Origin of the sequence: Streptomyces sp. NPDC059785 (assembly GCF_042732375.1) — a bacterium.
Lineage (GTDB): Bacteria > Actinomycetota > Actinomycetes > Streptomycetales > Streptomycetaceae > Streptomyces.
This window is the reverse complement of record NZ_JBHWHV010000013.1, coordinates 122,688-180,358: the sequence shown is the minus strand read 5'-3', so window position 1 is coordinate 180,358 and position 57,671 is coordinate 122,688. Positions and strand designations below refer to the sequence as shown.

Here is a 57,671-nt window from a genome sequence, read left to right as displayed (position 1 = left end):
TAGACGGAGATGCCGACGCTCGGGGCGAGCTTGAGGATCTTGTCCTTGGACTCCTCGGGCACGTACCAGAGGGTGCCCGCGTCGTCGAACATCGTGGAGATCAGCACGTCGGGCGCGAGGGCCGCGTACTTCTCGATGTTGAACTGGCCCCACTCGTTGCCGAGGATCGTGACCTTGCTGATGTCCATGTCGCCGGCCTGGACGTCGGCCTTGCCGTCCTTGGTCCTGGTCGGGCCGAAGACGCCCTTGACGCTCACGCCGTAGTCGTACAGCGCGGCGGCGACACCGGTGAAGGCGACGATGTTCGCCGGGGTCTTGTCGGCCTTCGCGGTCTCGCCGCGGTCGTCCTTGAAGGACCAGGGACCGGTCTTCGCCGCCGTGGAGGCGTCGTCCGAACCACCGCTTTTCGTGTCGTCGTCACCGCAGGCGGCGAGCGCGGCGCCCAGGCCGATGGCGCCGCCCGCGGCGAGCACGCCGCGGCGGGTGAGGTGGGTGGCACGGCCATTGCGCATGAGAGTGGCTGCTTTCGAACGGGGCGAAGCGCCCGCCGGACAATTCGTGGGTAGGTTAGCCTAACCTCAACGCTTGTCCAGAGGGTGGTCCGGCCTGCGCGAAAGCGCGCACGGGCGCCCGCCGCGCCCGCGCGCGGACACGCTGATCGGCGTACGCGCGCCGGTACGCCGGTCGGCCCGCGCGCTGAAGCGGCGGTCGGCCCGTACGTGCCGGAGTGCCGGTCGGCCCGCGTGCCGATGTGCCGGACGGCCCGTACGTGCCGATGTGCTGGTCGGCCCGCGCGCTGAAGCGGCGATCGGCCTGCGCGTGCCGATGCGCCGGTCGGCCCGTACGCGCCGGTGCGCCGGTCGTCCCGCGCGCCGGAGTGCCGGTCGGCCCGTAGGCGCCGATGCCCGCTACGTGCCGATGTGCTGGTCGGCCCGCGCGCTGAAGCGGCGATCGGCCCGCGCGTGCCGGAGTGCCGGTCGGCCCGCGTGCCGGAGTGCCGGTCGGCCCGCGTGCCGGAGTGCCGGTCGGCCCGTAGGCGCCGATGCCCGCTACGTGCCGATGTGCCGGTCGGCCCGCGCGCTGAAGCGGCGATCGGCCCGCGCGTGCCGGAATGCCGGTCGGCCGGCGTGCCGAAGTGCCGGTGGGCCCGTACGCGCCGAAGCCCGCTACGTGCCGAAGCGCCGGACGGCCCGTACGTGCCGGTGCGCTGGTCGGCCCGCGCGTCGAAGCCTCTGCGCGCCGATGCGCCGGACGGCCCGCGCGTCGAAACGCCGGACGGCCCGCGCGCCGATGCGCCGGACGCCCGCGCGCCGATGCGCCGGACGCCCGCGCGCCCAAGCGTCGTCAGCCCGCCAGCCCCAGTTCCCGGGCGATCAGCATGCGCTGTACCTCGCTCGTGCCCTCGCCGATCTCCAGGATCTTGGAGTCGCGCCACATCCGGGCCACCGGGTACTCGTTCATGAAGCCGTAGCCGCCGTGGATCTGGGTGGCCTCGCGGGCGTTGTCCACCGCGACCGTGGACGAGTAGAGCTTGGCGAGCGCGGCCTCCTTCTTGAAGGAGTCGCCGCTGACCAGCCGGGACGCCGCGTCGCGCCAGGCGAGCCGGGCCGTGTGCGCCTTCATCTCCATGTCCGCGATCTTGAACTGGACCGCCTGGTACGCCCCGATGTTCCGGCCGAACGCCCGCCGTTCCTTGGCGTACTTCACCGACTCGTCCACACAGCCCTGGGCCAGCCCGGTGGCCAGCGCCGAGATGGCGATCCGGCCCTCGTCCAGGATCCGCAGGAACTGCGCGTAGCCGCGGCCCTCCGTGCCCAGCAGGTTCGCCGCCGGGACCCGGACGTCGGCGAACGACAGCTCCCGGGTGTCCGAGGCGTTCCAGCCGACCTTCGAGTACGGCGCCGCGACCGTGAAGCCCGGGGTGCCCGACGGCACGATGATCGACGAGATCAGCGGGCGCCCGTCCTCCTTGCGTCCGGTGACCGCGGTGACCGTCACCAGGCCCGTGATGTCCGTGCCCGAGTTGGTGATGAAGCACTTCGTGCCGTTGATCACCCACTCACCGGTCGTCTCGTCCAGGCGGGCCGTCGTCCGGGTCGCGCCCGCGTCGGAGCCGCCGTCGGGCTCCGTCAGGCCGAACGCGCCGAGGATCTCCCCGGAACACAGCCGCGGCAGCCACTCGGCCTTCTGCTCGTCCGTCCCGAACAGATGCAGCGGCATCGCGCCCAGCGAGACGCCCGCCTCCAGCGTGATGGCCACCGACGAGTCGACCCGGGCCAGCTCCTCCAGGGCGACACCGAGCGCGAGGTAGTCGCCGCCCATACCGCCGTACTCCTCGGGGAAGGGCAGCCCGAACAGGCCCATGCGGCCCATCTCCCGCACGATCTCGTACGGGAACTCGTGCCGTTCGTAGAAGTCGCCGATCTTGGGGGCGACGACGTCGTGCGCGAACTCCTCGACCGTGCGCCGGAGTTCTTCCAGCTCGGGGGAGAGGTTGTGATCCATCGTTCACTGCTCCTGGTGGGAGAGGGCTTTGACGGTGCGGGAGGGGCTGGGCCGCCCCAGTTGCCCGGCCATCCACACGCTGGTGGCGGTGAGCCGGGCCAGGTCGACACCGGTGTCGATGCCGAGGCCCTGGAGCATCCACACGAGGTCTTCGGTGGCGAGGTTCCCGGTGGCGGACCTGGCGTACGGGCAGCCGCCGAGGCCGCCCGCCGAGGCGTCGACGGTGCTCACGCCGTGCTGGAGCGCCGCGAGCGTGTTGGCGAGCGCCTGGCCGTAGGTGTCGTGGAAGTGCACACCGAGCACGTCCGTCGGGACGCCCGCCTCGTTCAGCGCGGACAGCAGCGCCTGTACGTGCCCCGGGGTGGCCACACCGATGGTGTCGCCGAGGCTCAGCTCGTCGCACCCCATGTCGCGCAGCGCCGTGCAGACGCGCACGACCTGGTGGACGGGGACCGCGCCCTCCCAGGGGTCGCCGAAGCACATCGAGAGATAGCCGCGCACGTGCACGCCCTCCGCGCGGGCGCGGGCGACCACCGGCTCGAACACGGCCAGCGCCTCGTCGAGCGTCCGGTTCAGATTGGCCTTCGCGAAGGACTCCGTCGCGCTGGCGAAGACGGCCACCCGGGTCGCGCCGAGGTCCAGGGCACGGTCGAGGCCGCGCTGGTTCGGGACGAGCACCGGCAGCCGTACGCCCGGCAGATCGCGCACCAGCGGGAACAGCCGCTCGGCGTCGGCGAGTTGGGGCACCCACTTGGGGTGCACGAAACTCGTCGCCTCCACGGTGGTCAGACCGGCGTCGGCGAGCCGCTCGATGAACTCGGCCTTGACCTCGGTCGGTACCGCCGTCTTCTCGTTCTGCAGGCCGTCGCGCGGCCCGACCTCGTGGATCCGCACCCGCGCGGGCAGCCCCGGCGCCGGTACGGCCATGGGGAGCGCCGTCATGCCTCCTCCTCCGCGGTCGGGGCTTCCGGGGCGCCGGCCGGGGTGACCACCGCCAGGACCTGGTCCATGGCGACCGTCGTGCCCGCGGTGACGTCCAGTTCGCTGACCGTCCCCGCGTGCGGCGCGGAGATCACGTGCTCCATCTTCATCGCCTCCACGACCAGCAGGCTCTGTCCGGCGCTCACCTCGTCGCCCACCGCGACCTTCACCACGGTCACCGTGCCGGGCATCGGCGCGGTCAGGGAGTCGGCGCCCGCGTGCGCGCCCTGGGTGAGGGAGGCGGCGACCGGGTCGTGGTCGCGCACGTGCCAGGCGTCGCCGTCGCGGCCCAGCCAGTCCCCGGCCCGGTGGAAGGTGTGCCGGACGCCGTCGAGGACGACGGACACCTCGTCGCCGGTGACCGTGTGGGTGCCGCGCGGGACATGCTCCACGGGCTCGGTCACCCGCAGCGGGAAGGAGAGCGGCTTGGGGGTGCCGCCGAGCCGCCAGCCGCTGGGCACGGAGAAGGGGTCGACCCAGCCGGAGCCGGAGTCAGAACCTGAAGCGACACCAGTACCAGTACCGGTACTGGTGCCGGCCCCCGCCGGGCGCAGCGCCTCCACCCGCACGGCCGCCGCCGCCTCGTACACCTCCTCCGGGACCTCCGCCGGGATCAGGCCGTCCGCCTCCCGCTCCACCAGGCCCGTGTCCAGCTCGCCCGCGACGACCGCCGGGTGGGCGAGGAGCCGCCGCAGGAACCCGGCGTTGGTCTGCACGCCCAGCGTGACCGTCCGCGCGAGGGCGGCCCGGAGTTTACGGAGCGCGGTGGGACGGTCGGGGCCGTACGCGATCACCTTGGCGAGCATCGGGTCGTACAGGCTGCCGACCTCCGTGCCCTCGGTGAGGCCCGAGTCGGTGCGGACGCCGTCGCCCGCCGGCTCGCGCAGCAGGGTCACCGTCCCGCCGGAGGGCAGGAACCCGCGCGCGGGGTCCTCGGCGCACAGCCGCGCCTCCACCGCGTGGCCGGTCAGCACGATGTCCTTCTGCTCGTACGGCAGCCGCTCGCCCGCCGCGACCCGGAGCTGCCACTCGACCAGGTCGAGTCCGGTGATCAGCTCGGTGACCGGGTGCTCCACCTGGAGGCGGGTGTTCATCTCCATGAAGTAGTACGCCGAGGGGTCGCCGCCGGGGACGATGAACTCGACCGTGCCCGCGCCCCGGTAGTGGCAGGAGCGGGCCGCCTGGACGGCCGCCTCGCCCATCGCGGCGCGGGTCGCCTCGTCGAGCAGGACGCTCGGCGCCTCCTCGACGATCTTCTGGTGGCGGCGCTGGAGGGAGCACTCGCGCTCGCCCAGGTGGATCACGTGTCCGTGACCGTCCGCGAGGACCTGGATCTCGATGTGCCGGGGCCGGTCGATCCACCGCTCCACGAGGAGGGTGTCGTCGCCGAAGGAGGCGCGGGCCTCACGCCGGGCGGCGGCGATCTCCTCGGGCAGCGCGGCCTCCTCCCGCACCAGGCGCATGCCCTTGCCGCCGCCGCCCGCCGACGGCTTCAGCAGCACCGGCATGCCGATCTCCCGTGCCGCGTCGGCCAGTTCGGCGTCGGTCAGGCCGCTGCCCGAGGAGCCCGGCACCACCGGCACGCCCGCCGCCCGCACCGTCTCCTTGGCGCGGATCTTGTCGCCCATCAGGTCGATCGCGGAGGCGGGCGGCCCGACGAAGACCAGGCCCGCGTCCTCGCAGGCCGCCGCGAAGGCCGCGTTCTCGGCGAGGAAGCCGTAGCCGGGGTGGACGGCCTGCGCGCCCGCGCGGGCCGCCGCGGCGATCAGCCGCTGTGCGGACAGATAGCTCTCGGCGGCCGGCGCCGGGCCGATCCGCACCGCCGTGTCCGCCTCGCGCACGTGCCGGGCCCCGGCGTCCGCGTCGGAGAAGACGGCCACCGAGCGCACGCCGAGGGACCGCAGCGTACGGATCACCCGGACGGCGATCTCGCCGCGGTTGGCCACAAGCACCGTGTCGAACATCGTCGGGAGTCCCCTCACATCCTGTCCCCTCACGTCCAGATCCCTCACGTCCGGCCCCCTCACATCCGGAAGACGCCGAAGCCGGGGTCACCCAGCGGGGCGTTCGCACAGGCCGTCAGCGCCAGACCCAGCACCTGGCGGGTCTCCAGCGGGTCGATCACACCGTCGTCCCAGAGGCGGGCCGTCGCGTAGTAGGCGTTGCCCTGGCGCTCGTACTGCGCGCGGATCGGGTCCTTGAACGCCTCTTCCGCATCGGCGGGCCAGTCCTCGCCGCGTGCCTCCGACTGGTCGCGCTTGACGGTCGCGAGGACGGACGCCGCCTGCTCGCCGCCCATGACCGAGATCTTGGCGTTGGGCCACATCCACAGGAAGCGGGGCGAATACGCCCGGCCGCACATCGAGTAGTTCCCCGCGCCGTACGAACCGCCGATCACCACGGTCAGCTTCGGCACGCGCGTGCAGGCGACGGCCGTGACCATCTTGGCGCCGTGCTTGGCGATGCCCCCCGCCTCGTACTGGCGGCCCACCATGAAGCCCGAGATGTTCTGGAGGAAGACCAGCGGGATGCCGCGCTGGTCGCACAGTTCGATGAAGTGGGCGCCCTTCTGGGCGGACTCGGAGAACAGGATGCCGTTGTTGGCGACGATCCCGAGCGGGTGCCCCTGGATCCGCGCGAAGCCGGTGACCAGCGTCTGCCCGAACTCCGCCTTGAACTCGGCGAAGCGGGAACCGTCCACCACGCGCGCGATGACCTCGCGTACGTCGTACGGGGTGCGCGAGTCGACCGGCACCGCGCCGTACAGCCCGGACGGGTCCACCTTCGGTTCGGCGGACGGCTCGACGGACCAGGGCAGCTTCCCGCGCGCGGGGAGCGTCGAGGCGATGGTGCGCACGATCCTGAGCGCGTGCGCGTCGTCCTCCGCGAGGTGGTCGGTGACGCCCGACACGCGCGCGTGGACCTCGCCGCCGCCCAGCTCCTCGGCCGTTACCACCTCGCCGGTGGCGGCCTTCACCAGCGGCGGCCCGCCCAGGAAGATCGTGCCCTGGCCGCGCACGATGACCGCCTCGTCGCTCATCGCGGGCACATACGCCCCGCCCGCCGTGCAGGAGCCGAGGACGGCCGCGATCTGGGGGATGCCCGCCCCCGACATCCGCGCCTGGTTGTAGAAGATCCGCCCGAAGTGCTCCCGGTCGGGGAAGACCTCGTCCTGCATCGGCAAGAAGGCGCCCCCGGAGTCCACGAGGTACACGCACGGCAGCCGGTTCTCCAGCGCGACCTCCTGGGCGCGCAGGTGCTTCTTCACCGTCATCGGGTAGTACGTGCCGCCCTTGACGGTGGCGTCGTTCGCCACGATCACGCACTCGCGTCCGCTCACCCGCCCGATCCCGGCGATCACCCCGGCGGCCGGCGCCTGCCCCTCGTACATCCCGTCGGCGGCCAGCGGGGCCAGCTCCAGGAAGGGCGAGCCCGCGTCGAGCAGCGCGTCCACGCGGTCCCGGGGGAGCAGCTTCCCGCGCGCGGTGTGCCGCGCCCGGGCCCGCTCGCCGCCGCCGAGCCGCGCGGCGGCCAGCTTGCCGCGCAGCTCCTCGACGAGTGCGAGGTGGGCCTTCTCATTGGCCTGCCAGGCGTCCGACGCGGGGTCCTCCGCGCTCGTCAGCTCCGGTGCCTCCTGCATCCTGCGGTCCCCTCACCCAGCGATCGTCTGTTAATGAGCGTTAACCATCCCCTTCAGGTTAACGACCGCTAACCTTGATGTCTAGAATTGTTTTCATGGCCACCAGAACCGACGCCCCCACCCGTCGCGAGCAGATCCTCAGAGAGGCCGCCCGGCTCTTCGCCGAGCGCGGCTTCCACGGCGTCGGAGTCGACGAGATAGGAGCGGCCGTCGGGATCAGCGGCCCCGGTCTCTACCGGCACTTCGCGGGCAAGGACGCGATGCTCGCCGAGCTGCTCGTGGGCATCAGCGGCCAGCTCCTGACGGGCGGCAAGCGCCGGGTGGCCGAGGCGGACGGGGACGCGGGGGCGGTCCTCGACTCGCTCATCGAGGGGCACATCGACTTCGCGCTCGACGACCGTCCCCTGATCACCCTGCACGACCGTGAGCTGGACCGCCTCCGGGACAGCGACCGCAAGCTGGTGCGCCAGCTCCAGCGGCAGTACGTCGAGCTGTGGGTGGAGGTGGTCCGCGAGGTCTACCCGGACCTCGCCGAACCCGCCGCCCGCTCGGCCGTGCACTCCGTCTTCGGGCTGCTCAACTCCACCCCGCACCTCGGCCGCCCGGGTGCCCTGCCGGGCCGCGCGGGCACGGCGGGGCTGCTGCACCGGATGGCTCGCGGGGCCTTCCGGGCGGCGGCCGGGGCGCCGGACGTGCCCGCCTGAACCACGGGGACTGCCCTCGCGTCCCTTCCCCGAACGGCGTCCGTGCCCCTAGCAAGGACAGGACGAAGGTGTCCTGCCGACGACGGGGCGTCGCATTCGAGGGAACGGAGCTGGAAAGCGTGCGTGAACAGCGACAGTCGGACCCGGAGCGTTCCCCCGGACCCGTCCGGCGGCCGGCCGCCGCGCGCCCGCGTGTGCCGGCCCCCGGCGAGCGGATGACCCCCGGCCAGGTGCTGGGTCTCCAGGGGCTCGCGGGCAACGCCGCCGTGGTGCAGCGACTGGCGGCGGACGGCGGACAGGACCGTCATCAGCACGACGCCTCCTGCGGTCACGGGACCCCGGTGCAGCGCTCGGCGCGCGACGGCGAGCAGGACCGTCATCAGCACGACGCCTCCTGCGGTCACGGGACCCCGGTGCAGCGCTCGGCGGTCACGGAGGTGCTGAGCACCCCGGGGCAGCCCTTCGCCGGTCCGCTGCGCACCGAGATGGAGGCCCGCTTCGGTGCCGGCCTGTCCCATCTGCGCGTGCACACCGACACGGTGGCCCAGCGTTCGGCGGCGGAGATCGGGGCCGAGGCGTACACCTCGGGGGCCCACATGGTCTTCACCCCCTCGGCGCTCGCGAAGAAGAACGTCGTCGCCCACGAGATCGCGCACACCTTCGACCAGGCACGGGGCCCCGTGCCGGGCACGGACCGGGGCGACGGGCTGCGGATCTCCGACCCGGGCGACGCGGGCGAGCGGGCCGCCGAGGCGACCGCCCGCGAGGTGATGAGCGGTCCGGTGCCGTCCGCTGCGACGCCGGTCCAGACCTCCCGTACGGACCCGGCGGGCGCCGCCGCGCCGGGGGCGGCCGTCCAGCGGATGTACAGCGGTTACGGCGGCTACGGCAGTGGTTACGGGGGCGGCGGCGAGCGGCGGTCCGGCCGGTCGGCGACCGCGCAGGACTCCGAGCGGAGGCGGCGGGCCGAGGCCCCGCAGGTCGACAGCCGGCGGCGCACCCGCGCCGGCGCGGCGAGCCGCGACGACGAGGCCGATCCGATGACGATCGCCCGGTCCGCCGCCCCGCCCCGGCGCGGCCCGGACGGCGAGGCGCTGTGGGACGGCACGCGCAGGCAGCTCACCTGGACCGCGGGCACCGAGGCGCTCGTGCTCGGCAGGACGCCCCACGAGACCAGCTCGCGGAGCGGCAGGACGCGCTACGAGTGTGAGCACTGCCAGCGGATGGTGCTCAGCCGGGGCGAGGCCGACGACGCCCGGGAGAACAACTGGTACGAGATCGACCACATCGAGGGCATCCTCGCCTACGTCCACCGCAGCGTCGATCCGATCCAGTGGGACGTCGAGGTCGTTCCCAACATCTACCGCCGGGCCGAGGCGATCCTGCTGGAGGACGCCAGGGAAGCGGCGAGCGACCCGGACAACCTGCGTCTGCTGTGCCGCAGGTGCAACGGCGGCCAGCGGGCGGCCAACAGCGAGAGCCGCCACATGGACCGCATGGGGCCCACCTGGGTCGGCCAGCCGCGGGAGGTGACGCGGCGGTCGGCGTCCCCGAGGGACGAGCCGAGGCCCAGCCGGCGTGACCGCGACTACGACGACTACGACGACTACGACGACGGCGGCGGCTACGGATCCACCAGCCGGTCCGGCGGTTACGGCGGTTACGGCGGCTCCGGCGGTTACGGGGGCGCCACGACCGTCGTCTACACCTACTGACGGGCCGCGAAAGGGCTCATGAACCGGCGGGCGTGACGAGCGTTACGGGTTGGTTGCTCTGGACGACCGTTGATACTCGCCGGTACGGTGATGTTTCTGAGCAAGCGCTTAGGCATTGACCCATGAGCCAGGTGGAGGTGGCGGCGGTGCGCCGTACGGTGTTCAACGAGGATCACGAGGCGTTCCGGGAGACCCTGCGGGCCTTCATCGAGGCCGAGGTCGTCCCGGTCTACGACGAGTGGTTCGCGGCGGGCCAGGCGCCCCGCGACTTCTACTACAAGCTCGCCGAGCTGGGCGTCTTCGGCATCCGCGTCCCCGAGGAGTTCGGCGGCGCGGGCATCGACTCGTACAAGTTCGAGGCGATCATGTACGAGGAGACGGCCCGCGCGGGTGTCTCCTTCGGCGGCTCCGGCGTGCACGTGCTGCTCGGCCTGCCCTACGTGAAGATGCTCGCCACCGACGAGCAGAAGAAGCGCTGGCTGCCCAAGTTCGTCTCCGGCGAGGAGATGTGGGCGCTCGCCATGACGGAGCCCGGCACCGGCTCCGACCTCGCGGGCATGAAGACCACCGCGAAGCTCTCCGAGGACGGCACGCACTACGTCCTCAATGGCGCCAAGACCTTCATCACCGGCGGTGTGCACGCCGACCGCGTGATCGTCTGCGCCCGCACCTCCGCCCCGCGCGAGGACGACCGCCGCTTCGGCATCTCGCTGTTCGCCGTCGACACCAGGTCCGAGGGCTACTCGATCGGCCGCAAGCTCGACAAGCTCGGCCTGAAGGTCTCCGACACCGCCGAGCTGGCCTTCGTCGACGTCAAGGTCCCGGTCGAGGACCTGCTCGGCGAGGAGAACAAGGGCTTTTCCTACCTCGGCCACAACCTCGCCTCCGAGCGCTGGGGCATCGCCTTCGGCGCCTACGCGCAGGCCAAGGCCGCCGTCCGGTTCGCCAAGGAGTACGTGCGGGAGCGCACCGTCTTCGGCAAGCCCGTCGCCTCCTTCCAGAACACCAAGTTCGAGCTGGCCGCCTGCCAGGCCGAGGTGGACGCCGCCGAGGCGGTCGCCGACCGCGCCCTGGAGGCCCTGGACGCCGACGAGCTGACCCCGGCCGAGGCCGCCAGCGCCAAGCTGTTCTGCACCGAGGTCGCCCACCGCGTCATCGACCGCTGCCTCCAGCTGCACGGCGGCTACGGCTTCATGAACGAGTACCCGATCGCCCGTCTGTACGCGGACAACCGCGTCAACCGCATCTACGGCGGCACCAGCGAGATCATGAAGACGATCATCGCCAAGAACATGGGCCTCTGACAGCCGGGAAAAGATCCGACGGTACAACTGACCCCATGAGTCAGGCACTTCAGTCCCTGCTCGATCTGCTCGACCTGGAGCGGATCGAGCAGGACATCTTCCGCGGCCAGTCCCGGTCCGCCGTCGTCCCGCGCGTCTTCGGCGGGCAGGTCGCGGCCCAGGCGCTGGTCGCCGCCGGGCGCACGGTCCCCGCCGACCGGCACGCCCACTCCCTGCACGCGTACTTCCTGCGCCCCGGGGACCCCGGCGCCCCGATCGTCTACACCGTCGACCGGATCCGCGACGGGCGCTCCTTCACCACGCGCCGGGTCGTCGCCGTCCAGCACGGCCAGCCGATCTTCCACCTCTCCGCGTCCTTCCAGACGTACGAGGAGGGCCTCGAGCACCAGGCGCCGATGCCGCTCGCGCCCGACCCGGAGACGCTGCCCACCGCCGCCGAGATGATCCCGCGCTACGCCGGCGTCTTCACCGAGCCGGGCGTGGCCGAGCGGATCCTCGAAGCGCGCGAGGCCGTCGACCTGCGCTACGTCGACGCCCCGCCCTTCGGCAGCGTGGGCGAGCCGCGCGAACCCCGCTCCCAGGTCTGGTTCCGCACCAACGGCAAGCTCGACGGCGAGATCGACGAACCGCTGCTGCACGTCTGCCTCGCCACCTACGTCTCCGACATGACCCTGCTCGACTCGGTGCTGCTCGCGCACGGCCGGGGCGGCTGGGCCATCGGGGACGTGGTCGGCGCCTCGCTCGACCACGCGATGTGGTTCCACCGGCCCTTCCGCGCCGACGAGTGGCTGCTCTACGACCAGGAGTCGCCGTCCGCGTCCGGCGGCCGGGGCCTGGGCCAGGCCCGCATCCACACCCGGGACGGGCGGCTCGCCATCACGGTGATCCAGGAAGGCGTGGTCCGCGTTCCTCGGTGAGACTGGGCCCATGGCCGCAGCGGAGTATGAGGATCATGACAAGACAGGCGGCGAGAGCACGGTCACCGTGCTCGTCGCCGCCTTCGCCAATCTCGGCATCGCGGTCGCCAAGGCCGTCGCGGGCGTCGTCAGCGGCTCCAGCGCGATGCTCTCCGAGGCCGCGCACTCGGTCGCCGACACCGTCACCGAACTGCTGCTGCTCACCGCCCTGAAACGGAGCGACCGGCCCGCCGACGAGGACCACCCGCTCGGCTACGGCCCCGAGCGGTACATCTGGGCGATGCTCGCCGCCGTCGCCACCTTCGTCGGCGGCGCCGTCTTCTCCCTCTACGACGGCATCCACACCCTCGTCACCGGCGAGGACCTGGGCGACCCGCTGGCCGCGTACATCGTGCTGGCGGTCGCCTTCGTCCTGGAGGGCTACTCGCTGCGCACCGGCGTCCGCCAGACCCGGGCCGAGGCCGCCCGCCTGGGCGCGCCGTTCCGGCTGTACTTCCGCAACACCCCCGACACCGCCGTGAAGGCCGTCGTCATGGAGGACTCCGCCGCGCTGGCCGGCCTGGTGCTCGCCGCGGGCGGGCTGCTCGGCGGACAGCTCACCGGTTCGGGCGTCTGGGACGGCGCCGCATCCCTCTGCATCGGCGTCCTCCTGCTGTACGTGGCCTGGGTGCTCGGCCGGTCCAACGCGGAGCTGCTGATCGGACGCCCGCTGCCGAAGCCGGTGCGGCAGCGCATCCGGGCCGAACTGCTCGCCGTGGAGCACATCGAGGCGGTGCTCGAACTGACCACGCTGGTGCAGGGGCCCCGGGAGGCGCTGATCGCGGCCAAGGTCGACTTCCGTGACGTGTCGACGGCCGCCCAGATCGAGTGGGCCTGCGAGCAGGCGGAGCGGCGGCTACGGGAGACGTTCCCCGGTATCGGCCGCGTGTACCTGGACCCGACGCCGGGGTACGCCCAGCGCCGGGCGGAGGGACTCAGTCCCTGGCCGTGATCCGTCTCAGCCGCTGTGCTCCAGGCCGGCCGCGCTGAGCAGGTACGCCGTCATCGGGTCGTAGTGCCGGGGGCTGGTGACGTGGTCGTCCAGCGGGACGGTCACCTGGACGGTGCCCTCGGCCTCGGCGAGGAAGAGCGCCGGGTCGTTGCAGTCGGCGTACCCCATCGAGTCGACGCCGAGCTGTCCCGCGCAGCCCGCCCAGCCGTGGTCGGCGACCACCAGGTCCGGCAGCGGGCGGCCCTCGCGCTGCAACCCGGTGAGGATCGCGCGCATCGGCTCGCCCGAGTGGGTGTGCCACAGCGACGCGCCGTGCTCCAGGACCGCCACGTCCGCGAACTGGAAGACGTACCCCTCGTCCGTCTGGAGGCGCTCGGGGATGACGACGATCTCGCAGCCCGCGCGGCGCAGCGCCTCGGCCGTGGCCCGGTGCACGTCCAGCAGACCGCCCGGGTGACCGGTCGCGAACAGCACGCGCTGCTCGCCGTCCGCCGCCTTGCGCAGCCGGGCCGCCATCCGCTCCAGCGCGTCGACGGTCAGCTCGGGGTCGATGGTGTCCTGCCCGTAGCGGTACTCGGGGTCGTCGTTCACCCCGCAGCGCTCCGCCATCACGGCGAGCACGTCCTGCTCGTCGTTCCAGCGGTCGCCGAGCTCCAGGCCCAGCCAGAAGTTGCGGTCGCCGTTCGCGAGCTTGCGGTAGTGGGAGAGATTGTTCTCGCGGGGCGTGGCGACGTCGCCCGCGATACGGGTTCTGACGAGGTGGTCGACGAGCTCTGCGCGGCTGGGAGTCCCGGATATCGGCATGGTCCCCATTGTGCCGGGGCGTCCTGTGCGGGGCGCCGGTGTCCCGCGCCCTGGGACGCGCGTCACTCGCGGTGAGGGGCCTGATCAGGGGTGGCCGGGACCGCACCAGCACCCGCGGCCCCGGCCGCCGCGTCCGGCACGGTGGACATATGCGTCACTCCCGTCGGCGGCGGTGGACGGAACGTACAGTTCGCGGCCGTTTCCCTCCCGCCTAGGGTGGCCTCCATGAGCAGCAACGAGACGCCCCGCAGCACCGCCGAGACGCCCCGCGGTCCCGTCGACTCCTCCCGGGTGCCCCGGTACGCGGGGCCCGCGACCTTCGCCCGGCTGCCGCGCCTGGACGAGGTCGGCCGGGCCGACGTCGCCGTGGTCGGCGTGCCCTTCGACTCGGGCGTCTCCTACCGGCCCGGCGCCCGCTTCGGCGGCAACGCGATCCGCGAGGCGTCCCGGCTGCTGCGCCCGTACAACCCGGCGCAGGACGCCTCCCCGTTCGCCCTCGCGCAGGTCGCGGACGCCGGTGACATCGCCGCGAACCCCTTCCACATCGACGAGGCCGTGGAGACGATCGAGGCCGCCGCCGACGGCCTGCTCGCCAGCGGCGCCCGGCTGATGACCCTCGGCGGCGACCACACCGTCGCGCTGCCCCTGCTGCGCTCGGTGGCCAAGAAGCACGGCCCGGTCGCGCTGCTCCACTTCGACGCACACCTGGACACCTGGGACACCTACTTCGGCGCCGCCTACACGCACGGCACCCCGTTCCGCCGCGCGGTGGAGGAGGGCATCCTCGACACCGAGGCGCTCTCGCACGTGGGCACCCGCGGCCCGCTCTACGGCAAGCAGGATCTGACCGACGACGAGAAGATGGGCTTCGGGATCGTCACCTCCGCGGACGTCTACCGCCGCGGCGCCGACGAGATCGCCGACCAGCTCCGGCAGCGCATCGGCGACCGCCCGCTGTACATCTCGATCGACATCGACTGCCTCGACCCGGCGCACGCCCCCGGCACCGGCACGCCGGAGGCGGGCGGCATGACCTCCCGCGAACTCCTGGAGATCCTGCGCGGCCTCGCCTCCTGCGACCTGGTCTCCGCGGATGTCGTCGAGGTGGCCCCCGCGTACGATCACGCGGAGATCACCGCGGTCGCCGCGTCGCACACCGCGTACGAACTGACCACGATCATGACCCGCCGGATCGCCGAGGAGAAGGCGGGCGCCGAGGAGAAGGCCCCGAAGTGACCCACGACCACGACCTGGAACTGCGTCCGACCGCCGCCCAGACCGAGGCGGCGCTCAACCCGCCGCCCGGGCGCACCGGCGGCGACCTGGTCGTGGAGACCCTCGCCGGGCTCGGCGCGACGACCGTCTTCGGGCTGCCGGGACAGCACGCGCTCGGCATGTTCGACGCGCTGCGCCGCTCCTCACTCCAGTACGTCGGGCTGCGGATCGAGAACAACGCCGGGTTCGCGGCGGACGCGTACGGCCGGATCACCGGGGAGGCGGCGCCGCTGCTGCTGTCCACCGGGCCCGGCGCGCTGACCTCGCTCGCCGCGCTCCAGGAGGCCGCCGCGGCCAGCGCCCCGGTGCTCGCGATCGGCAGCCAGGTCCCGGCCGCCGGGCTCGGCGGCGGACGCCACGGCTATCTGCACGAACTCCCCGACCAGCAGGCGTCGTTCCGCGGCGTGGTGAAGTCCGTCCACCCCGTCCGTACGCAGTCGCAGATCCCGTCCGCGATCGCGGCGGCCTGGCAGTCGGCGCTCACCGCCCCGCACGGCCCGGTCTGGGTGGAGATCCCCGAGGACGTGCTCCGCGCGGAGACCGTCCTGCCGGTGGTGACAGCGCCCGACGCGAACCCCGAGGACCTGATCCCGCGCCCCGAACTCACCGCCCTCGCCGCCCATCTGCTGACCACCGCCGAGCGCCCCGCGATCATCGCGGGCGGCGGAGTCGTACGCGCCGACGCGGCCGGAAAGCTGAAGGCGCTGGCCGAACGGCTCGACGCGCCCGTGGTCACCACCTACGGCGGCAAGGGCGCCTTCCCCTGGACGCACCCGCTGTCCCTCCAGTCCTGGCTGGAGGACCGGCACACCACCGACTTCCTGGAGGACGCCGACGTCCTGCTCGTCGTCGGCTCCGGACTCGGTGAACTCTCCTCGAACTACCACACGTTCACGCCGCGCGGCCGGGTCGTCCAGATCGAGGCCGACCTCGGCAAACTGGAGTCCAACCACCCGGCCCTCGGCATCCACGCCGACGCCAGGCTCGCGCTCTCCGCGCTCCTGGAGACGGCCGGGGAGCGCACCGACCCGACGGCCGCCGGCCGCGTGCGCGCCCTCCTGGAGAAGGTCGGCGAGCGCATCGCCGCCCAGGACCTCACCCTCGAGCAGGACGTGCTGGCCGCCGTCCGCCGCGCCCTCCCGGACGGCGCCCCGTCCTTCTGGGACATGACGATCCTGGCGTACTGGGCGTGGGCCGCCTTCGACGCCCGGGGCACCAACGCCATGCACTCGGCGCAGGGCGCGGGCGGCCTCGGCTACGCCTTCCCGGCGGCGCTCGGCGCGGCGGCCGCCGACCCGACCCGCCCCGTCCTCGCGGTCTCGGGCGACGGCGGCGCGCTGTACTCCACCGCCGAACTGGCCACCGCCCGGCAGTACGGCCTCGACGTCACCTGGCTGATCGTCGACGACGGCGGCTACGGCATCCTGCGCGAGTACATGACGGACGCCTACGGCGAGACCACGGGGACCGAGCTGGCCCGCCCCGACTTCGTCGCGCTCGCCGAGTCCTTCGGCGTGCCGGGCGTGCGGACCAGCCCCGAGAACCTGGAGACGGACCTGCGCAAGGAGCTGGACCGGCCGGGCCCTTCGGTGGTCGTGCTGCCCGCCCTGCTGCGCATGTTCGCGCCGACGCACCTGGACCGGCCGGCGGACTGAAGACGCGGGAGGACCGGAGCGGCCGGCGGACTGAAGACGCGGGAGGACCGGAGCGGCCGGCGGACTGAAGACGCCGGAGGGCCGGAGCGGCCGTCAGCCGGGCGTCGGCACCACCGGGATCGCGTCGCCGCGGTCGCGGCCGGTGTCCGGCAGGCCGGGGCAGGAGTCGCTGGACCGGCCGGCCAGCCGCCCGCCCGACTGCCGCACCGTCACCTGCACCTGCACCTGCACCGGTCCGAGGTCCGGGTCCTGCCGCAGCCGCGCGGCGGCGGCCGTGCAGGCGAGCTGGTCGATGCCGGTCTCGCTCAGCTCCCCGACAGCCTCCGGCAGCCGGACCGTGACCGTCGCGCCGTCGGTCAGCAGGGTCGGCGCCGCGTCGGCCCCCGGCAGATCGGTGGTCAGCCCGTCCGCCCGCTCCCTGGCGCTCGGACCGTAGAACAGAAGCTGTACGGCGCGTGCGGGATCGGCCGGGCCCGGCACCACGTGCGTGACCGGGACCAGGGAACCGTCCCGGACGAAATACAGCACGATCTTGACGGCGGCGTCGGCCGGGGCCTCGGTCGCCGGCGTGGCGGCGGTGATCGCCGGCACGACCCCGGTCCCGGGTTCGCCCGCCTCCACCACACCGGTCTCGGGGATGCCGCAGGCGGTGAGGGCGAGCAGACCGGCCCCCGCGAGCGCCACCGCCAGGCCCTTGGACGAGGTCTTCACCGGCTTTCCTCCTTCGCCCGTCCGGCCGCGTCACGCTCGTGACCGTGCTGGTCGTCGTGATCGTGCTCGTGACCGCGCCGGTGATCGTGCTCGTGATCCGTGTCGTCGCGCCGCAGCGGCAGCACGACCGTGAAGACGGCACCGCCGCCCGGCCGGTTCGCCGCCCGTACGGTGCCGCCGTGCAGCCGTACGTTCTCGGTGGCGATGGCGAGGCCGAGTCCGCTGCCCTCGCTGCGGGTCCGCGCGCTGTCCGACTTGTAGAAGCGGTCGAAGACATGGGGCAGCACGCTGTCGGGGATGCCGCCCCCGCTGTCGCTCACCTCGATGACCGCCCGCCCGCCGGTGTCCGGGGTCCGCTCCTCGCTCAGCCGCAGGCTCACGGGCGGGCGGCCGTGCCGCAAGGCATTCGCGACGAGATTGGCGACGACGACGTCCAGGCGGCGCGGGTCGACCCGGCCGCGCAGCGCGCCCGGCTCCGGCAGTTCCGTCTCCACCGTGCCGGTCCAGCCGCGCGACGCCAGGGTGCGCCGCAGCGACTCGGCGAGGTCGATGTGGTCCATGTGCAGGGCGGCGGCGCCCGCGTCGAACCGGGAGATCTCCATCAGGTCGTTCACCAGCGCGGCCAGCTTCGTGGTCTCCTCGCTGATCAGCCGTACGGCCGTGGCGGTGTCCTCGTCGAGGCCCGCCGCGTCCTCGTCCAGCACGTCGGTGACCGCCGACATCGCGGCCAGCGGGGTGCGCAGCTCGTGCGAGACGTCCGCGGCGAAGCGGCGCGCGCCCGCCTCCATGCGGCGCAGCTCCGCCACCGACCCCTCCAGGGCGGCGGCCGTCTCGTTGAAGGTGCGGGACAGATCGGCGAGCTCGTCGGAGCCGCGCACGCTGAGCCGGGTGTCGAGGCGGCCCTCGGCGATGGAACGGGTCGCCCGGCGCAGCGCCCTGACCGGCCGCAGCACCCCGCGCGCGGCCAGCAGGGCGAGCAGCACGGCCAGGCCCAGGGCCGGCACGGTGGCCCGTTCGACGGCGCTGACCAGGGCGTCGATGTAGCCCTGCTCCCGCTGCTGCGGCACGGTGAGGTAGACCTCGAGACCGGACGCGCCGTTGGTCGTGGCGGTCCCGCCCGCGAAGGTGACGGGCATGCCGACCACGAGCCAGGAGCGCCCGCTCCTCGACACCCGCTGGAAGACCGTGGCGCGCCGGTTCGCCACGGACGCGCGCATCGCCGGGGACAGCTCCGCGAACGCGTCGGCGGGCCCGGAGGTCGCGCTCAGGTCCCGGTAGACGGCCAGCACCCGCCAGTCGTCGTTCCGCGCGCCGCGCGCCACGTCCGCCGCGAACGAGGCCAGGCCGGAGCGGTCGGGCGGGAACCGGTAGTTGGGCACCAGGGTGTCGACCCGGTCGCGGAAGTCCTCGATCACCGTGTCCTGGCTCTGCTGGAGAATCCCGGTACGGGCCTCGCGGAAGGCCAGCGCGCCCGTGGTCACGGCGGCCACGGCGGCGACGAGGGCGAAGGCGACGACGAGCCGGACGCGCAGCCCGTACAGCCCGCGCAGCACGCGCCGCGGTGCCACAGCCTTCACCGGACCCCGAACCGGTAGCCGAAACCGCGCACGGTGTGGACGTAGCGCGGACGCTCCGAGGACTCGCCGATCTTGGACCGGAGCCGCTTGACGCAGGCGTCCACGAGCCGCGCGTCGCCGTGGTAGCTGTGCTCCCAGACCGCTTCGAGCAACTGCTGGCGGCTGAAGACCTGGCCCGGCGACGCGGACAGGGTGAGCAGCAGCCGCAGCTCCGAGGGCCCGAGCGCGACCTGCCTGCCCTGGACGGCGACGGTCAGCCCGGCGCGGTCGATGACCAGGTCCCCGTGGTGCTCGGGGCGCGGTGCGGTGTGGTCGTCCGGCGGGCCGCCCGCGCGGCGCAGCACCGCCCGGATCCGCGCGTCGAGGACCCGCCCCTTGACGGGCTTGACCACGTAGTCGTCCGCCCCGGCCTCAAGGCCGACGACGATGTCCGTGTCGTCGCCGCGCGCGGTGGCCATGACGATCGGCACCTGGTCGTGGGCGCGTATCCGGCGGCACACGTCCAGGCCCGGCATGCCGGGCAGCATCAGGTCGAGGATCACGACGTCGGGCCGGAACGCGCGGAGCTGATCGAGCCCGTCCTCGCCGGTCGCGGCGGCGGTGACCTCGTGTCCCTGGCGCCGCAGGGCGAGCCGCAGGCCGTCCCGGACGGCGCGGTCGTCTTCGATGATCAGGACACGGGGCATGGAATTCAGTATGCGTGGGCACGCGCGGGAGTCACCGGGCCGAGGGCGGCTGTTACACAGAGGTCCAACAGCGGTCCAGGCGCGATCACACCGCCGCCGCACGCTGACATCCCATGAGCGTGCACCGATCGACCCCCTCACCGGCCGCCGGAACCCGGCGGCGCCGCCGCGGCCGCCGGACCCGCGGCGGTTCCGGCCGGAAGCGGCCGGTCCTGTGGTCCGGCCTCGCGGCTGCCCTCGCGCTGCTGCTCGCCTGCGGCTACGTCGTCAAGGACCGGACGGCCGCCGGTCACGGGGCGGAGGCGTCCCAGGCCCCGACCGTCCAGGCGAAGGCGTCCGCGAGCGCTTCGGCCTCCGCCTCCGCGAGCGCCTCCGCGTCGGCTTCCGCCTCGCCGTCCGGCGGGGCCACCGGGGACGACCCCGGCTCCATCCCGTCCGAGGGACCCGGCACCTTCACCACGGCCGCGGGCGGCAGCGAGCGGGTCGGCGGCACCGGGCGGGTCCTCACCTACGAGGTCCAGGTCGAGGACGGCATCGGTATCTCGGCGAGCGAGATCGCGGCCGAGGCGGAGAGCGTGCTCGCCGACCCCAGGGGCTGGACGGCCGACGGCCAGGTGGGGTTCCGGCGGGTGTCGGGCGGGAAGTCCGACTTCCGGATCCGGCTCGCCACGGCGGCCACGGTGGACCGGATCTGCGGCGAGTACGGCCTCGACACCGGCGGCGAGGTCAACTGCGACGTGGGCCAGAACGTCATGGTCAACCTCAAGCGGTGGCTGCTGGCGACCCAGTACTACGCCGACGACGTGACCTCGTACCGGGCGCTGATCATCAACCACGAGGTCGGGCACTTCCTCGGGCACGGCCATGTGACCTGCCCCGGCGCGGGCGAGCCGGCGCCGGTGATGATGCAGCAGATCAAGGGGCTGCACGGCTGCCGGACCAATGTCTGGCCCTACGACCGCGACGGGACGTACGTCACCGGGCCGAGCGTGGCCTGAGCGGACGCGCCCCACAGGGGTGCGCCCGCCCGGCCGGTGCCTTCGGGTCGCCGGCGGCTCAGCGCAGGTACGCGCCGAAGTGCGCGTCCGTGGCGGGCGCGGACAGGTCGCCGGGGTTGAAGGCGGCAGCGGCGTCGGTGGTCAGACCGCTCGTGGTGCCGCGCAGCACCCAGACGGCGCCGTCGGTGCTGTTCTCGTCCGGGGCGCCGACGACGATGTCGCTGTGGCCGTCGCCGTCCACGTCGAGCAGCCCGGTCGTCGCGCCGAACCGGTCGCCCGACTCGGCGACCCCGGGCACCCCGGCGGTGTTCTGGTTGAAGACCTGGGACCCGGTGCCGGTGAAGCCGTCGGGGCCGCCGGGGATCAGGGCGAACGAACCCGCGTCGGTGAGATCGCTGAAGTCCTCGCCCGCCAGGCCGAGCGCGATGTCGTCGTAGCCGTCGCCGTTGACGTCGGCGACCGAGACGCCGGACTCCAGCAGGTCGCCCTCCTCCTGGGCGCCGTAGAAGCCGGGCAGGGACTGGTCGAAGGAGACGGTGTTGTCGGAGGACAGACCCGAGGCCGAGCCGTAGGCGACGCGCACCTTGTCCTCGCCCCAGCCGTCGGCGCCGACCACCACGTCGTCGTAGCCGTCGCCGTTCACGTCACCGATCGCGGTGCCCGCGACCTCGCCCGTGGAGTCGCCGGGCGCCCCGTAGCCCTGCTTGAAGCCGGCGGCGCCGCCGAGCAGCAGGCGGTTGCCCCAGGTGCCGTCGCCGGTGTAGATCCACTGGACGATGTCGTCCTTGCCGTCGCCGTTGACGTCGCCGACCTCGCCCTTGCGGACCGGGCCGATGATCGAGTCGCCGTCCTCCACGCAGCCCCCGCCGGTGGCGCAGGAGGCGTCGTCCTCGTCGTAGCCCCACCACGCGGACTTGTCGAGGATGTTGAGCACGGCGGCGGGCTTGCCCTCGCGGGTTATCGGGCCCTTCCACAGGGCGGCGTCGGCGCCCTCGGGGTCGTCGCCGCCGACGGACTGCGCGGCGAACAGCGCGAGGTCCGTGGTGCCGTCCCCGTCGAAGTCGCCGATCTGCGGGGCCGCGCCGTACCCGGCGACGGCCGTGCCGCCGGTGAGCCCGGAGGCGGAGCCCCACAGGATCACGGAGCCGGCCTTGCCGCCCGCGACGACCAGGTCACTGAAGCCGTCGCCGTCCAGGTCGCCCTTGGCGAAGGTGGACCCGAAACGCTGGCTCGCGGTGGCGGAGCCGGGAACGCCGCTGGTGGAGCGGCTGATCAGCTTCTTGCTGCCCGCGTCGAGGCCGTTCGCGGAGCCGTACATCACGGCGACGTAGCCGGCCTTGGCGGCGCTGGAGACGGTGGCGTCGGGGGCGCCCACGACCAGGTCGGCGTAGCCGTCGCCGTTGAAGTCGTCCCGGGCGTCGGCCGATCCGGCGGCGGCCGTCCGCGCGGTGCTCGGCGTGGCGGCCTGGGCGGTGGCAGCGGTCAGCGCGAGGCTGCCGAGGCCGCCGGCCACCAGCACCGCGGCGGCCAGCGGCGCCGTCAGCCGGGCGGATCGGTTGCTGCGTCGTACTACTCGGGACATGCGTATGCCTTTCGGGTCGGTCAGGTCCGGCGCGGCAGCGCTCGGCGTGCACCTGGTTCGACGGAAGGAACGCGTCACTGGTTGTACGAACGGATGTCATTGTTCCGTAACCGACCGGTGGGGCCGGTGTGCCGAAAGGGCCGCCGAACACCCCCTGAGCAGGGAGGAGTTCGACGGCCCTCAGGTTTTCCTGCCGACCGCTACCAGATCGCTTCGACCCACTCCGGGTGGTCGATGAACGGGTTGCGGTTGTGCTGGTAGGTGTCGTAGATGACCTGGTTGCGGTTCTCCTCGAAGGCGCTCGGCGGGTCCTCGTCGTTCCACTGCTTGAGGACGGAGAGCTTGCCGATGTACGGGTTGGAGCCGTTGTTCACCTTCTCGTTGGGCTCCAGGTCGGCCCAGCCGTCGTCGCCCTCGTAGCGCACGGCCATGTAGAGGATCATGCGGGCCACGTCGCCCTTGTCTGCGTCGCGCGGCTCGAAGGAGTCGGAGTCGACGAGGCTGCCGCCGCCGTTGGTGACCGTGCTGCCGCCGTTGTCGAAGTCCAGGTTGCCGCGGATGCTGTTGACCTGGACGTCCGCCGGGCGCAGGTGGTGCAGGTCGGTGCCGGGTCCGGTGGCCTCGCCGAAGTCGCCGTGGGACTTGGCCCAGGTGTGCTCGCGGTTCCAGTCGCCGACGTCGCCGCCGTTGAGGGACTTGCTGCGGGAGACGCCGCTGTAGAGCAGGATCACGTTGCTGCTGTTGTTCGGGTCCTGGTCGGTCTTCTTCAGGGCGTCCCAGACCGCGGAGTACGAGATCTTGCTCTGGCTGCTGATGATCGTGTGCAGCGAGGACTTCAGGCTGGTCCCGGTCTTACCGATCGCGTTCTTGTAGTACGTCGAGTCGTAGTCCGTCGTCGTGGCCGCGGCGGGGGTCGCGGACAGCGCCGGCAGGGAGAGGGCGGCCAGGACGGTGGCCGTGGACAGTGCCACCGTCTTCCAGTGACGTGTGCGTGTCGCGAGCATGTGGGGTGTCCGATCTACGCGGGTTGAATGGAGGCGGCACCGGTGAGAGTGGCATGGACATGAGGTCCTGTCCATGAATCGCGCATGTCGATCGGATGACGGGAAGTGGCAAATCGGGGCTTGTCTACGCGAGTTGATGCGGGGAGATGTCCGGAACGAGTCCGGTAGACGGCTTGACACGGCGAGCGGCCCCCGACCTGGTGGGGTCGGGGGCCGCTCGCGGTGATGCTGTGCCGGGGTCAGCTGACGTCCGACGGGTCCAGGCGGTAGATGGTCGACTCGTTGGTGCTCTGGGAGGAGGAGTCGTCCGAGGAGCCGTCCGAGCCGGACTTCTCGGAGTCGGAGTCCGACGAACCGGACGACTTGCTGTCCGAGCCGGAGGACTTGCTGTACTCGCTCTCCGCCACGGCCGTGCCGTGCTTCTGCACCCACTCGGTGACCTCGGAGCTGAGGCTGGAGTCGCCGCTCCGGCCGCCGCCCATGCCGCCGCCGAGCTGGATGTAATGCAGCTCGCCGTTCTTCACCAGCTCCTTGAGCTTGGCGACCGTCATGGCCTTGTCGCTGCCGGTCCAGCCCCACATCGAGATGACGGGCTCACCGCTGCTGAGGATGAGCTGCGCGGCGCTCTGCGAACCGGACACGGCGAGCAGCCACTTGGCGCCGTCCTGGTGCTTCTTGAGGTAGGTGATCAGCTCGGTACTGGCGCCGCCGTCCATGCCGCCGCCGCTCATGCCGCCACCGCCGCCGGGGCCACCGCTCGTGCCGCTGCCGCCGGGGGCTCCGCCGGACTCGCCGCCGCCGGGCAGCTGGCCGCCGCTGGGCATCTCGCCGTTGGCCTGACCGCCGGGGAAGCCGCCCTGCTGGCCGCTGCCCTGCTGGCCGTCGGCCTGCTGCGAGCCGCCGCCGGGCATCTCGCCGCCGCCGGGCATCTCGCCGTTGGCCTGACCGCCACCGGGGAAGCCGCCGCGGCCACCGCCGCCACCGCCGCCACCGGGGCCGCCCATGCCGCCGCCCGTCGTCGGTCCGGCCGTCGGGTTTGTCCCGCCCATGCCGCCGCCGGAACCGGACGGCACGGACCAGGCGTACGCCGCCGGACCGGCCACCGAGGCGACGACGGCCGCGATCAGGGAGGCCGCTAGCAGCCGTACCCGCCTGCCGGAGACGGCGGACCGGAAGACGAGGAGCCCCGCGATGGCGAGCGCCATGACGACGGCGATCACCGGCCACAGCCAGGTGTTCCAGCCGGAGGCCCGGCGCAGGAGCACGACGGCCCAGACACCGGTGACCGCGAGACCGGCCGGCAGCACCCACACCCACCGCTTGTCAGTGCGGAAGGCGCGCGCCAGCATCACGCCACCGCCGCCGCACAGCGCCGCGATGCCCGGGGCGACCGCGGTCGTGTAGTACGGGTGCATGGTGCCCTCGGCCATGGCGAAGGTCAGGTAGTGCAGCGCGGTCCAGCCGCCCCACAGGACGAGCGCGGCGCGGGTGAGGTCGGTGCGCGGGGCGCGGCCGCGCAGGACCAGGCCGCCGACGAGCGCGATGCCCGCGAACGGGATCAGCCAGGAGATCTGGCCGCCGAGAGTGTCGTTGAAGAGCCGGCCGAGGCCCGCGGTGCCGGAGAAGCCGCCGCCGCCTCCATCGCCGCCGCCCCCGCCGTTGCCCTCGCCGCCGAAGACCCGGCCGAGGCCGTTGTAGCCCATGATCAGATCCCAGGCGCTGCCGTCGGTCGAGCCGCCGATGTACGGCCGTGAGTCCGCGGGGACCAGGGAGACGGCCGCCGCCCACCAGAAGCTGGACACCGCGAGCGCGACGGCGGCCAGCACCAGGTTCCGTACGCGCTTGGCCCAGCCGAGGCGCGAGGCGTACACGTACATCGCGAAGACGGCGGGCAGGGCGATGTAGCCCTGGAGCATCTTGGTGTTGAAGGCGAGGCCGAAGCACACCGCGGAGCCGAGCAGCGGCAGCAGCCGGTCCGTGCGCAGGGCGCGCAGGCCCAGGGCCGCGCCGCCGACCATCAGCAGCACCAGCAGGGTGTCCGGGTTGTTGTCACGGTTGATGGCGACGGTGATCGGGGTCAGCGCGAGCACCAGCGCGGCGACGGTCGCCGCGACGTGGCCCCACACCCGCTTCACGGACGTGTGCAGGATCCAGATCGTGCCGAGCGCGGCGGCGATCATCGGCGCCATCATCTGCCAGGTGCCGAAGCCGAAGATCCGGCAGGACAGGCCCATCACCATCAGCGCGAACGGCGGCTTGTCGACGGTGAGGAAGTTGCCCGCGTCCAGCGAGCCGAAGAACCACGCCTTCCAGCTCTCCGAGCCGCTCAGCACGGCGGCGCTGTAGAAGCTGTTCAGACCGGAACCGGACAGGTTCCAGGAGTACAGGACTCCGGCGAGCACGAGGATCGCGAGCAGCGCGGGCAGCGACCAGCGCGGCGCCTTGCCCTCGTCCGCGGCGGGCGCCTGCGGCGGGGGCCAGTCGGGGGCCGTGGTCGCGTCGGGGTGGGGATCGGTGGCTGATGTCACCGTCCCACCGTGCCGGAACGCCTTGGGCGCGCACTGTGGCCGACCTTTGGGCTGTCTGTGGATTGGATGAACGGAGGGTAAGACCGCCGCGCGGCATCAAGAACGGCTGCGGCTGCGCGGCCTGGCCTGCTCACCGCCCGCCACTCAGGACCGCGGGTCGCCGTCCTTGACGGCTCCGACGAACACGGACCAGCTGACCGCCGAGACGAACAGGACGGGCCCGTCGGGGACCTTGGAGTCGCGGACGGGTATACCGGCGGGGTGGTCGTCGCGGACTTCGAGGCAACTCCCGGCTTCGTTGCCGCTGTACGACGACTTACGCCAGCCGCTCAGCTCGTCGGCCTTCCGGATGGGGTGCTTAGCCATGGGCTACGTGTTCCTTCGCTCTCGTCTTGAGGAGGGCCAGCGATTCTCGCAGTGAGAGCGCATCGCTCAACGCGTGATAGTAGGCGCCCTGCAACTGCTCGACGAGAGTCGGACTGTCGTGAATCTTCGCGACCTGGATCCCCTCCGAGTACGCCACCGGGGGCTGGTCGTCGAACCACATCAGGCTCAACATGCTCTGCATGACCGGGTAGGACCCTTGGTCTTGGGGCATCACGTGCACTCGTACGCGGCCGCTCTCGACAAGGTTCGCCAAGTGCGTGAGCTGTTCGGCCATGACGTGTCGGCCGCCCACCGCGCGGGACAGCAGTCCCTCATCCAGCAGAGCCCAGAAGACCGGAGTCAGCGGATCGTCGAGGACGCGGGCCCGCTCAAGGCGTGTGACAAGGCGCCTGTCACATTCCTCGTCACCCAGAGGAGGGAAGGTTGTGCGCAGAACCGCACGAGCGTACGCCTTCGTCTGGAGCAGGCCAGGAATGAACGTGACCGCCAACTCGTGAATCTTCGCTGCCTGTTGTTCGAGTCGTAGAGCCACTTCAAAGTAGTCGGCGACCGTCGCGCTTTCGGTCGGCAGGAAGCTGCTCAGCACGTTCCCGGTGTTCAGGGCTCTGTCCAGTTGTCGCGCGTCCTCCTTGGACGGGATGCGGCGCCCCGCCTCGACGTGGGCGATGTGCGAACGTGTCATGACCGCTGCATCCGCCAATTGCTGCTGCGTCAGCCCCGCCGATTCGCGCTGTTGTTTGAGCCAGTCGCCGTAAATGTTGCCCATTTATCCCTTTCCGATGTGACAGATGATTTGTCACATCCGAACCCCTGGCGAGGCTAGCCCGTCCTGCCCCAGGCTGTAGTCGTATCGCTACAGACAGCGATACCCCCGCGACCGCGCGACCGGTCCGGGGGCGTGGCCATCAACCAATCGCTGTTACCCAAGGAGTTGACGACGTGCGTCACCGTATCGCCCGGTTCGCCTTTTCGCCCCTGACTCTGCTGCTTCGGCTCCTGCTTCCCGGTACGGGGCGGCGGCGCCGACGACGTACCGCCGGTGTCCCGGCAGCCGCCTGTACCTGCCCCTGCACCTGCGCCCAGACCGACGCCGCCACGGAGTACCGCACCGGGGACCGCCCCTTGCGCGGTGAGGACCACGTGATGATCCGGCCCTATCTCGTCGCTCATGAGCGACAAGAGGAGGCCGCGCGGCAACGGGCCCGCCGCCGCGCGCTCTGGTTCGCCGTGCACGGCGTCGACCTCGGACCCCGCGTCATCCACGGCATGGAGGTGGCGTGATGAGAGACGGGAGCGACGAGGGCGGCTATCCGCGCTCCGCGCGGCTGCTGCCCTGGGGCGGCCCCGAGGGCAAGCGCGCCTACCTGCTCGGTGACGGAACCGGCCCGCTGTCCCGGCTCGCCGACGCCGTCGAGACGGCCCAGCTCGACATGGCGGTCACCCTGCTCGGGCACGCCGACGATCTGCTCGACGCCGACGACCCGGCCGCGACTTCGGCCCAGCTCCGCTACCTGCTGGCCCGTATGCGCGAGGCCCTGGCCGACGTGCACCGCGTCGCGGAGAGCCGGGGTACACAGGCAACCCATTGCGGGTGCGGCTGATCTTTAACGGTCCGGCCCCCTGGGCGTCACCGCTCCGTCCTACGGTGACGCCCATGCGCCTGCGACCCGTACTCGCCACCGTCACCGCCGGCCTGGCGGCGGCCACCTGTCTCTCCGTAGCCGGACCTGCCGCCGCCGGTACCGCCACCAGCGCCGGTACCGCCACCGGCCACGCCTGCTCCTCCGCCGTCGGGATCACCGGTTTCTCCGACGCCCTCGACAAGACCACCTACACCGACGGCACCTACGTCGGGAACTTCTCCGCGCTGGCCGAGAACCGCGACGGTTCGCTCGCCGCCCTCTCCGACCGGTCCTCGCTCTTCCGGCTGGATGCCAAGAGCCTCAAGCCCAAGGGCGTCGTCCAGCTCGCCGACGAGAGCGGGGCCGCCCTGGACAGTGAGGGGCTGGTCGCCGACCGCGACGGCACGTACCTCGTGTCGTCGGAGACCGAGCCGTCCATACGCCGGTACAGCGCGGACGGGAAGATCCTCGACCGCCTTCCCGTGCCGGACCACCTCCAGGTCGCCCCGGCCGGGCGCGGCGTCACCAACGGGACCTTCGAGGGGCTGACCCTGCTCCCCGGCGGCCGTACCCTCGTCGCGTCCATGGAGTACGCGCTCTCCGGCGACGACAGCGGCCTCGTACGGTTCCAGACCTGGACGCGTGGCAAGGGCGGGCACTGGCGGCTCGGCGCCCAGTACGCCTACCCCGTCGACTCCGGGCTCGGCGTCCCCGAGATCACCGCCACCCCCGACGGGCGGCTCCTCGTCCTGGAGCGCGGCTTCACCTCCGGTGTCGGCAATACGGTGCGTCTGTACGTCGCCGACACCCATCGGGCCACCGACACCAGTGACGTCGAAAGCCTCACCGCGGCCGGTGTCCGGAGCGTCAAGAAGACCCTCCTCGCCGACATCGCCTCCTGTCCCTCCCTCGGCGCCACCGCCAAGCAGCCCCAGCCCAACCCCCTCCTCGACAACATCGAGGGCATGGCCGTCACGGAACGGGAGAAGGGCCGCCTGAAGGTGACCCTCGTCAGCGACGACAACCAGGGCGCCACCCAGACCACCCGCTTCTACTTCCTCCGCGTCCGGCTGCCGTAGCCCCCGCCCCGCTCGCGGCGGCGGCGCAGGTCGCTCCTTGGAGTGACGCGGTGCCGCACGCGAGCGCCTAGTGTCGGGCGGATGAACGTGCTTGACGGCAAATGGCCCAGGTGGGGCGCCGACGCCGGCCTGGTCGCCCTGACGCTGCTGCCGCCCCTGCTGTCGCAGCCGTACGTGGACATCTCCGCCCCCGCCTGGTCGTCGCTCCTCGGATACGAGGCGGTGGCCGCGCTGGTCCTCGTGGTGCGGCGGCGCTGGCCGGTGACGGCCTTCGTCACCGGCTTCGCCGCGCTCCTCGCGGCCCTGGTGGGCAGCGCGGGCGCGGACGCCAAGCTGACCCCGCTGGTCTTCGTCTCCCTCGCCGTGCTCTTCCACAGTCTGGGCAGCCACTGCGCGAGCTGGCCGCGGACCGTGCTGGCGCTGCTCGGCGGTGCCCTGCTCGCCGCGCTCGGCCTGTGGGTGAATTGGCTGACCGCCGATGCCAGAGAGTTCCGGGGCGGTCTCGACGTACTCGCCGCCCTCGCGCCGATGCCCCTGGTGTGGGCGATGGGGTTCGGCGCGCGGTCCCGGCGTGCGCTGCTCGCCGCGGCCGAGCAGCGGGCGGCCGAGGCGCGGCGCGCCCAGCTCTTGGAGGCGGCGCAGGCCACCCAGCGGGAGCGGGCCCGGATCGCCCGCGAGATGCACGACGTGGTCGCGCACTCGCTCACCCTGCTCGTCGTGTACGCCGAGACCCTGCGGGCCCGCGGCGGCGAGCTGCCCGAATGGGCCCGCACCCAGGTCGACGGCCTCGCGGCGGCCGGGCGGCAGAGCGGCGGCGAGCTGCGCGATCTGCTGCGCATGCTGCGTGATCCGGCGGAGGCGGCCCCGCTCCAGCCCGTGCCCGGCATCGGCGATCTGGACGCCCTGCTGGACAGCCACCGCGCGGCCGGCGGGACCGTCGACGTGCGGATGACGACCGAGGCACCGGCGGGAGCGGTGACAGGGGTCGCGCTGGAGTCGTTGCCCGGGCCCGTACAGACGGCGGTCTACCGCGTCGTACAGGAAGCGCTGGCCAACGCCCGGCGGCACGCGCCCGGGGCGCCCGTCCGGATCGCCGTCGACGCCGACGCGGGGCGGCTGCGCTGCGAGGTCGAGAACGGCCGCGGTGTGCGACGCGGCACGGCGGGCGCGGGGATCGGGCTCGGCCTGGTCAGCATGCGCGAGCGGGTCGCCGCGCTCGGCGGAGAACTCACCGCGGGACCGACCGACGACGGCGGCTTCCGCGTCGCCGCCACGCTGCCGGTGACCGCCGCCTCGCTGCCGGGCGCCGCCACCACGCCGCCCGTCGCCGCCACCGCACCGCTGGAGGACACCGGTGTCTGAGCCCGAGCAGATCAGCGTGCTCGTCGTCGACGACGAGCCGATCATCCGCGCCGGGCTGAGCGCGATCCTCGACAGTCAGGCGGGCCTCACCGTCGTCGGTACCGCCGACGACGGCGAGGCGGCCGTCGAGGCGTGCGCCCGGCTCCGCCCCGACGTCCTGCTCCTCGACATCCGCATGCCCCGCCGCAACGGCCTGTGGGCGCTGGCCGAGCTGGGCCGCCGGGGCTTCCTCGGCCCCGGGCGGAGCCACGTGCTCATGCTCACGACCTTCGACCTGGACGAGTACGTCGACGACGCGCTCGCCGCCGGCGCGTCCGGCTTCCTGCTCAAGAACAGCGCCTATGAAGAACTGACGGGAGCGGTGCGCGCCGCCGCGGCCGGGCACAGCGCCCTGAGCCCGGCCGTGACCCGCCGCATCATCGAGGGGCACCTGCACGCCCGGCAGCGGCCCAGCGACCAGGAACTGGCCCGGCTGGCGGACCTCACCGAGCGGGAGCGCGACGTGCTGCGCCTGGTCGGGGACGGGCTGAGCAACGCGGAGATCGCCGACCGGCTCGTGGTGAGCCTGCACACGGTGAAGACGCACGTCAGCCGCATGCTCACGAAGACCGGCTGCCAGAGCCGGGCCCAGGCGGCGGTACTGGCCAGGGACACCCTGTCCTGACGGGGCGCGAGGAGTGTCATTCCTTGGAATGACCCGTGGCCCGCCCACAGCCCGCCATCGAGCGATGTACCGGGCGTCCCGCGCTGGCTGAATGGTTGCAGTGCGCAGGGCCCGCCGCAGATCCGCACAGTGAGCGGGGCGAACGCCGGGCCCCCGACGCGCACGAACCCACCGTCATGCGCCGAAGGGAACCACCATGTCCGCACACACCCCGTCCCGCCGCTCCCGCCGCTCCCGTCTCCTGCGCGGAGCGCTCGCCGTGACCCTGGCGGCCGGCATGAGCGCGCTGCTCATGGGCTGCTCGTACTCGGGGTCCGGCGACTCGGGGTCCGGCGCGGCGAAGGCGTCCGCCGGGCAGGGTACGGCGGCCGGTAAGAAGCTGGCCGCGCTCGCGCAGAAGGCGGCCGACCAGGGCTCCCTCGGCGTGATCGTCCGCGTCGACACCGGCGACGGGAAGCCCGTGGAGATCGCCAAGCAGGCCGCCTGGACCAAGGACGACCACCGCATCGCCGCCGACGACCGGTTCCGGGTCGGGTCCAACACCAAGACGGTCACCGCGACCCTCGTCCTGCAACAGGTCGCCGCCGGGAAGATCGGCCTCGACGACACCGTGGAGAAGTGGCTGCCCGGAGTTGTCCAGGGCGGCGCGGACATCACCGTACGGATGCTGCTCAATCACACCAGCGGTCTTGGTGACTTCCTGCTGACCCCGGAGTTCCTGCCGTCCCTCACCGGCCAGGAGAAGCGGACCTGGACGCCGCGGGAACTGCTCGCCATCACGCCCGAGCAGGACCCGCCGGCCGAGCCCGGCGAGACGTACTCCTACAGCAACGCCAATTACGAGGCGCTGGGGCTCATTCTCGAGAAGGCCACCGGGAGCGGGCTGGCCGAGCTGATCGAGGACAAGATCACCGGGCCGCTCAAGATGAAGGACTCGTTCCTCGCCACGGACGCCGACTGGGACACCGGCAAGAACTCCGGCAAGCAGCATGTGACCGGGTACGAGCCGGATGCCGCCCGGCTGAAGGAGATCCTGTCCGGGACCGTCGACCTGCCCGACGGAGTCGGGTTCGCCGGGGCCGAACGTCCCGGCGACAACGTCGACACCTCCGCCATCGACCCGAGCTGGTCGTGGGCGGCGGGCGGCATGGTCTCCACCGCACGCGACTGGCAGACCTTCCTCACCGCGCTGAACTCCGGTGAGCTGCTGCCCGAGGCCCAGCTGAAGCAGATGCGCACCACCGTGGACGCGCCCGAGGAGGGTGGCGGCTACGGGCTCGGCCTGATGCGGGTGGACACGGCCTGCGGCACCGTCTGGGGCCACACCGGCGGCCTGCCCGGCTACTCCAGCGAGATCTACACCGACGCCAGCGGCACCCGTAGCGTCGCGGTCTTCACCAGCACCAACTTCGGGATCAAGGAGAAGGCCGCCGCGACCGCGAACAAGGCGCTCGTGGACGCGGCGACCTGCACGATGCTCGGCAAGCAGATCAAGTAGAGCGAGCGGATGCGCCGATTGTTGCGGAGGGATGAAATCCGCTTCCCTCCGCGTTGATCCCTTCCGGTGGACCGGCGGGTGGACCGGGTACACCGACGTGGACCCACGGACGACCCCGGATCCGCGGACTTGGACCTACGGAAGGGACCGGCGTGGCAGCGGAGCAGGAGGCGCGGAGCGGCTGGGCACGGCGGCTCGCGGGGTACGCCTGGCGCAAGCCGAGGAACGTCGTGCTGGCGCTCGGCGCCTCCCTCGCCGGCATGGCCCTCATGGCGCTGGTGCCGCTGATCACCAAGGTGATCATCGACGACGTCATCGGTGATCACAGCCGGTCCATGACCGTCTGGGCGGGCGCGCTCATCGGCGCCGCCGCCCTCGTCTACGTCCTCACCTTCGTCCGCCGCTACTACGGCGGACGCGTCGCCCTCGACGTCCAGCACGACCTGCGCACCGACATGTACCGGGCGATCACCCGGCTCGACGGGCGGCGCCAGGACGAGCTGTCCACCGGGCAGGTCGTGGGCCGGGCCACCAGCGACCTCCAGCTCATCCAGGGGCTGCTCTTCATGCTGCCGATGACCATCGGCAACTTCCTGCTGTTCCTGGTCTCCCTCGGGATCATGGCCGCCCTGTCGCTGCCGCTCACCCTGGTGGCGCTCGCCGTCGCCCCGGCCATCTGGTTCGTCGCCAAGCGCAGCCGCAGCAAGCTGCACCCCGCCACCTGGTACGCGCAGGCCCAGGCCGCCGCCGTCGCGGGCGTGGTCGACGGCGCCGTCAGCGGCGTACGCGTGGTGAAGGGGTTCGGGCAGGAGGAGCAGGAGACCGGGAAGCTGCGGGAGGTCGGGCGGCGGCTCTTCGCCGGGCGGCTGCGCACCGTCCGGCTCAACGCCAAGTACACCCCCGCCCTCCAGGCCGTCCCCGCGCTCGGGCAGGTCGCCATGCTCGCGCTCGGCGGCTGGCTCGCGGTACGCGGTCAGATCACCCTCGGTACGTTCGTCGCGTTCTCCTCGTACCTCGCGCAGCTCGTCGGACCGGTGCGGATGCTCGCCGTGGTGCTCACCGTCGGGCAGCAGGCCCGCGCGGGCGCCGAGCGTGTGCTCGAACTGATCGACACCCGGCCGTCGATCGAGGACGGGACCAAGGAGCTGCCCGCCGACGCGCCCGCGACCGTCGAGTTCGACGATGTCTCGTTCGGGTACGAGGAGGGGCGCCCGGTCCTGAGCGGGCTGTCCTTCGAGATCCGGGCCGGTGAGACCCTCGCCGTCGTCGGGTCCTCCGGGTCCGGCAAGTCGACCGTCTCGCTGCTGCTGCCGCGCTTCTACGACGTCACGCACGGCGCGGTCCTCGTCGGCGGCCACGACGTCCGCGAGCTGACCCAGGACTCACTGCGCGCCGCCATCGCCCTCGTCCCCGAGGACTCCTTCCTGTTCTCCGACACCGTGGGGGCCAATGTCTCCTACGGGCGGCCGGACGCCACCCAGGAGGAGATCGAGGCCGCCGCCCGTGCCGCGCAGGCCGACCGGTTCATAGCCGAGCTGCCGGACGGTTACGACACCAAGGTGGGCGAGCACGGGCTCACCCTCTCCGGCGGGCAGCGCCAGCGCGTCGCCCTCGCCCGCGCCATCCTCGCCGACCCCCGGCTGCTCGTCCTGGACGACGCCACCTCCGCCGTGGACGCCCGCGTCGAGCACGAGATCCACGAAGCGCTCGGCCGGGTCATGGCGGGCCGCACCACCCTGCTCATCGCCCACCGCCGCTCCACCCTCAACCTCGCCGACCGCATCGCCGTACTGGACGACGGCCGGCTCGCCGACCTCGGCACCCACGACGAGCTTCAACAGCGGTCCGCCCTCTACCGGCGGCTCCTCACCGACCCCGACGAGCTGGGCGGCGTCTCACCCGGACACAGCCTGCCGTCCGCCGCCGCGCCGCCCGAGGACACCTCCGTCCGCGAGGAGCTGGACGCCGAGTTCGACGCCGAGCGCGGCGTCACCCCTCGGCTGTGGACCGGCGACCGCGAGCCCCGCGACCACGCGCTGGCCGGCATGCCCGCCACCCCCGAACTGCTCGCCCAGGTCGAGGCGCTGCCCCCGGCCACCGACGTCCCCGGCATCGACGAGGCACGCGCCGTACGGCCCGAGCGGTCGTACGGGCTGCGGCGGCTGCTCAGCGGCTTCGGGCTGCCGCTGCTCGTGAGCCTCGGCCTGGTCGCCGTCGACGCCGGTATGGGACTGCTGCTGCCGGTGCTGATCCGGCACGGCATCGACGAAGGCGTCTCGCAGCTCGCGCTCGGCGCCGTGTGGACGGCCGCCGGGCTCGGCCTGCTCGCCGTCCTCGTGCAGTGGGCGGCCCAGATCGGCGAGACCCGGATGACCGGACGGACCGGCGAACGGGTCCTGTACTCGCTCCGGCTGAAGATCTTCGCCCAGCTCCAGCGGCTCGGACTCGACTACTACGAGCGCGAACTCACCGGGCGGATCATGACCCGGATGACCACGGACGTGGACGCGCTCTCCACGTTCCTCCAGACCGGCCTGGTCACCGCGTTCGTCTCCGTCGTCACCTTCTTCGGCATCATGGCCGCGCTCCTCGTCATCGACGTCCAGCTCGCCCTGGTCGTCTTCGCCACGCTGCCCCCGCTGATCGTCGCCACGTTCTTCTTCCGCCGCGCGAGCGTGAAGGCGTACGAGCTGGCCCGCGAGCGGGTGTCGCTGGTCAACGCCGACCTCCAGGAGTCGGTCGCCGGGCTGCGCATCCTCCAGGCGTTCCGGCGCGTGACGCTGGGCGGCGAGCGGTTCGCCGAGGGCAGCGACAGCTACCGGCGGGCCCGCATCCGCGGACAGCTCCTGATCTCCGTGTACTTCCCGTTCGTACAGCTGCTGTCCTCGGTGGCCGCGGCGGCCGTGCTGATCGTGGGCGCCCACCGGGTGGACGCCGGCACTCTGACGACCGGCGCGCTGGTCGCCTACCTGCTCTACATCGACCTGTTCTTCGCGCCCGTGCAGCAGCTCTCCCAGGTCTTCGACGGCTACCAGCAGGCCACCGTCTCCCTCGGCCGCATCCAGGAACTCCTGCGCGAGCCGACGTCCACCGAGGCCGCCGACGAGCCGCGTCAGGTGCGCTCGCTGCGCGGCGACATCGCCTTCGAGGACGTCGACTTCGCGTACGGGGCCGCCGGCTCCGGCTCGGGCTCCGGCTCCGACGAGCACGAGGAGGCGCTCAGCGGGATCTCGCTGACCATCCCCGCCGGGCAGACCGTCGCCTTCGTCGGGGAGACCGGCGCGGGCAAGTCCACCCTGGTGAAGCTGGTCGCCCGTTTCTACGACCCGACGTCCGGGCGGGTCACCGCCGACGGGACGGACCTGCGCGCCCTCGACCTCACGTCCTACCGCCACCGGCTGGGCGTCGTTCCGCAGGAGGCGTACCTCTTCCAGGGGACGGTCCGCGACGCCATCGCCTACGGGCGGCCCGCCGCCACCGACGCCGAGGTGGAGGCCGCGGCCCGCGCGGTCGGCGCGCACGACATGATCGCCACGCTCGACGGCGGCTATCTGCACGAGGTCGCCGAGCGGGGCCGCAACCTCTCGGCGGGTCAGCGGCAGCTGATCGCGCTGGCCCGCGCCGAACTCGTCGACCCGGACGTGCTGCTCCTGGACGAGGCCACCGCCGCGCTCGACCTGGCCACCGAGGCCCAGGTCAACCACGCCACCGACCGGCTCGCGGGCCGCCGCACCACCCTCGTCGTCGCCCACCGGCTCACCACCGCCGCCCGCGCCGACCGGATCGTGGTGATGGACCACGGCCGGGTCGCCGAGGACGGCACCCACGACGAACTGCTGGCCCTGGACGGGCGGTACGCACGCCTGTGGCGGACCTTCGTGGGGGAGCCGGTGGCCACGGCGGCCCAGTAGCCCGCTCGTGGGGCCCTCAGCACGCTCGTGGGGTCCTGGGCACGCTCGTAGGGCCCTCGCGGGTCGGCGTCTCATGTGGTGCGGCGGCCCCTGGACGCCGCCGCGGCCGCGAAGACCGCCCCTCCTGGCACCCCGAACAGGACGTGCCGCTCGCCGCCGCGCTCACCGCGGCGGCCGCCGGACGCCGGCTGATCAGGGTCGGTGACCCGGCCGACCCGGCCGTCCTCGACACCGACCCGTTCACCGCGGACGTCCGTACCCTGTGGGAGATGCCGGTGCACGCCACGCTGCCGGCAGGACGGTGGACGTTCGGCGGACCGGGGGACTGACAGGGGTCGGTCCGCGCAACCATCCGCCCTACCTCACGCGTCCGTACATCAGTACGCCTGTGAGGCGGTGGGGGAGGACATCAGTGGACAAGGGTGCGATACGCCGGCGGCTCGCGCTCGGCACGGCCGTGCTGACCACGGCCGGTCTGCTCGCGCTGGCCGCCCCGGGCAGCGCGCAGGCGGCCTCGTACTGCTCGGGACGCAAGGTGCGCACGCTGCCCTTCAGTACCGGCTCCGTGCAGGTCTACAGGTCCGGCGGTTACGTGTGCGCGGTGACCTTCCCCGAGAAGAAGAAGGGCCGCAAGCAGATGTCGGTCAGCGTGCAGGCGCGCGGCAGCCGTCCGGTCGCCGACAAGGGCAGCTACACGCACCACGCCGGACCGGTGACCGTGCACGCCGGACACCGCTGCGTCCGGATCAAGGGCCGGGTGTCGGCCGGATCGGTCAACTCCGGCTGGATCCTGTGCTGAGCACCCGCTGAGCACCCGCTGAGCACCCGCTGAGGACCCGCGAACGGCCGGGCGGCTGACCGGCGCCCTCGATTTCAGGGCAAATCCACAGCTTTCCCTTGGCCGCCCTGGTGCGCCGCGGGTGCGCTCCGCTACGTTCCGGCGGACATCCGCGTAAATCCAGGGGAGGGTGCATGCGCAAGGCGCTCAGATGGCTGCTGGCGCTCACCGTGCTCATAGGCACACTGAGCACGGCCGGAGCGGCCACCGCCGCTCAGCCGGAGGCCACGAGTACGTCGGCCGCGGCCGGGACGGACATCAAGGACCGGCTGCTCGCGATACCCGGCATGAGCCTGATCGAGGAGAAGCCCTACACCGGCTACCGGTTCTTCGTCCTCAACTACACCCAGCCGGTCGACCACCGGCACCCGTCCAAGGGCACGTTCCAGCAGCGCATCACCGTGCTGCACAAGGACACGTCCCGCCCGACGGTCTTCTACACCGGCGGCTACAACGTCTCCACCACGCCCAGCCGCCGCGAGCCGACCCAGATCGTGGACGGCAACCAGATCTCGATGGAGTACCGCTACTTCACTCCGTCCCGGCCCGCCCCGGCCGACTGGTCCAAGCTCGACATCTGGCAGGCGGCCAGCGACCAGCACCGCATCTTCAAGGCGCTCAAGCCGGTCTACGGCGCGAAGTGGCTCTCCACCGGCGGCTCGAAGGGCGGCATGACCGCCACGTACTACGAGCGGTTCTACCCGCGCGACATGGACGGCGTCGTCGCCTACGTCGCCCCGAACGACGTCGTCAACGACGAGGACTCCGCCTACGACCGCTTCTTCACGCAGGTCGGCACCGAGGAGTGCCGCGAGAAGCTGAACGCCGTGCAGCGCGAGGCACTGGTGCGCCGCGAGCCGCTGGAACAGAAGTACGCCGCCTACGCCGCCGACAACGGCTACACGTTCGACACGATCGGCAGCCTGGACCGGGCGTACGAGGCGACCGTCCTCGACTACGTCTGGGGCTTCTGGCAGTACAGCCTGCTCGCCGACTGCGAGACGATCCCGGCCGACGCCGCGCACGCCACGGACGACGCCATCTGGACTTCCGTCGACACGATCTCCGGCTTCTCCGCCTACACCGACCAGGGCCTGGAGACGTACACGCCGTACTACTACCAGGCGGGTACGCAGCTCGGCGCGCCCACGATCCACTTCCCGTACATCGAGAAGAAGTACATCAGCTACGGCTACCAGCCGCCGCGGAACTTCGTGCCGCGCTCCATCCCCATGAAGTTCCAGGCGTCCGCCATGCGGGACGTCGACAGCTGGGTCCGCCACCACGCGAGCCAGATGCTGTTCGTCTACGGCGAGAACGACCCGTGGGGAGCCGAGCCCTTCCGTCTCGGCGCGGGCGCCCGTGACTCCTACGTCTTCACGGCGCCCGGCATGAACCACGGCGCCAACGTCGCGGGCCTGAAGGCCGAGCAGAAGGCGCTGGCCACCGCCCGCATCCTCAAGTGGGCGGGCGTCGCCTCCGAGCAGGTGCAGTCGGACCCGTCGGCGGCCAAGCCGCTCGCGAAGTTCGACGCCAGACTCGACAAGCGCGACGTGGAACGCGAGCCCGCGCTCCGGCCGTAACCGGCACCGTCCGCACGCAGACCGCCCCCCGGCCACCCGGCCGGGGGGCGGTGTGCTTCAGCGGTCCTCCGCCGTGTCCCCAGCCGCCCGCAACCACCGCCGGAGACCGTGAAGGCGCAAGGCGCAAGGCGCAAGGCGCAAGGGGCGAAGGCGCAAGGCGCAAGGGACGAAGGCGGCGGACGCTCGGCCGGGAGGGGCGCGATGAGCAGCGGGGGCGGCGGTACGGGCATGGGCGGTGGTACGGGCATGGGCGGTGGCACGGGCACGGGCGGTGGTGTACGGGGGCTGCGGCGGGGACGGCCATCTGGTCTCGCGGGTCTGCGGGTCGTGGCGGGGGCGCCGGAGCCGGGGCCCGGGCGGCTGATCACGCACGCCGGGGCCGCGCTGGCCGCCGTCGCACGGACCGGCGGCTCGCCGGCGCCCGACGCGCTGAGCGCCTGCTACCTCGACCTGTGGACCGGCGACCGGCTGCTGAGCCGCGACGGCGGCGACGCCTCCGCCGCCGGGCGCCACCTCGTACCGGTGCTGCTCCTGGAGGGCGTGGCCGGTCTCGCGCCGGTCCTGGGGGCCCGGCTGCACCGGCCCGACGCGGCGGCGGCCGAGTACCGGCGCCACCGGCGCGTCCTGGTGCGCGCCGTCCAGCGGCGCTCCGCGCGGACCCGGGACGAACTCGCCGCGCGGCTCGCCGCGATCGCCCTCGGCGAGGACCGGCTGGCCCGGCCGCTGACCCCGGTACGGCCCGGCGCCCTGCCCCGGCCGCTGGCGGAGCTGGCCGGGGGCCTGGAGGCGGAGCGCCGGGAACTCGCCGCCCGGTGCGCGGCGTTGCGCGACCCGGACGGCGCCGCCGCACCGCCGCCGGGCGCGGTGGCGGACGGCCTGGTCGAACGGTGCGCCGTGCTCGCCGCGGCCGCCGCCTGCCTCGACGGCTGGCACGGCAGCGGGCCGACCGCGCCGAGCGTCGCCGTGCAGCGGGCCCGGCTGTGCGGGGCGCTGTTCCGGCTGGCCGTACGGCTGGAGCTGCCGGTCTCGGACGCGGCCGGTACGGCCTGGCGCGCGGACGTGCTCCGCTGCGCGGCGGCATGATGCGTTCCGCGAAACGAGAACAGAACCCTTTTTTCTTTTTGTTTGCCGCCGTTATGCAGACAATGTGCAGCCATTATTTCGAGCAGTCGACGGCTAGTGTGACGGCGGTCACGACGATTCGAGTGGCATGGAGCGATCCGCTCTTATACCTTCCCTTATATCCCTGCTCGCACCGGTTGACCGCCGGTGCCCGGGGTTGGCGCGATCAGGTGCCACGGCCGGGAATTGATCACTTCTTGCCGTGTGCGGCCGAAAACATGGGGGAAAATTGAAGTTCAAGTTGCTCGGACAGTTCGAAATAACGGGGGACGACGGCGGGTCCACGACCTTGAGCAGGTCGAAAGTCAGTCAACTGCTGGGACTGCTGGTCGTCCAGAACGGGGAGTCGGTCGGCGCCCACGTGCTCATCGAGGAACTGTGGGGCGAGCACGTGCCGCGCAGCGCCCTCACCACCCTCCAGACGTACATCTACCACGCCCGCAAGATCTGCGGCGGCGCCGGGCCCGGCGGGCGGTCCGTGCTGGTCACCCGGGCCGCCGGCTACAGCATCGAGGTGCCGGGCGACCACATCGACGTCGTCGTCTTCGAGGGTCTGGTCGGCCGGGCCCGCACGGCGCTCGACCGGGGTCAGGCGGAGGCGGCCGCGCGCCTGCTCGACGAGGCGCTGGGGCTGTGGCGCGGACCCGTCCTCGCGGGCATGATCACCGGCTCGGTGCTCGACGCGCACCTCACTTACGTCAATGAATTGCGGTTCGCCGCGCACGAACTGCTGATCTCGGCCTGCGCCCGGCTCGGCCGCCACCAGGAGATCATTCCTCGGCTGCGGCTCCTGGTCGCCGAAAATCCGCTCAACGAGAGTTTCCACGCCCAGCTCATCAAGGCGCTGCACAAAACCGGAAGGCGGGCGGAAGCGCTTCAGGCGTACCGGAATCTCTGGCGCATCCTCGACCTGGAGCTGGGAATAGAGCCCGCTCCGGAACTTCAGATGCTCCAGCACGAGCTGGCATTTCCTGCGGAACAGCGGATGAATACCCGCCCGATATCGGGGCGGCGTACTTCCGCCTGACGGCCGGGGGCCTCACGCGCGCGGTACGCGCACCGCGTACCGCGCGCGGGTCAGTCCTTCGTGCGTGTGTCAGTCCGTGGGGAGCAGGCCGCGGCGCAGGGCCTCTATCTGGTCGGCCACCATCCGCCGCGAGACGGCCGCGTGCCCGATGCCCACCGAGGCGTGGAACGTGCCCCGGTAGCGGACCAGTTCGGTCCGTACGCCCGCCGCGACCAGCCGGTGCGCGAACGCGACGCCCTCGTCCCGCAGCGGGTCGAACTCGCACACCCCGACGAACGTGGGCGGCAGCCCCGCCAGGTCTTCGGTACGGGTCCGGGCGGGCGCCGCGAGGGACGGGGCCGGGCCCGTACCGGCGTAGTGCCCCCAGCAGAGCCGGAGCGCGGCCCGGTCCAGGACCGGGGTGTCGGTGAACTCCGTCGCCGAGGGCGAGTCAAGACGGTCGTCGAGCTGCGGGAACAGCAGATACAGGAAGCGGACGCGGACGCGGACGCGGGGGCCGGGGCCGGGGTTGGGGTCAGGGTCGGGGCCGCCCCGCTCGTGGGCGCGCAGCGCCGTCGCGGTGGCCAGGGCGCCGCCCGCGCTGAACCCGCCCACGCCGATCCGGTCCGGATCGACGCCCAGCTCCGCGGCGTGCGCGGCGATCCACGCGAAGGCCGCCCAGCAGTCGTCGAGCGCGGCGGGGAAGGGGTGTTCGGGGGCGAGCCGGTAGTCGGGCGACACCACCAGCGCGCCCACCCGGTCCGCGATCCGGGCCGCGAAGGCGCGCGGGGTGTCCAGGTCACCGGTGACGAAGCCGCCCCAGTGCGGGAAGAGCAGCGCGGGCAGCGGCTCACCGGAGCGCTCGGCGGGCTCGTACGTCCGGACGGTCAGCTCCGGTCCGCCCGGCACCGGCAGGGTGCGGTCGGTGACCCGTACCCGGTCCAGGTGCGCGTAGGGCGGCTGGGCGGACATCACCGCGCGCATGGTCCGGCGTGCCCCGGCCGGATCGGCGTAGTCCAGGGGCCGCATGCGCGCCGCGAAGGGGGCCAGTTCGGGGTCGAAGGCGTAGGGCGCCGGCACGGTGGGCCCCTCAGTCCGCGGGGCAGCTCGACACGGTGAACCGGCGCACCTGGACCGCGGCGCCCTGGCCCCACAGCCGGTGCTCCGGGCGGCTGTCGTCGTCCAGGAAGGTCTGCGGCGAGGGCTCGCCGAGCACCGGGTCGAAGTAGTGGCCGGCCTCCGCGGTCAGCCGGACCAGACCGGAGCCCGCGGTGCCGGAGCGGGCCCCGTCCAGCGCGTCGAACAGGCCGATCCCGCCGGTGAGCTGACGCGGCGCGACCGTGGCCTCCGTACCGCCGTGGTCGAGCAGCATGTGGCGGCGCGAGGACAGCCGGTGGCCGATCCGGTGCACGGCGAACACCTGGCGGCCGTCGAGGTACCAGCGGACCAGGCCCCGCGAGCGGTTGTAGGCGACCTTGACGTGGTGCTCTGCGTCCGGGGAGTGCCGGCGGGCGACCGGCACCGCGTAGGTGAAGGCCGCGTAGTTGCCGAGGGTGTCGCGGTGGTGCGGGAGCCGTTCGTAGAAGGCGTAGACCGTCTTGTCGGTGAAGAGGAAGTCGAAGGCGATGCCGCTCTCCTGGTCCTCCATCGGCATCCCGGCCATCGCCAGGCGCGGGTCGTCGTGCGGGTCGGTGACCGCCGCGCCGAACGGGTGGCCCGCCGTGCCGTACGTCGTGCCCGACATCCGGGCCTCGTGGACCAGCTCGCGCCCGTCCTCGGCGGGGAAGCCGAGCAGGCCGCCGGGCGTCTTCCGGTTCGGGTACGACAGCCATTTCACGTGGTCGAGGCCGCCGGGCAGGCCGCTGGGCTCGTGCTGCCCGAGGGTCAGGGTGAAGGCGGGCTCGCCGGTGCGGGGGTTGGTGCCGCTCGCGGCGAGCCGCAGACCGCGCGCCGAGGTGGTCGCCGTCCCGTCCTCGCCGACGCCGCCGCCGAACGGGACGTGGGTCCAGCGGGCGTCCGGGCCCGAGGTGCCGAAGCCGCCGGAGAAGTCGTCGTCGAACAGGACGGTGCGGTCTGCCGCCGGCCTGCCCGGCTCGTCGGCCGCGGCCTCGCTCGACCTGACGGACAGGGCGGCGGTCGCGGCGAGGGCGGCCGTGGTGGTCAGCACGGTACGACGGCTGATGGTCATGAGGGTCCTTCCGGTGCGCGGGTCGGTGCGGGTCGACGCGGGTCGGTACGGGGGTGTCAGAAGCCGAGTGCCTGATGGGCGTACGCGGTGGCGGCGGACTCGACCTGGAGCGCCTGGTGGCCGGCGACCGAGTTGATGTCGCGCCAGAAGCGCTGCACCGGGCTGGCGGACGACTGGCCGCCGGTGCCCACGGCGCGGAACAGCCGGTCCGCGACCCCGACGAGCAGATCGGTGGCCACGGCGCAGTCCCGCCAGATGCGCATGGTCTCCAGCGGGGTGAAGCCGGGGCCGGGGGCGGGGCCGAGATCGAGATCGAGATCGGGGCCAAGGCCGGTGCCGGGGGTGGGGGCGGGGGTGGGGCGGAAGGAGTCGGCGGTCTCCGCGGCGCGCTCCAGGAGCAGTTCCGCCGCGTCGATCCCGGTCGCGGTGCGGGCCAGGGTGGTGTCCCAGGTGACCCGGTTGAAGGACGGCATGCCGGGGAGGGCGGCGGGGGCGCCGGCCGCCGCGCGGATCTTCCGCTCGGCGTGCTGCCGCCAGGCGGCGAACGCCCCCTTGGCCGCGCCCAGCGCGGGCACCGCGAACATCATGGTCGTCGCCTGCATCGGCACGGCGAGCCGCGGCACGATGCGGGCGGCGCCGCGCCCGGTGAACAGGTCGTCCCGGGCGACGGTACGGGCCGCGGGGACCGTCGCGTCGGTGACGGTGACCGTGTGGCTGCCGGTGGCGGCCATGCCCACGTTGTGCCAGGTGTCCTCGGTGCGCCAGGTGCCGCGGGGGACGGCGAGGACCCGCGGGCCCTGGCCGGGCACCTGCGCGGCGAGCAGCGCCCAGTCGGCGTGGTCGATGGCGCTGACGAAGGGCCAGGTGCCGGACAGGCGGTAGCCGCCGGGTACGGGGCGGGCGGTGCCGAGCGGGGTGAGGGAGGCGACGAGGAAGGCGTCGGGGCCCTCCGCCCAGACCGCGCGGCGGCCCTCCTCGGGCAGGTGCGCGGCCATCCGGCCGATGTGCGCGGCCAGCGACGCGCACCAGGCGGTGGCGGTGCAGCCCTCGCCCACGGCGCTCACCGCGCGGCCCAGCTCCAGGAAGGTGCCCTCGTCGCCGCCGTGCGCGGCGGGCACGAGATGGCGGGCGAAGCCCGCCGCGACGACGGCCTTGACCACATCGGGATCGAGCCGCCGCGCGGTCTCCGCGGCGGCGGCGCACCGGGCGGCCTCTCGGCCGACACTTCGGGCGGCCGAGACGAGACCATCGGCCGCGCTCGCACCGTCCGTCCCGTCGGCGCGGGACACGTTGCCCGGGGCGGTCGGGGTGGACGGTGCGGTGGTCGGGGCGCCGGGGTGCGGGGTAGGCCTGGTGTCGGGTCGCGGCGTGGCCGCGTTGTCGGTCGCGTTGTCGGCCGGAGGGACGGTCGAGGGGGCGTCCGAGGGCTCGGCGGAGGCTACGGCGGCGGCTTCGGGTCGTCGGGGGTGCGAGGGGCGCGGGGGAGCGGTTGTCGGGGGCGTCGGCGAAGACGCCCCTACGTATGTGCCGGCCGGTGCCCGTGCGGGTGCCTGCGCGGGTGGCCGGGCGGGCGGTGTCGACGCCGGTGTGGGCGGGGTCGGGGCCATCTTGGTTCGCTCCTCGGTTCGTACGGGTGGGCGCCGCTCCGGCACCGGTCCGGTGGACCGGATACCTGGTCCCGGTCGCCTGGAGGCGGCTCGATCGCCGTTCCCGTGGCAGCCCGGTGGGCCGGAGTCTGGCCGTGGCCGCTTGGAGGCGGCTCGGTCGTCGTTGTGGTGGCGGCCTGGTGGCCGGGGGTCCGGCTGCGGTTGCCTGGGGGCGGCTTGGTCGTCGTTGTGGTGGCGGCCCGGTGGCCGGGGGTCCGGCTGCGGTTGCCTGGGGGCGGCTTGGTCGTCGTTGTGGTGGCGGCCCGGTGGCCGGGGGTCCGGCTGCGGTCGCCCGGGGGCGGCTTGGTCGTCGTTGTGGTGGCGGTCTGGTGGCCGGGGGTCCGGCTGCGGTTGCCTGGGGACGGCTTCGGGGCCGTTCCGGTGGGCCGGAGTCTGGTCGTGGTCGATCGGAAGCGGCTGGTCGCCGTTCCGGTGGGGCGGGAGTCTGGTCCTAGCCGCCCGGAGACGGCTTGGCCCGCGCTTGGACGTGTCTGGCGGCGCGCGCTCCGGGCACCAGCGGACTCCCAGCGGACCGCCAGCGGCCATCCGCACGCTGGCCCCGCAGCCGCTCCCAGTGCCTCGCCCCGCGGAGGAGAACCCGTGATCATCCACACCCTCGTCTACCGGTTCGCGGACTCGGTGGACGACAGCCAACGCAACAGTTTCTTCGAGGAGTTGGAGGAGATCGCGCTCGGCTCGGGGCTCGTCACGCACTTCGGGCACGGCCCGCACCACCGGCTCCCGGTGGACGACCACGCGCGCGGGACCACCGCGAACGCCGTCGCCCAGTTCGCCTGCCGCGACCTCGACACGCTCCGCCGCTTCTCCGAACTCCCGCGCGTGCACGCCTTCATCGACGGCTGGCGCTCCCGCATCACGTACGACGCCGCCTACGCCAACCACGACGAACTGCTCGGCATCGCCGCGCCCACCGGGCCGGCACCGCAGCACACCCCGGCACAGAAGGAGAGCCCCATGCACCACACCGAACACACGGTCACCGTCGACGCGCCCGCCGCCACCGTCTGGGACGTCCTCGTCGACGTCGAGGGCTACGCCCGCATCTTCCCGCCCACCGAGGAGGTCCGGATGCTGGAGGAGTCGCCCAAGCACCAGATCGCCCGGCTCACCGTCGACGTCAACGGCGAGGCCCAGTCGTGGATCTCCCGCCGGGACATCGACACCGACCGCCGGGTCATCGCGTACCGCCAGCTGGAGAACGCCCCGATGATGGGCTACATGGGCGGCGAGTGGCGGGCCCTGCCGATCGACGAGTCCACCACCCAGCTCGTGCTGACGCACGACTTCGAGCCGCGCGACGCCGTCGAGGGCCTGGTGGCCGGGAAGTTCACCTACGACGAGGCCGACGCCATGATCAAGGCGGCCGTCGAGCGCAACAGCGTGGCCGACCTCGGGGCCGTGAAGGAGGAGGCGGAACGCCTCGCGGGCGAGAGCTCCGCCGCGTGACGCGCCTCGTCGACCTGAGCGTGGTCACCCGGCACACGCCGAGCGAGGCCACCCCCGTCACCGTGGACCTCCTGGACCACCGCACCGGAGCCACCGTGCTCGGTCTGACGCCGCAGGACTTCCCGGACGGGATGGCCATCTCCAACGAGACGGTGACGCTGACCACCCACACCGGTACGCACATGGACGCGCCGCTGCACTACGGCCCGCTCAGCGGCGGCCGGCCCGCCAAGAGCATCGACCAGGTGCCGCTGGAGTGGTGCGTCGGACCCGGCGTCCGCCTCGACCTGCGGCACGTGCCGCCCGGCGACGGCATCACCGTCGACGACCTGCGCGCCGCGCTCGACCGCGCCGGGCACCATCTGCGCCCCGGCGACCTCGTCCTGCTGTGGACGGGCGCCGACGCGTTGTGGGGCTCCGCCGAGTACTTGGCGAAGTACCCGGGGCTGACCGGTGACGGCACCCGCTTCCTGGTGGAGTCGGGCGTACGGATCATCGGCATCGACGCCTGGGGCCTCGACCGGCCCATGCAGTCGATGATCGAGGAGTACCGCAGGACCGGCGACCGCGGCGCCCTGTGGCCCGCCCACGTGTACGGCCGCACCCGCGAGTACCTGCAACTGGAGAAGCTCGCCAACCTGGGCGCGCTGCCCGCCGCCACGGGCTTCACCGTCGTCTGCTTCCCGGTGGCCGTCGCGGGCGCCGGCGCCGGCTGGACCCGGGTCGTCGCCCTCCTGGACAAGGAATCGGTGGCAGGGGAGGGGAGCGGTGCGGCCGGGTGATCTGGTCGGCGTCTGGCGGCTCGTCGCGTTCGAGGAATCCGAGGAACCGGACGCGGCGGGCCCGCCCGACGACGGCCCGCCCGGCGAAGGCCCGTACGGCGAAGGCCCGCCCGGCGAAGGCCCGCCCGGCGACGGCCCGTACGGCGACGGCCCGCCCGGCGACGGCCCCCTCGGTCCCCGGCCCGAAGGGCGGCTCGTCTACACCGGGGACGGGCACGTCGCGGTGCACATGATGCGCGGCGGCAGACCGCATGCGGGTGCCGGGCCCGCCGCGAACGACGGCCCCGCTCCCGCCGCATACGACGCCCCGGACCCCGTCGCGTACATGGGCTACGCCGGGACCTGGCGGCTGGAGGGCAGCTCCCGGGTCGTGCACCGGATCGAGGTGACACCGCGCGCCGACTGGGTCGGCACCGAGCAGGTGCGCGAGGCGACGCTCACGGACGGGCTGCTCACGCTGCACGCCCGCACCGTCATCGCGGGCACCGAACACCACCGGGTCCTGGTGTGGCGCAGGGACACCGCCCGCGGCCTCCACCCGCCGGCGCCTACGACGTCAGCGCCAGGGACGCGGGAAAGCCCGCCGCCAGCGCCAGCGCCGCCGCCTCGCCCCGCGAGTTGACGCCCAGCTTCCGCAGGATCTTCGCCACGTGGAACTTCACCGTGTGCTCGCTGATCCGCAGCCGCTCGGCGATCATCCGGTTGCGCTGCCCCCGTACCAGTTGCTCCAGCACGTCCAGCTCGCGCCGGTTGAGCGCGCCGAGCGGGTCGCCGCGCCCCCGCTCCGGCGCGGTCAGCGGCAGCCGCAGGGTGACGATCGTGCCCCAGCCGGGCACCGCGTCGACCTGGAGCCCGCCGCTGACGGCCGCCGCCCGGTCGGTGAGCCGGTGCACCGCGAGCGCGTCCCCGGCCAGCGTGCCCGGGCCGTCGTCCCGTACCACCGTGCGCAGTTCGCCGTCCCCGACGTGCCAGCTCACCCGGATCCGGCCGACGCCGCCCTGTTCCAGCATGGCCAGGGCGGTGCCGCGGGCCGCGGTCCGCGCGGTCTGCGCGATCACCGACGGGATCAGCCGCTCCGCGGCCTCGGGCGCGGGCCCGGAGAACTCCAGCTCCACGTCGCCGTACCGGGAGAGCAGTCCCAGCATGTCGGTGAGCCGGCCGAACGCCTCCCGGGCGGTCTCCTCGCCGGGCAGCCCGTCGCCCTCGGCGGCCGAGCGCAGCTCGGTCAGCGAGGACACCGACAGGTCGAGCGCGGTACGCCGGGCCGCCCCGTCGTCCAGGTCGCGGTCGCGCAGGACGCCGAGGAGCGCGGTGAGCGTCGCCGCGTGGGCGTCCGTCAGGTCGGTGACCACCCGGTTGCGCTCGCTGCTCGCCAGCCACGGCGCCGTCTGGTCGACGGGCGCGGCGGTGGGCCACAGGGCGACGATCCGCAGCGTCGCCAGATCCCACAACCGCTGTACCACGTACGGCACTTCGGGCTTCGGCCGGAAGCCAGCGGTTGGTAGGACGGCCAGCAGCGCGCCCGCCGAACCGGGCGGCGCGGATGTCACGGCGAGCACCGGGCGCCGGGTCCCGGCCAGCCGGGCGCGGTCGAACCACGGGGTGCCGACCTCGACACGGGCGGCGAGCGCCGCCAGCTCCGCGGCGGTGACCGCCTCGGTCAGGGCTCTGTCGCCGTGGCTCCAGGTGGCCGACTTGGGGCAGTCGCCGGTCAGCATGACCAGCGCGTCGTGCGCCAGCAGGCCGCCCAGCGCCTCGGACAGGGTGGACAACACCTGTTTCAGGGGTGCCCGCATCAGCGCCGCCGCCACCGCGAGAGCACGCTGCGGGTCCCACCGGTCCCGATATGCCATGACTGTCATGGTACGGGGGTCTGGTCCCGCCCTCACTGGCCTTCCGGCCGGTTCCGGCTAGCCGGACGAGCAGTCCCACCGTGTCCCCACCGTGTCCCCACCGTGTCCCCAGTGGCGTCCCCAGTGGTGTCCCAAGTGGTGTCCCAAGTCGCGTCCCAGCGGTCCGCGGGACGGTGCGTTCGGTCAGTGCAGTACTGCGTTCGATTTGTTCGGTGCGTTCCATCCGCGCCCCCGATTCCCCGAAGGCGATGCCCATGGCGTTCACCAGGCCGCTGCGGCCGATACCCGACGACAACGACACCCTGGGCCGGCGGCTGGCCGGTGCCGAGCTCCCCGCCCTGCTGATGACCGTCGCCCACCTGACCGGCGACACCTCCGTGCTCCGCGACGAACTGCGCGCCCCCGGCTGGCTGTTCGCTCCGCAGGGCGGGCTGACCCCCGTACAGCAGCACGAGGCCCGCCGGCTCGCCCTGGTCGCGCTGGCCCGCTGGCGGGACCGGGGCGCGCCCGCCGCGCCGCCCGCCCCGGAGCTGCTGCGCGCCATCACCACCTGGGCCATGGGTTCCGACACCGGCGACCTGCTGCCGCTGCTCGCCGAGGAGATCGCGCTGCCGGAGGACGACCCCAAGGCACCCGGCTGGACGCTCGACGAGCTGCGTCCGGACGCGGACTTCGACGTGGCCGTCATCGGCGCCGGGTTCAGCGGACTGCTCGCCGCCCACCGGCTCGCGCAGGCCGGCGTCCCGGTGGTGGTGTACGAGAAGAACCCCGGCGTCGGCGGGACCTGGTTCGAGAACACCTACCCCGGCTGCCGCACCGACGTCGCCAGCCACCTCTACAACTACTCCTTCGCCCCGCGCGCCGACTGGCCCGACCACTTCTGCCGGCGCGAGACCGTCCTCGACTACCTGCGGGACTTCGCCAAGGAGTCCGGGGTCGCCGACCGCATCCGGTTCGCCACCGAGGTCACCGCACTGCGCTGGGACGACACCGGGCGGCGCTGGCACCTCGCGCTGCGCGGCCCCGGGGGAGCCGGGGCGGCCACCCACCGCGCCGTGATCAGCGCCGTCGGCCAGCTCAACCGGCCACTGCTGCCCGCCGTCGAGGGGATCGGCTCCTTCACCGGCCCGGCCTTCCACTCCGCGGCCTGGGACCACTCCGTGGACCTCGCGGGCAAGCGGGTCGCCGTCGTCGGCACCGGCGCGAGCGCCTTCCAGCTCGTGCCCGAACTCGCCGGTACCGCCGCCGAGGTCGTCGTCTTCCAGCGCAACCCGCCCTGGCTGCGCCCCACCCCGCACTACCACGAGCCGATGCCCGAGTCCGCCGAGTGGCTGCTGACCCACCTCCCGTACTACGCCCAGTGGTACCGGTTCTGGCTCTTCGCGCCCGGCCTGCGCGGCATCCTCGACGGCTGGATCGTCGACCACGGCCACCCGCCCACCGAACGCGCCGTCTCCGCCCTCAACGAGCGGCTGCGGGCCTCCCTGCTCGCCGCCATGGAGGCCCAGCTCACCGACGCGCCCGCGCTGCGCGAGGCCGTCGTCCCCCGCTACCCCGTCGGCGCCAAGCGGGTGCTGCGGGACGACGGCACCTGGCTCGCCACCCTGAAACGGGACGACGTACGCCTGGTCACCGCGCCCGTCGACCGCGAGACACCGGACGGACTGGTCGCGGGCGGCGAGGAGTTCGCCGTCGACGCCATCGTGTACGCCACCGGGTTCCAGGCGTCCCGGTTCCTCACCCCGATGAAGGTGACCGGCGAGCACGGCCTCGACCTGCACGAGCACTGGGCCGGCGCGCCCCGCGCCCACCTGGGCATCAGCGTCCCGCACTTCCCCAACCTGTTCTGCCTGTACGGGCCCAACACCAACCTCGTCGGGCAGGGCGGCAGCATCGTGTACTTCTCCGAGTGCGCCACCGCCTACGTCCTGGACGCGATCCGGCTGCTGCTGGCCCGCGGCGCGGACACCGTGCAGGTGCGCGAGGACGTGCACGACGCGTACAACGCGTGGGTCGACGCGGCGAGCGCCGACCGGGCCTGGGTCTGGTCCCGGGCCGGCGGCTGGTACACGGACGGCACCCGGTCCGCCACCAACTGGCCGTTCTCCGCCGCCGAGTACTGGGAGCGCACCCGGCACGCCGATCCGGACGACCTGCTTCTCGGCTGAGGGCACCCGCCCGTACTCACAGGGGGCGGGCGCAGCCCACCGGGTGGCTGCCGCCCAGCCGGACGTACAGCACCGTCTCCGCCGGGCACCGCCGCCGGTCGGTGACCGCCTCCGTCACCTCGTACTCCGGCTGCCTGGCGCCCCCGCCGTCGCACGCCGTCTCGCGGACCTGACCGCCGCCCGCGCCGTAGACGCAGTCGCCGACGATGGTGTGCGGGCCCCCGCCGCCGCCCGGGTCGCCGGGGTGCGGGCCTTCGAGCGCCCGCATACAGGCGTAGCCCTGCGGGACGGTGCCGTCGCCGTCCTCGTCGGCGGCGGGCCGCGCCTCGCTGATGTGCAGGACGAAGTCCGTGGTCGCGGGGCACGGCGGGCCGTCCGCCGCGCCGCCGTCGTGCCGCGCCACGACCCGCGCCGCGGCCCGCTCGCTGGTGCACGGCACCTCGGTGACATCCGCCGTGCCTCTCCTGCCGAAGGAGCTGCACTCGTCGACGCCGAGGAACGCGGATCCGTAAGGGTGGGGGGAGGGGCCGGAGGCGTGGGTCCCTGCGACGCCGCCTTGCCTCGGGGCCGTCGAGGGGTTGTCCGGTGCGTCGGTCAGCCGCTGGCAACCGGTCAGCATCGTCACGACCGTCAGGACCAGTGCACAGCCGGTCAGAGGCGGTACACATGGCACGGCACGCAGTACGGCTCGCATCGTTCCCCCCGAGGACGTCCCCGGCCAGCGTGACCGGCCCGTGGCGGGCCACGCCAGTCGTGCGGGAGCGCTTTGCGCACCATGGGGGCGGTACGGGCGGTGCAACTGCGTACGCTCAGTACGTCAGGCCGTACCCGACCGGATACAGCACCCGCGCCGGGTCGTCCGCCCGCTGCACCGGCACCGGCAGCTTCCCCCGGGGAGCCGCCGCGCCCGCGATCACCCGCGCCGCCGCCCGCAGTTCGACGTCCGTCCAGGAGTACGCCGCCAGACACGCGGTGGCGCCCGGCAGGTGGGCCACGTCGTACGGATTGCGTATGGCGACGGCGATCACCGGTACGCCGGTCGCCGCCAGCCGCTCCACCAGCGTCTTCTGCGTGCCCGCCGCCGTCACGTTGTACGTGGCCACCACCACCGCGTCCCGGCCCCCGGCCGCCGCCACCGCCCGGTCGACCGTCTCCCCCGCCGGTGCCGTGCCCGTGGACAGGGCCGTCGCCGAGAAGCCGAGCCCGGTGAGGGCGCCCGCCAGCACGGCGGTGGGCGGTCCGTCCGTGCCCGACGGCGAGGCCGGGTCGGCGCCCACGACGAGCACGTCACGGTGGGTACGGCGCGACAGCGGCAGCAGGCGCCGCTCGTTGACCAGCAGGGTCGTGGTGCGCTCCGCGATCCGGGCGGCCCGCTCCAGGTGCGCCCGCGTGCCCACCGTCCGGTCGACCCCGCCGCGCGACGCGTACGGGTCGCCGAACAGGCCGAGCTTCCGCTTCAGGCGCAGCACCCGCAGGACCGACGCGTCGAGCCGTTCCTCGGCCAGCTCGCCGCCCCGGACGGCCGCGAGCACCGCGTTCCAGGCGACCTCGATCGACGGCGGGTTGAGAAGCTGGTCGACGCCCGCCTTCAGGGCGAGCACGGCGACGCGGTCGTCCCCGTACTTGGTACGGACGCCCTCCATGGCCAGCGAGTCCGTCACCACGACGCCGTCGTAGCCGAGTTCGCCGCGCAGGACGCCGGTCAGGATCGGGTGCGAGAGGGTGGCCGGGTCGCCGGACGGGTCGAGCGCCGGGACCATGATGTGCGCGGTCATGACCGAGTCGATGCCCGCCCGGACGGCCGCCCGGAACGGCGGGGCGTCCAGCTCCGTCCACTGCGGCTTCGTGTGCTCGATCACCGGGAAGCCGTAGTGGCTGTCCACCGCCGTGTCGCCGTGCCCGGGGAAGTGCTTGGCCGTCGCCGCGACGCCCGCCCCCTGATAGCCCCTGACCTGCGCCGTCACCATCCCGGCCACCGCCTCCGGGTCGGCCCCGAAGGACCGTACGCCGATCACCGGGTTCGCCGGGTTCACGTTCACGTCGGCGTCCGGGGCGTAGTCCTGGCGGATGCCCATCGCGCGCAGTTCGGCCCCGGCGATACGGGCCGCCGTACGGGCGTCCTCGCGCGAGCCGCCCGCGCCCAGCGCCATCGCGCCCGGGAGCTGCGTCGCGGGCCGGCCGATCCTGGCCACTGCCCCGTGCTCCTGGTCGGTGGAGATCAGCACCGGCAGACCCCGGGGGCGGGCGAGCGAGGCCCGCTGGATGCCGTTCGACAGCTCCGCGATCCGGTACGGGTCACGGGTGTTGTGCGCCCAGGTGAAGTAGATGACGCCGCCGACGTGGTAACGCTCGATCAGCTCGGCCGCCGTGCTGACGCCGAGCTCCCTGCGGTTGGACTCGATGTCGGCCGGGTCGGGCGCGGTGGCCGAGTGGCCGAAGACCCGCGACACGAAGAGCTGGCCGACCTTCTCCGCCAGGGTCATGCGGGCGACGAGGGCGCGGAGTGTTGTGTCGGCGGAGGCGGCGTGCGCGGTCGTTCCTGTGGCCAGGGCGGCGGTGATGCCTGCGGTTGCGGTCAGCGCGGAACGTCTCGTCGGTCCCGAGGTGCTTCTCGTGCCGGGGTCGCGCATGTGACGTTCCTTCCCTCATGAAGGAAACTTCCGACCAGTCACGAATAACCATGAAGTTTCCTCCGGTCAAGGGTGTGCACAGTAACCCGGCGAGGGGCCGTCACCGGCGCAGTTGGAGGGGGGCGCGCCGGTGACGGCGTGCTGCCGGCCGCAGGCGGCGGAGAGGGTGGTCAGCGATCGCAGCCAGCAGCGAGGCCGACACCGCACTGCGGAGACTCATCCGGCAGCTTGCGGGTTTGACGAACACGCGGCGACGGGGGTTCCCCGTTCGGGGGGCCCGCTTTTACGCCGACTCGTTCAGCAGCCGCGCCAGGTGTTCGCGGCCCGGACCCAGCAGGGACTCCAGCGGGGCCGCCGACTCGTACCAGCGCTTCTCGTACTCCCAGCACAGCCAGCCGTCCCAGCCCTCCCGCGAGAGCAGGTCCACGCACTCCGTCAGCGGCAGCACGCCCGCGCCGAGCGGGAGCGGCGTGGTGTCCTCGGGCGACGCGATGTCCTTCACCTGTACGTAGCCCAGGTGCGGGGAGAGCGCCGCGTACGTCTCCGCGGGCTGCTCGCCGCCCAGCCACGTGTGCATGACGTCCCACAGCGCGCCCGCGCTGCGGTGGCCGACCGGGCCCAGGACCCGGATCGCGTCGCCGCCCGTGCGGTGCGAGTCGTGCGTCTCCAGCAGGACCCGTACGCCGAGGTCGGCCGCGTACTCCGCCGCCGTGCCGAGGCGGCGGGCCGCCGTCGCGTCCGCCTCCTCGCGGGGCTGCTCGCTGCCGCCGGGGAACACCCGGACGAAGGGCGCGCCCAAATCGCGGGCCAGGTCCACGAGGTCGCGGATCTCCGCCAGTACCGGTGCGTCGTCGCCGGGCGCGGCTACCCTCGCGTATCCGGCGATGCCCGCGACCTCGATGCCCGCCAGGTCGAACTGGGCCGCCACCTCCGCCCGTTCGCCGTGTCCGGTGCCCGTGTGCACGGGTTCCTCGGGGTGCGCGCGCAGTTCCACACCGTGGTACCCGTGGGTCGTGGCGAGCCGGATGACGTCCGGTACCGGGAGGCCGGGGACGCCGAGGGTGGAGAAGGCCAGTTTCACGAAACGCACCTCACTAGGAGCCCGGGCTCGGGGCCCGGCCGGGGGAGCTGGGGTCTGGGACCGAGCATCCCCTACCCGGACGCCGGGGCGTCATGGCGGTGTGCTTACCGGATCGGGTGAGGTTTCGGCGTCCGCCGTATCGCCGTGCGGCGCGCGGCCATTGAGGGGGCTGAGGTGTTGATCGCGGTTTCGGAGGGTTTTCGTGCGTAGTTCTGTCGTCCTTGTCGTCCTTGTCGCCTGCGCGGTTGTGGGTGTGGTGTGCGGTGCCGGGTCCGCTGTCGCCGACGAGTATCACCGTGGGTCGGACAACGGGCCCACGTTCGGGGTCGTCAACACCGGGCAGATCGATGATCCGCTGGAGGACGTGCTTGAGCACACGCTGTTGTTCGGGGACGGGTACGTGTGGGAGTGACGGGTCGTGGGTGGTGGGTGGTGGGTGGTTAGTGGTGGGTGGTGGGTGGTGGGTGGTGGGTGGTTAGTGGTGGGTGGTGGGTGGTGGGTGGTGGGTGGTGGGTGGTTGGTGGTGGGTGGTCTCCCTATTCGCCGTGCAGGGACAAACGCCAGTCCTGGCCCACCAGGTCGGCGCCGAACGAGCGGTGCGGTTTCTCGGCCAGCAGGACGAAGCCCTTGCGCTGGTAGATGCGGCGGGCCGCGGTGAGGACGTCGTTCGTCCACAGGACCAGGTCCCGGTAGCCGACCCCCCGGGCGAAGTCGACGCACGCCTGGACCAGGCGGTCGCCTATGCCAGCGCCGCGTGCGTCCGGTTCCACCAGGAGCAGGCGCAGCCTGGCCGCGCCCGGGGCCTCGTCCCGTACGCACATCACCGCCCCCACCGGCCTGCCGTCCAGCTCGGCGATCCACACCCGCTCCAGGTGCGGGTCGTGGTCCTCCGCGAAGTCCGCGACGATCCGGGCCACCAGGCCCTCGTAGTCCGCGTTCCAGCCGTACTCGGCCGCGTAGAGCGCCGCGTTGCGCTGCACGATCCAGCCCAGGTCGCCGGGGAGCGGGTCGCGCAGGGTGACGTGCTTGTCCGTCTTGTCCGTGCGGGGAGAGGCGGGGCGGTGGTCCGCCAGGAGGGTGCGGATCGTGTGCATCGCCTCCGTCAGGCGGGGACGGTCGGCGGGCGGGACCGTGGACAGCAGGGCGCCGATGCTCGACTGTGAGCGTTCCTCCAGCAGTGCGGCGGCTTCCCGGCCGGCCGGGGTGAGGGTGATGGTGCGGCGGCGGGGGTCGCGCTGCGAGGTGCTCCGCTCGATCAGGCCGTCCCGTTCGAAGCGGGTGAGGATGCGGCTCAAGTAGCCTGCGTCGAGGGTGAGTTCGGTGCGGAGGTCCGCGATGTCGGCTCGGGGGGTGTGGGCCAGCTCGTACAACACGCGGGACTCCGTCAGCGTGTACGGGGCGTAGAGGTGGCGGCCGTAGTCCAGGGCGCCGATCACGTTCGTGTAGAAGCGGTTGAAGCTGCGGATGTCCTGAACGGTCATGGCCGATCCCCGGATGCTTGACTCAGTCAGAGGTTTTGAGCGTACGGGGCGGTCCCGGCGGGCGTCCAGGGTGCGGGCCGTCCCGCTTCCCGGCCGGTGGGGGGTGCGGGCCGTTCCGCTTCCCGGCCGGTGGGGGGTGCGGGCCGTTCCGCTTCCCGGCCGGTGGGGGGTGCGGGCCCGCGCCGGTACATCCGGCCGTCCCGCACGGGCTGCCCGGGTTTCTCGCATGGGTGCCCTTGCCCACGCGCCCGCGCGCGACGGCCATCTGATGTACCGGCACGGGCCCTCCCGTGCATCGTCGGCTGCGGGTTGTGTGTGGTGCGGTGGGTGTGGGCCTGCCCGTGCATCGTCGGCTGCGGGTTGTGCGTACTGCGGTGGGTGTGGGTCCTCCCGTGCTTCGGCGGCTGCGGGCTTTACGCCTTCGGCCCTGCCGTTGAGCCTCTGACCATCAGTTCGCCGCTCACCGCGGCGATGCCGCCGGGCGGGGGGTCCTCTCGGCTCATGGCGATGCGGCCCGCCCGGGCGCCCGCCTCGGCGAGGGGGAGGCGGACCGTCGTGAGGGACGGGACCACGTCGATGCTGAAGGGCAGGTCGTCGAAGCCCGCCACGGAGACGTCCTGCGGGATGCGCAGGCCGGAGTCCCGCAGGGCGGCGCACGCGCCGAGGGCCACCGTGTCGTTGGCGGCGACGATCGCGGTCAGCGACGGGTCGCGGCGCAGGAGTTCGAGGGTCGCCTCGTAGCCGGCGCGGCGGTCGTAGCGGCCGTGGACCGTGCGGCGGGGGTCGTCCGCGATGCCGTGCGCGGCCAGCGCGTCCTGGTGGCCCTCCAGGCGGTGGCGGGTCGTCGTACGTTCCTCGGGGCCCGCGATGTAGCCCATGCGGCGGTGGCCGAGGCCGATCAGGTGCTCGGTCAGGCGGCGGCCGCCGCCCCGGTTGTCGAAGGTGAGCGCGACCGCCTCGGGGGCCGGCGGGCGGCCGCACAGTACGACGCGGGTGCCCGCCTCGGCCAGTTTGCGGAGCTTGGTGTCGACCGCGGCGACGTGCGTGGCGTTCTCCACCGCGCCGCCCGTCAGGATCACCGCGGCGGCGCGCTGGCGCTGGAGGAGGGTGAGGTAGGTCAGCTCGCGGTCCGGGGAGCCGCCCGTGTTGCAGACGACGGCCAGCCGCTCGCCGCCCGCGCGTCCGCCGCCGGGCAGGGACGGTCCCGTGGAGCCGATCTCGGACTGGATCGCGCTCGCCATGATGCCGAAGAACGGGTCGGCTATGTCGTTGACCAGGATGCCGACCAGGTCGGAGGTGGCGGCGGCCAGGGAGCTGGCGGGGCCGTTCAGGACGTAGTCGAGCTCGTCCACCGCTCGAAGCACCCGTTCCCTGGTGGACGCCGCCACCGGGTAGTTGCCGTTCAGTACACGCGACACGGTCGCGGGGGAGACCTGGGCGCGGGCCGCCACGTCCGCCAGGGTCACCGTCATTTCGTTGTTCCTCCGGTCGCGCGTTCGTCGGTGGTCGGGTCCTTTGCCGCGCGACCGTACCTCTTGTCCGTCCCGTCGAACATCTACCCGTCCACGCGGTCTTGTCCGATCCCCTGCACAGAGGCTAGCTTCTCACCGTATAGAAAGCGCTTGCTGTCACGCTTGCCTGTGAGCGTACGCAAGGCGCCGGTGCGTACGGAGGGAATGACGTGACACGCAAGACGGTGCGTATCGCCATGAACGGCGTGACGGGA

At 73.0% G+C, this 57,671-nt stretch carries 49 protein-coding genes (2 of these 49 cut by a window edge); 26 read left to right on the top strand and 23 right to left on the bottom strand.

All coding sequences use genetic code 11. From position 1 onward, the window contains the following. The 5 genes from ACFV6E_RS13255 to ACFV6E_RS13235 all read right to left on the bottom strand — a co-directional run. Window positions 1-512 carry the 5' end (the start) of an ABC transporter substrate-binding protein gene (locus ACFV6E_RS13255; RefSeq protein ID WP_385461275.1) on the bottom strand. It extends 535 nt beyond the left edge of the window, so only the first 512 of its 1,047 coding nucleotides appear in the window; it begins with the start codon at window positions 510-512; the stop codon falls past the left edge of the window. Window positions 513-1,344: 832 nt separating this feature from the next. Next, window positions 1,345-2,505: an acyl-CoA dehydrogenase family protein gene (locus ACFV6E_RS13250; RefSeq protein ID WP_385172625.1), complete on the bottom strand. Its 1,161-nt coding sequence runs from the start codon at window positions 2,503-2,505 to the stop codon at window positions 1,345-1,347. Between the two features lie 3 nt (window positions 2,506-2,508). Then, complete coding sequence (locus ACFV6E_RS13245) at window positions 2,509-3,447, bottom strand: hydroxymethylglutaryl-CoA lyase (protein ID WP_385461272.1); 939 nt, start codon at window positions 3,445-3,447, stop codon at window positions 2,509-2,511. Then, window positions 3,444-5,450 carry a biotin carboxylase N-terminal domain-containing protein gene (locus ACFV6E_RS13240; RefSeq protein ID WP_385461269.1) on the bottom strand — a complete coding sequence of 669 codons (2,007 nt, stop codon included), beginning with the start codon at window positions 5,448-5,450 and terminating at the stop codon, window positions 3,444-3,446. The genes ACFV6E_RS13245 and ACFV6E_RS13240 overlap by 4 nt, the downstream gene beginning before the upstream one ends. A 59-nt stretch (window positions 5,451-5,509) precedes the next feature. Beyond that, window positions 5,510-7,126: a carboxyl transferase domain-containing protein gene (locus ACFV6E_RS13235; protein ID WP_385461266.1), complete on the bottom strand. Its 1,617-nt coding sequence runs from the start codon at window positions 7,124-7,126 to the stop codon at window positions 5,510-5,512. Window positions 7,127-7,221: 95 nt separating this feature from the next. On the opposite strand from ACFV6E_RS13235, the gene ACFV6E_RS13230 reads away from it, so the two are divergent. The 5 genes from ACFV6E_RS13230 (at window position 7,222) to ACFV6E_RS13210 (ending at window position 12,757) form a co-directional block, all read left to right on the top strand. Next, the gene (locus ACFV6E_RS13230) at window positions 7,222-7,830 is read left to right on the top strand and encodes a TetR/AcrR family transcriptional regulator (RefSeq protein WP_385461263.1); all 609 of its coding nucleotides are present in this window, start codon (window positions 7,222-7,224) and stop codon (window positions 7,828-7,830) included. 119 nt (window positions 7,831-7,949) lie between these two features. Beyond that, complete coding sequence (locus ACFV6E_RS13225; RefSeq protein ID WP_385461260.1) at window positions 7,950-9,545, top strand: DUF4157 domain-containing protein; 1,596 nt, start codon at window positions 7,950-7,952, stop codon at window positions 9,543-9,545. 146 nt (window positions 9,546-9,691) lie between these two features. Continuing rightward, the gene (locus tag ACFV6E_RS13220; protein ID WP_385461309.1) at window positions 9,692-10,849 is read left to right on the top strand and encodes an acyl-CoA dehydrogenase family protein; all 1,158 of its coding nucleotides are present in this window, start codon (window positions 9,692-9,694) and stop codon (window positions 10,847-10,849) included. A 35-nt stretch (window positions 10,850-10,884) separates the two neighbouring features. Next, window positions 10,885-11,766 (top strand): acyl-CoA thioesterase, encoded by an 882-nt coding sequence (locus ACFV6E_RS13215; RefSeq protein ID WP_385461257.1) that lies wholly within the window; start codon window positions 10,885-10,887, stop codon window positions 11,764-11,766. Between the two features lie 10 nt (window positions 11,767-11,776). Continuing rightward, window positions 11,777-12,757, top strand: coding sequence for a cation diffusion facilitator family transporter (locus ACFV6E_RS13210; RefSeq protein ID WP_385172607.1), 981 nt, complete (start codon window positions 11,777-11,779; stop codon window positions 12,755-12,757). Between the two features lie 6 nt (window positions 12,758-12,763). Here the strand turns inward: ACFV6E_RS13210 and ACFV6E_RS13205 are convergent, their stop codons facing one another. Then, a complete protein-coding gene (locus ACFV6E_RS13205; protein WP_385172604.1) occupies window positions 12,764-13,561 on the bottom strand; it encodes a phosphatase in 798 nt (265 codons plus the stop codon). 225 nt (window positions 13,562-13,786) lie between these two features. Between ACFV6E_RS13205 and speB the strand changes: the two genes are divergently transcribed. Together speB and ACFV6E_RS13195 are read left to right on the top strand one after the other, a co-directional pair. After that, the gene (gene speB / locus ACFV6E_RS13200; RefSeq protein ID WP_385461254.1) at window positions 13,787-14,797 is read left to right on the top strand and encodes an agmatinase; all 1,011 of its coding nucleotides are present in this window, start codon (window positions 13,787-13,789) and stop codon (window positions 14,795-14,797) included. Further along, window positions 14,794-16,491, top strand: a complete 1,698-nt coding sequence (locus ACFV6E_RS13195; RefSeq protein WP_385461251.1) for a thiamine pyrophosphate-binding protein — start codon at window positions 14,794-14,796, stop codon at window positions 16,489-16,491. Before speB ends, ACFV6E_RS13195 begins: the two co-directional genes overlap by 4 nt. Before the next feature lie 93 nt (window positions 16,492-16,584). On the opposite strand, the gene ACFV6E_RS13190 is transcribed toward ACFV6E_RS13195, so the two are convergent. From ACFV6E_RS13190 to ACFV6E_RS13180, 3 genes are read right to left on the bottom strand one after another with little or no spacing between them, the layout of a single operon-like run. After that, entirely contained in the window at window positions 16,585-17,202 is a 618-nt protein-coding gene (locus ACFV6E_RS13190; protein ID WP_385461248.1) for a hypothetical protein, read from the bottom strand. Continuing rightward, a complete protein-coding gene (locus tag ACFV6E_RS13185) occupies window positions 17,199-18,770 on the bottom strand; it encodes an ATP-binding protein (RefSeq protein ID WP_385461245.1) in 1,572 nt (523 codons plus the stop codon). Before ACFV6E_RS13185 ends, ACFV6E_RS13190 begins: the two co-directional genes overlap by 4 nt. Window positions 18,771-18,775: 5 nt before the next feature. Beyond that, a complete protein-coding gene (locus ACFV6E_RS13180; RefSeq protein WP_385461242.1) occupies window positions 18,776-19,465 on the bottom strand; it encodes a response regulator in 690 nt (229 codons plus the stop codon). A 113-nt stretch (window positions 19,466-19,578) separates the two neighbouring features. Here ACFV6E_RS13180 and ACFV6E_RS13175 point away from each other — a divergent pair, with 113 nt between their 5' ends. Further along, window positions 19,579-20,463: a DUF3152 domain-containing protein gene (locus ACFV6E_RS13175; protein ID WP_385461239.1), complete on the top strand. Its 885-nt coding sequence runs from the start codon at window positions 19,579-19,581 to the stop codon at window positions 20,461-20,463. A 58-nt stretch (window positions 20,464-20,521) separates the two neighbouring features. On the opposite strand, the gene ACFV6E_RS13170 is transcribed toward ACFV6E_RS13175, so the two are convergent. From ACFV6E_RS13170 to ACFV6E_RS13150, 5 genes are all read right to left on the bottom strand, one after another. Beyond that, on the bottom strand, window positions 20,522-22,045 hold the full coding sequence (locus ACFV6E_RS13170) for an FG-GAP-like repeat-containing protein (protein WP_385461236.1): 1,524 nt from the start codon (window positions 22,043-22,045) through the stop codon (window positions 20,522-20,524). A gap of 200 nt (window positions 22,046-22,245) precedes the next feature. After that, window positions 22,246-23,049, bottom strand: coding sequence for an endonuclease I family protein (locus ACFV6E_RS13165; RefSeq protein WP_385172581.1), 804 nt, complete (start codon window positions 23,047-23,049; stop codon window positions 22,246-22,248). A gap of 239 nt (window positions 23,050-23,288) precedes the next feature. Next, window positions 23,289-25,577 (bottom strand): ArnT family glycosyltransferase, encoded by a 2,289-nt coding sequence (locus ACFV6E_RS13160; RefSeq protein ID WP_385461233.1) that lies wholly within the window; start codon window positions 25,575-25,577, stop codon window positions 23,289-23,291. A 144-nt stretch (window positions 25,578-25,721) separates the two neighbouring features. Then, window positions 25,722-25,943: a DUF397 domain-containing protein gene (locus tag ACFV6E_RS13155; RefSeq protein WP_385162753.1), complete on the bottom strand. Its 222-nt coding sequence runs from the start codon at window positions 25,941-25,943 to the stop codon at window positions 25,722-25,724. Next, window positions 25,936-26,730: a Scr1 family TA system antitoxin-like transcriptional regulator gene (locus ACFV6E_RS13150; protein ID WP_385461230.1), complete on the bottom strand. Its 795-nt coding sequence runs from the start codon at window positions 26,728-26,730 to the stop codon at window positions 25,936-25,938. Before ACFV6E_RS13150 ends, ACFV6E_RS13155 begins: the two co-directional genes overlap by 8 nt. Window positions 26,731-26,903: 173 nt before the next feature. Here ACFV6E_RS13150 and ACFV6E_RS13145 point away from each other — a divergent pair, with 173 nt between their 5' ends. From ACFV6E_RS13145 to ACFV6E_RS13090, 12 genes are all read left to right on the top strand, one after another. After that, window positions 26,904-27,245 carry a hypothetical protein gene (locus tag ACFV6E_RS13145; RefSeq protein WP_385162757.1) on the top strand — a complete coding sequence of 114 codons (342 nt, stop codon included), beginning with the start codon at window positions 26,904-26,906 and terminating at the stop codon, window positions 27,243-27,245. Beyond that, window positions 27,245-27,565, top strand: a complete 321-nt coding sequence (locus ACFV6E_RS13140) for a hypothetical protein (protein WP_385461227.1) — start codon at window positions 27,245-27,247, stop codon at window positions 27,563-27,565. The genes ACFV6E_RS13145 and ACFV6E_RS13140 overlap by 1 nt, the downstream gene beginning before the upstream one ends. Before the next feature lie 53 nt (window positions 27,566-27,618). Next, a complete protein-coding gene (locus ACFV6E_RS13135; protein WP_385461224.1) occupies window positions 27,619-28,665 on the top strand; it encodes an esterase-like activity of phytase family protein in 1,047 nt (348 codons plus the stop codon). Window positions 28,666-28,746: 81 nt separating this feature from the next. After that, window positions 28,747-30,027, top strand: a complete 1,281-nt coding sequence (locus tag ACFV6E_RS13130; RefSeq protein ID WP_385461221.1) for a sensor histidine kinase — start codon at window positions 28,747-28,749, stop codon at window positions 30,025-30,027. Beyond that, entirely contained in the window at window positions 30,020-30,691 is a 672-nt protein-coding gene (locus ACFV6E_RS13125; RefSeq protein ID WP_385461218.1) for a response regulator, read from the top strand. Before ACFV6E_RS13130 ends, ACFV6E_RS13125 begins: the two co-directional genes overlap by 8 nt. A 259-nt stretch (window positions 30,692-30,950) precedes the next feature. After that, window positions 30,951-32,189 (top strand): serine hydrolase domain-containing protein, encoded by a 1,239-nt coding sequence (locus ACFV6E_RS13120; protein ID WP_385461307.1) that lies wholly within the window; start codon window positions 30,951-30,953, stop codon window positions 32,187-32,189. Window positions 32,190-32,341: 152 nt separating this feature from the next. Next, window positions 32,342-36,100, top strand: a complete 3,759-nt coding sequence (locus tag ACFV6E_RS13115; protein WP_385461215.1) for an ABC transporter ATP-binding protein — start codon at window positions 32,342-32,344, stop codon at window positions 36,098-36,100. A gap of 143 nt (window positions 36,101-36,243) precedes the next feature. Further along, on the top strand, window positions 36,244-36,429 hold the full coding sequence (locus tag ACFV6E_RS13110) for a hypothetical protein (RefSeq protein ID WP_385461212.1): 186 nt from the start codon (window positions 36,244-36,246) through the stop codon (window positions 36,427-36,429). An 83-nt stretch (window positions 36,430-36,512) separates the two neighbouring features. Next, window positions 36,513-36,899 carry a hypothetical protein gene (locus ACFV6E_RS13105; RefSeq protein WP_385461209.1) on the top strand — a complete coding sequence of 129 codons (387 nt, stop codon included), beginning with the start codon at window positions 36,513-36,515 and terminating at the stop codon, window positions 36,897-36,899. A 173-nt stretch (window positions 36,900-37,072) separates the two neighbouring features. Continuing rightward, entirely contained in the window at window positions 37,073-38,521 is a 1,449-nt protein-coding gene (locus ACFV6E_RS13100) for a S28 family serine protease (RefSeq protein WP_385461206.1), read from the top strand. A gap of 201 nt (window positions 38,522-38,722) precedes the next feature. Further along, on the top strand, window positions 38,723-39,604 hold the full coding sequence (locus ACFV6E_RS13095) for a hypothetical protein (protein WP_385461203.1): 882 nt from the start codon (window positions 38,723-38,725) through the stop codon (window positions 39,602-39,604). A 328-nt stretch (window positions 39,605-39,932) separates the two neighbouring features. Then, window positions 39,933-40,670, top strand: a complete 738-nt coding sequence (locus tag ACFV6E_RS13090) for a BTAD domain-containing putative transcriptional regulator (RefSeq protein ID WP_385168494.1) — start codon at window positions 39,933-39,935, stop codon at window positions 40,668-40,670. A 69-nt stretch (window positions 40,671-40,739) separates the two neighbouring features. Here ACFV6E_RS13090 and ACFV6E_RS13085 read toward each other — a convergent pair whose 3' ends face one another. Genes ACFV6E_RS13085 through ACFV6E_RS13075 form a run of 3 tightly spaced genes read right to left on the bottom strand, consistent with a single transcriptional unit; the run spans window position 40,740 to window position 44,126 of the window. Then, window positions 40,740-41,729, bottom strand: a complete 990-nt coding sequence (locus ACFV6E_RS13085; RefSeq protein ID WP_385168497.1) for an alpha/beta hydrolase — start codon at window positions 41,727-41,729, stop codon at window positions 40,740-40,742. Between the two features lie 10 nt (window positions 41,730-41,739). Next, window positions 41,740-42,837 (bottom strand): DUF6081 family protein, encoded by a 1,098-nt coding sequence (locus ACFV6E_RS13080; RefSeq protein ID WP_385461200.1) that lies wholly within the window; start codon window positions 42,835-42,837, stop codon window positions 41,740-41,742. Window positions 42,838-42,893: 56 nt separating this feature from the next. Beyond that, entirely contained in the window at window positions 42,894-44,126 is a 1,233-nt protein-coding gene (locus tag ACFV6E_RS13075) for a hydrolase (RefSeq protein WP_385461198.1), read from the bottom strand. 957 nt (window positions 44,127-45,083) lie between these two features. On the opposite strand from ACFV6E_RS13075, the gene ACFV6E_RS13070 reads away from it, so the two are divergent. Genes ACFV6E_RS13070 through ACFV6E_RS13060 form a run of 3 tightly spaced genes read left to right on the top strand, consistent with a single transcriptional unit; the run spans window position 45,084 to window position 47,354 of the window. Beyond that, entirely contained in the window at window positions 45,084-45,950 is an 867-nt protein-coding gene (locus tag ACFV6E_RS13070) for an aromatase/cyclase (RefSeq protein ID WP_385168504.1), read from the top strand. Further along, the gene (locus ACFV6E_RS13065) at window positions 45,947-46,732 is read left to right on the top strand and encodes a cyclase family protein (RefSeq protein ID WP_385461195.1); all 786 of its coding nucleotides are present in this window, start codon (window positions 45,947-45,949) and stop codon (window positions 46,730-46,732) included. The genes ACFV6E_RS13070 and ACFV6E_RS13065 overlap by 4 nt, the downstream gene beginning before the upstream one ends. Continuing rightward, window positions 46,719-47,354: a lipocalin-like domain-containing protein gene (locus tag ACFV6E_RS13060; protein WP_385461192.1), complete on the top strand. Its 636-nt coding sequence runs from the start codon at window positions 46,719-46,721 to the stop codon at window positions 47,352-47,354. The genes ACFV6E_RS13065 and ACFV6E_RS13060 overlap by 14 nt, the downstream gene beginning before the upstream one ends. Here the strand turns inward: ACFV6E_RS13060 and ACFV6E_RS13055 are convergent. Continuing rightward, window positions 47,281-48,585 (bottom strand): LuxR C-terminal-related transcriptional regulator, encoded by a 1,305-nt coding sequence (locus ACFV6E_RS13055; RefSeq protein WP_385461189.1) that lies wholly within the window; start codon window positions 48,583-48,585, stop codon window positions 47,281-47,283. The two genes, ACFV6E_RS13060 and ACFV6E_RS13055, sit on opposite strands and share 74 nt — an antisense overlap. Window positions 48,586-48,839: 254 nt before the next feature. Here ACFV6E_RS13055 and ACFV6E_RS13050 point away from each other — a divergent pair, with 254 nt between their 5' ends. Next, window positions 48,840-50,753: a flavin-containing monooxygenase gene (locus ACFV6E_RS13050; RefSeq protein WP_385461186.1), complete on the top strand. Its 1,914-nt coding sequence runs from the start codon at window positions 48,840-48,842 to the stop codon at window positions 50,751-50,753. A 16-nt stretch (window positions 50,754-50,769) separates the two neighbouring features. Here the strand turns inward: ACFV6E_RS13050 and ACFV6E_RS13045 are convergent, their stop codons facing one another. From ACFV6E_RS13045 to ACFV6E_RS13035, 3 genes are all read right to left on the bottom strand, one after another. Next, window positions 50,770-51,372, bottom strand: a complete 603-nt coding sequence (locus tag ACFV6E_RS13045; RefSeq protein WP_385461183.1) for a hypothetical protein — start codon at window positions 51,370-51,372, stop codon at window positions 50,770-50,772. 190 nt (window positions 51,373-51,562) lie between these two features. Next, on the bottom strand, window positions 51,563-53,383 hold the full coding sequence (locus ACFV6E_RS13040) for a glycoside hydrolase family 3 protein (RefSeq protein WP_385461180.1): 1,821 nt from the start codon (window positions 53,381-53,383) through the stop codon (window positions 51,563-51,565). 283 nt (window positions 53,384-53,666) lie between these two features. Then, window positions 53,667-54,464, bottom strand: a complete 798-nt coding sequence (locus tag ACFV6E_RS13035; protein WP_385461177.1) for a sugar phosphate isomerase/epimerase family protein — start codon at window positions 54,462-54,464, stop codon at window positions 53,667-53,669. Between the two features lie 202 nt (window positions 54,465-54,666). On the opposite strand from ACFV6E_RS13035, the gene ACFV6E_RS13030 reads away from it, so the two are divergent. Further along, the gene (locus tag ACFV6E_RS13030) at window positions 54,667-54,876 is read left to right on the top strand and encodes a hypothetical protein (RefSeq protein WP_385168524.1); all 210 of its coding nucleotides are present in this window, start codon (window positions 54,667-54,669) and stop codon (window positions 54,874-54,876) included. Between the two features lie 124 nt (window positions 54,877-55,000). Here ACFV6E_RS13030 and ACFV6E_RS13025 read toward each other — a convergent pair whose 3' ends face one another. Beyond that, complete coding sequence (locus ACFV6E_RS13025; protein ID WP_385461174.1) at window positions 55,001-55,945, bottom strand: GNAT family N-acetyltransferase; 945 nt, start codon at window positions 55,943-55,945, stop codon at window positions 55,001-55,003. Between the two features lie 413 nt (window positions 55,946-56,358). Beyond that, on the bottom strand, window positions 56,359-57,417 hold the full coding sequence (locus ACFV6E_RS13020; RefSeq protein ID WP_385461171.1) for a LacI family DNA-binding transcriptional regulator: 1,059 nt from the start codon (window positions 57,415-57,417) through the stop codon (window positions 56,359-56,361). Window positions 57,418-57,626: 209 nt separating this feature from the next. Here ACFV6E_RS13020 and ACFV6E_RS13015 point away from each other — a divergent pair, with 209 nt between their 5' ends. Further along, window positions 57,627-57,671 carry the start of a Gfo/Idh/MocA family protein gene (locus tag ACFV6E_RS13015; RefSeq protein ID WP_385168532.1) on the top strand. 1,107 nt of this gene lie beyond the right edge of the window, so only the first 45 of its 1,152 coding nucleotides appear in the window; its start codon is at window positions 57,627-57,629; its stop codon lies off the right edge, out of view.

Coding starts and splice junctions, on each gene's coding strand:
- ACFV6E_RS13025 (WP_385461174.1), bottom strand. CDS start 55,945: ATGACCGTTCAGGACATCCGCAGCTTCAACCGCTTCTACACGAACGTG.
- ACFV6E_RS13055 (WP_385461189.1), bottom strand. CDS start 48,585: ATGGCATATCGGGACCGGTGGGACCCGCAGCGTGCTCTCGCGGTGGCG.
- ACFV6E_RS13250 (WP_385172625.1), bottom strand. CDS start 2,505: ATGGATCACAACCTCTCCCCCGAGCTGGAAGAACTCCGGCGCACGGTC.
- ACFV6E_RS13210 (WP_385172607.1), top strand. CDS start 11,777: ATGGCCGCAGCGGAGTATGAGGATCATGACAAGACAGGCGGCGAGAGC.
- ACFV6E_RS13140 (WP_385461227.1), top strand. CDS start 27,245: ATGAGAGACGGGAGCGACGAGGGCGGCTATCCGCGCTCCGCGCGGCTG.
- ACFV6E_RS13235 (WP_385461266.1), bottom strand. CDS start 7,126: ATGCAGGAGGCACCGGAGCTGACGAGCGCGGAGGACCCCGCGTCGGAC.
- ACFV6E_RS13095 (WP_385461203.1), top strand. CDS start 38,723: ATGAGCAGCGGGGGCGGCGGTACGGGCATGGGCGGTGGTACGGGCATG.
- ACFV6E_RS13180 (WP_385461242.1), bottom strand. CDS start 19,465: ATGCCCCGTGTCCTGATCATCGAAGACGACCGCGCCGTCCGGGACGGC.
- ACFV6E_RS13050 (WP_385461186.1), top strand. CDS start 48,840: ATGGCGTTCACCAGGCCGCTGCGGCCGATACCCGACGACAACGACACC.
- ACFV6E_RS13130 (WP_385461221.1), top strand. CDS start 28,747: ATGAACGTGCTTGACGGCAAATGGCCCAGGTGGGGCGCCGACGCCGGC.
- ACFV6E_RS13170 (WP_385461236.1), bottom strand. CDS start 22,045: ATGTCCCGAGTAGTACGACGCAGCAACCGATCCGCCCGGCTGACGGCG.
- ACFV6E_RS13240 (WP_385461269.1), bottom strand. CDS start 5,450: ATGTTCGACACGGTGCTTGTGGCCAACCGCGGCGAGATCGCCGTCCGG.
- ACFV6E_RS13080 (WP_385461200.1), bottom strand. CDS start 42,837: ATGACCATCAGCCGTCGTACCGTGCTGACCACCACGGCCGCCCTCGCC.
- ACFV6E_RS13165 (WP_385172581.1), bottom strand. CDS start 23,049: ATGCTCGCGACACGCACACGTCACTGGAAGACGGTGGCACTGTCCACG.
- ACFV6E_RS13175 (WP_385461239.1), top strand. CDS start 19,579: ATGAGCGTGCACCGATCGACCCCCTCACCGGCCGCCGGAACCCGGCGG.
- ACFV6E_RS13150 (WP_385461230.1), bottom strand. CDS start 26,730: ATGGGCAACATTTACGGCGACTGGCTCAAACAACAGCGCGAATCGGCG.
- ACFV6E_RS13155 (WP_385162753.1), bottom strand. CDS start 25,943: ATGGCTAAGCACCCCATCCGGAAGGCCGACGAGCTGAGCGGCTGGCGT.
- ACFV6E_RS13135 (WP_385461224.1), top strand. CDS start 27,619: ATGCGCCTGCGACCCGTACTCGCCACCGTCACCGCCGGCCTGGCGGCG.
- speB (WP_385461254.1), top strand. CDS start 13,787: ATGAGCAGCAACGAGACGCCCCGCAGCACCGCCGAGACGCCCCGCGGT.
- ACFV6E_RS13040 (WP_385461180.1), bottom strand. CDS start 53,383: ATGCGCGACCCCGGCACGAGAAGCACCTCGGGACCGACGAGACGTTCC.
- ACFV6E_RS13020 (WP_385461171.1), bottom strand. CDS start 57,417: ATGACGGTGACCCTGGCGGACGTGGCGGCCCGCGCCCAGGTCTCCCCC.
- ACFV6E_RS13215 (WP_385461257.1), top strand. CDS start 10,885: ATGAGTCAGGCACTTCAGTCCCTGCTCGATCTGCTCGACCTGGAGCGG.
- ACFV6E_RS13205 (WP_385172604.1), bottom strand. CDS start 13,561: ATGCCGATATCCGGGACTCCCAGCCGCGCAGAGCTCGTCGACCACCTC.
- ACFV6E_RS13100 (WP_385461206.1), top strand. CDS start 37,073: ATGCGCAAGGCGCTCAGATGGCTGCTGGCGCTCACCGTGCTCATAGGC.
- ACFV6E_RS13245 (WP_385461272.1), bottom strand. CDS start 3,447: ATGACGGCGCTCCCCATGGCCGTACCGGCGCCGGGGCTGCCCGCGCGG.
- ACFV6E_RS13230 (WP_385461263.1), top strand. CDS start 7,222: ATGGCCACCAGAACCGACGCCCCCACCCGTCGCGAGCAGATCCTCAGA.
- ACFV6E_RS13045 (WP_385461183.1), bottom strand. CDS start 51,372: ATGCTGACCGGTTGCCAGCGGCTGACCGACGCACCGGACAACCCCTCG.